The sequence below is a fragment of the Methylicorpusculum sp. genome (assembly GCF_030651835.1).
Taxonomy (GTDB): Bacteria; Pseudomonadota; Gammaproteobacteria; order Methylococcales; family Methylomonadaceae; genus Methylicorpusculum.
The window spans coordinates 1-57,671 of sequence record NZ_JAUSBX010000083.1 but is presented as its reverse complement, the minus strand read 5'-3'; the positions used below and the strand labels follow the sequence as shown (position 1 = coordinate 57,671).

Sequence of the window (57,671 nt, the reverse complement as noted above, 5' to 3'; positions counted from 1 at the left end):
AATCTGATCGCGCACAGCATGGGTAATTATGTGTTGCGGCATGCGTTACAACAGGCAAAGAAAATCGCCAATGGCGAATCCTTGTCGCGTATCTTCGATAACATCGTGCTGACAGCCGCTGATGAAGATAATGATACCTTTGAATTTGACCACAAATTAGCGCGCTTGCCCGATCTGGCTCAGCGGATAACCGTTTATTTCAACAGCGGTGATTTGGCGCTTAAAACCAGCGATCACACCAAGGGTAATCCCGATCGCTTGGGACATGACGGGCCGAATAAGCCGCATCAGGTGCCAGCCAAAGTCGTTCTTGTGGATGTGAGCGGTGTGGTTAAAGGGATTAGCGAACATTCTTATCACGTGGATGACAATAAAGTCGCTAAAGATATTGTGGCAGTACTAAAGGGCGAAAGCTCCGAGAACATTCCATCGAGAATCTACGTGCAGCATGCGAACAAATTCAAACTAGTCTGAGCCTTTTTAGGTCGATACGCAGAATAATCCAACCGACTGGCTTGCTCTGATAACAAGCATTTATCGCGATCAAAAACTATAGCCGAGGTCATTGGGTGATTCAAGGGCGTATAGTAAGGTAACTATTTGACGTAAACCTGTATAATCGCCCACTTTCAAACTTAGCGGGTTGTTTTGCAGTGCAATTCAATTTATTAAATACAGATGGAATGGCGCGGCGCGGGCGGCTGATTTTCGAAAGAGGCGTCGTTGAAACTCCCATTTTTATGCCGGTCGGCACTTATGGTTCGGTTAAAGCGCTGACGCCGGAAGAACTGACCGATCTGGGCGCTCAAATTATTCTGGGAAATACCTTTCATCTGATGCTGCGCCCCGGTGTTGAAGTGATGAATGCCCATGGCGATCTGCATGATTTCATGCACTGGGAAAAGCCGATTTTGACGGATTCCGGCGGATTTCAGGTATTCAGTCTGGGCGCGTTGCGAAAAATCACCGAGCAAGGCGTAACATTCCAATCACCCATCAACGGCAGCAAAATCTTTATGGGTCCTGAAGAATCCATGGCCGTTCAGCGCCACCTGGGTTCTGATATTGTGATGATTTTTGATGAATGTACCCCCTATCCTGCCACTGTAGATGAGGCCGCTGACTCGATGCGGTTGTCATTGCGCTGGGCGAAACGCAGCAAAGCCGCTCACGGAGATAATCCGTCCGCCCTGTTCGGAATCGTTCAGGGGGGAATGTATGAGCATCTGCGGCGCGAATCGATCGCCGGCCTGATTGATATCGGCTTTGATGGTTATGCCATTGGCGGACTTTCTGTGGGAGAACCTAAAGAGGAAATGATGGCAGCTCTGGATGTTGTCGCACCGATGATGCCCGCAGAGAAGCCGCGGTATTTAATGGGCGTTGGCACGCCGGAGGATCTGGTCGAGGCGGTCAGGCGCGGAGTGGATATGTTTGATTGCGTGATGCCGACCCGAAATGCGCGGAACGGTCATTTATTTACGCGGTCGGGTGTCATCCGTATCAGAAACAGTCAATATCAGTTAGATACCGGTCCGCTTGACGATAGCTGTGACTGTTATACCTGCCGACATTACTCAAGATCGTATCTCAGGCATCTGGATAAGTGCGGCGAAATGCTGGGTGCACGGCTCAACACAATTCATAATCTTCATTATTACCTGCAACTGATGCAGGAATTGCGTGAAGCCATTGAAAGTCAATCGCTGGAAGCTTATGTCAAGCTTTTTTATCAACAACGAGGAAAAAGTGTTCCTTCTGTGGCATAATGGCGAAATTTTTTAAATAACAATAACTACGACAGAGGTTAACCATGAGTTTTTTTATTTCTGACGCATTAGCTCAGGCTGCACCGGCATCTCAGCAGCCCGGTCTGGAAGGGTTGATATTCCCGCTAGGCGTTCTGGTATTTTTTTACTTTTTGTTTCTGCGTCCGCAGTCCAAACGCACAAAAGAGCATAAAGAGATGATCGCGTCGCTGAGCAAAGGCGTTGAAGTGGTCACTAATGGTGGAATTTTAGGCAAAGTTGCCGACATGGACGACAATTTTGTCAAACTGGAAGTGGGTGACGATACGTTTATACAAGTTCAGCGCCATGCTATAGCTAATTTGATGCCAAAAGGCACTTACAAAGCCGTCGCAAAAAAACCTAAAATCTGAGCTCAATCCTGTTTTAACGCGTGATTGAAGGCGGGTTTATGCCTCTCATTAGTTCGCGGTTTACGTTGGAATAATAAAATGCAAAATCATTTCCCATTATGGAAAAACGGGCTGATCCTGATCATACTCGTCGTTGCTTCAATCTACGCTTTACCCAATTTATACGGTGACGATCCTTCGGTTCAAGTCTCATCGAGTTCTACCCCATTGGAGCAGTCTCAAGTCAAGCAAATAGAAGACCATGTGAAGCAAGCGGGTTTAAATAGCAAATCGGTCGAGTATAAAAACGGCCAGGCTCTGGTGCGGTTCGAAAATACCAATGACCAATTAAAAGCGGCTGATATTCTGCGCGATAAGCTGGGTAACAATGTAACGGTTGCGTTAAATTTGGCGCCAGCTACGCCTGCCTGGTTAAATGCCTTCGGTGCCAAACCCATGTATCTGGGTCTGGATTTACGAGGCGGCGTTCATTTTTTGCTTGAAGTGGATATGGAAGCTGCAATCAAACAAGCTCAGGAACGCTATACCGATGATGTGCGCACGGCCTTAAGAACGGCTAAAGTGCATTATGTGTCTGTTGGCAGAGATAAAGACAGAATCAAGGTTCAGCTCAAGTCGGCCGAAGAAGTGGAAGCTGCAACTCAGGCAATTGACAAAGACCTGTCCAGCTTGAAGTTTGAATCGGTAGAAAATTTAAATGAACTGATTTTAACTATTCCTGAAGTCGAACAAAGGGAAATTAAAAAGTTTGCGCTGACTCAAAACATCACAACATTACGTAACCGGGTTAATGAACTGGGTGTTGCCGAACCGGTTATTCAACAACAGGGTGACAACCGTATCGTGGTGCAATTGCCGGGTGTTCAAGATACCGCACGTGCCAAAGATATCTTGGGTACTACGGCAACGCTGGAATACCGGTTGGTGGATGTCGAGCACGATGTTCAAAAGGCGGTTCAGGGGCGCGTGCCTATCGGCAGCCGTTTATATTATGAGAAAAATGGCAATCCCATCTTGCTGGATAGCCGGGTCATCGTGACCGGAGACCAGATTGTCGACGCTTCATCAGGACTTGATCAAAATAATTCTCCGGCCGTTTTCATCACCCTCAATGGTGTGGGCGCCAAGAAAATGGGCAAAGTTACTCAAGAGAGTATCGGCAAGCCCATGGCCGTTGTATTTATTGAATACAAAATAAAAACACGGGAAGTTAACGGCGAAAAACTGCGTACCAAAGAAAAAGTCGAAAAGGTGATCAGTGTTGCCACCATTCGGGACGCGTTCAGTAAACGGTTCCAGACAACCGGCCTGGATAATCCTCAGGAAGCCAGAAACCTGGCCTTGTTATTACGCGCCGGCGCTCTGGCAGCCCCGGTGGATATCATTGAAGAGCGGACCATCGGGCCAAGTTTGGGTCAGGACAATATCGATCAAGGCATGAATTCCGTTATCGTCGGCTTTGTGATCGTAATGATCTTTATGGCGTTTTACTACAAGATATTCGGTTTGGTTGCCAATTTTGCACTGACGTTCAATCTGGTATTGATCATTTCCTTGCTCTCGCTGTTACAGGCAACGCTGACCTTGCCGGGTATTGCCGGTATCGTGTTAACCATCGGTATGGCGGTGGATGCCAACGTACTGATTAATGAGCGGATCCGAGAGGAAATCAATAATGGCAACACGCCTCAAGCCAGTATTTTCGCAGGATACGAAAAAGCGTTCGGTACCATTTTCGATTCGAACATCACTACATTACTAGTGGCGCTGGTTTTATTTGGTTTTGGTACCGGGCCGGTAAAAGGGTTTGCTGTCACGCTGTCTATCGGGATTTTATCGTCCATGTTTACCGCCATATTGGGATCGCGCATGCTCATCAACTGGATATACGGTAATCGTCGCGTCGAAAAATTGTCTATTTAGGCTGGGAACGAGGAATAGTTCATGTTAATAAAAGATATCGATTTTTTAGGAAAGCGTAAGCTGGCTTATATAGTCTCAGGACTGTTAGTGCTGATTTCAATCATTTCGCTTGCAACTCAAGGGCTGCAAATGGGTATTGATTTTACAGGCGGTACGCTCGTTGAAGTCGGCTACAAGGAATCCGCCGATTTGTCCGTCATTAGAAATGCCTTAGGTGAAGGCGGTTTCAGTGATGCGTTGGTGCAACATTTTGGTAGTACCAAAGATGTATTGATCCGTTTAAAACCACAGGAAAGCCTCAGCAGTTCCGAGCTTAGCAATAAAGTTTTAGAAGTAATCAATAAAAAAACCTCAGAGCGGGCTGAATTGCGCCGAGTTGAATTTGTCGGTCCACAAGTGGGTGACGAATTGGCAGAAGATGGCGGACTTGCGCTGCTTTACGCCATGTTCGGTATTCTGATTTATGTGGCCTGGCGATTTGAGTACAAGTTTTCTGTGGGTTCGGTTGTGGCATTGATTCATGATGTCATCATAACCATGGGTTTCTTTTCATTACTCGGCTTGGAATTTGATTTGACGGTCCTTGCAGCGGTTTTGGCCGTGGTTGGTTATTCGATCAACGATACGATTGTGGTATTTGATCGTATTCGAGACAATTTCAAAATGCTCAGAAAGGAAGAATCGATAACCATAATTAACACTTCAATCAATGAAACATTAAGCCGAACCTTGATGACTTCATTCACGACCATTATTGTCGTCGTCGCCTTAGCCGTTTTGGGTGGTCAAACCATACATAATTTTGCGCTTACCCTGTTGGTGGGGATTACGGTCGGAACTTATTCGTCCATATTCATAGCCAGTGCGATTGTTTTATCGATGGGTGTGACTCAGGAAGATTTGATGGAGCCGGTTAAAGAGGGCGTTGATATCGATAATATGCCTTGATAACTAACTGTTGAGGCTTTTTTATAAATCGTGCACGAGCAGATTAATTCTTATGAAACCGTCTGCTCATATATAATCGAAAAATTAAATACTAAAATTTAACGTAACTACTCGCCTCCTTTGAATTGTGGGCGTAGGTGCTTGATTTAAAAGGACGCATCAATATGTCCCGTAGCTATCGTAACATCCCTGTTTCAGAAGCCTTAATCAACCACCTACACCCAATAAATGAAGGGGTGAGCAAATACAATTTAACACACTAACTAAACGGGAGTTTATACAGAATGGCAGTCGAGCGTACTTTTTCAATCATTAAGCCTGATGCAGTTGCAAAAAATGTAATCGGAGAAATAGTCAGCCGCTTTGAAAAAAACGGTCTGAGAATCGTCGGTTCAAAGATGTTGCATTTAACGCGTGAGCAGGCCGAAGGCTTTTATGCCGTTCACAAAGAGCGTCCATTTTTTAACGATCTGGTTTCATTTATGATTTCAGGTCCGGTTGTGGTCCAAGTATTGGAAGGCGAAAACGCGGTTCTTAAAAACCGTGATCTGATGGGGGCAACCAACCCTAAAGATGCAGCGCCTGGCACTATTCGCGCTGATTTTGCGGATAGTATCGATGAAAATGCGGTACACGGTTCGGATGCGCCTGAAACTGCCAAAGAAGAAATTGCTTTCTTTTTCTCTGCTGATGAACTCTGTAATCGCACCCGATAAGCCTAAAAGCATCAATCTGCTCGATTTTGACAGAAAGAGCCTGGAGGCTTTTTTTGTCGAAATCGGAGAAAAAGCCTTCCGGGCTACCCAGTTGATGAAATGGATTTATCAGGAAGGTGTTGATGATTTTGATGAAATGACCAATTTCAGTAAGTCATTACGCACTTACTTGAAAGAAAATTGCACCCTGTCACCTCCTGAGTGCGTCGTCGAGCAAGTTGCAACTGACGGTACCTGTAAATGGGCGCTGCAGACGGCTTGCGGCAACCGCATTGAAACGGTGTTTATTCCCGAGGAAAGTCGCGGCACTCTGTGTGTGTCATCGCAAATTGGCTGCGCATTGGCCTGCACGTTTTGCTCAACCGCTCAGCAGGGATTTAACCGGAATCTGAGTACCTCGGAAATTGTCGGGCAATTGTATTTTGCGCAAAAACGTTTGGGCCTGGAGAACAGAATTACCAATGTGGTGATGATGGGTATGGGCGAACCCTTGCTCAACTTCGACAATGTCGTCCGGGCCATGCGCTTGATGATGGATGATTTTGCCTATGGCTTGTCCAAGCGGCGTGTGACGATCAGCACTTCGGGAATCGTGCCGGCGATGTATCGTCTGACCCAGGAATGTGATGTCAGTGTCGCGGTATCTCTTCACGCGGTGAACGATCAATTGAGGGATGAGCTGGTACCGATCAATAAAAAATACCCGCTCAAAGAACTGCTGGAAGCATGCCGCGATAATGTCAAGCTGGCGCCGCGGCGGCGGATCACGTTCGAATATGTGATGCTGGCAGGGATTAACGATTCGGTTGAAGATGCACGGGCGATGATCAAATTACTCAAGACCGTGCCTTCCAAGATTAATCTGATCCCTTTTAACCCGTTTCCGAATTCACGTTATGAATGTTCCAGTGCTGAAGTGATAGACCGGTTTCGTGCCGTGTTGCATAACGCAGGCATGGTGACCACCATAAGAAGAACGCGTGGTGAAGATATTGATGCGGCTTGCGGCCAGTTGGTTGGCCGGGTAGCGGATAAAACGCGAAGACATTTAAAGCTGGCCATGAAAGGTTCAGAACGTGCGGCATAGGTTGAACGGGCACGCTTTATATGCGGCTGGCTGGCTTTTGATGCTCACGTTAAGTGCCTGCAGTACGTCCGGGCCTGAACGTAGCAAGGAAGAAGCATCAGCCATTCATCTGCAATTGGGTTTGCGTTATCTGAATCTGGGTCGCTTGAGCGAAGCAAAATTAAACCTGAAAAAAGCCTTGAAGCTCGATTCTCATAACGCCGAGGCTCATAATGCGCTGGCTGTATTGTCAGAGCGTCTCAAACAATACGATGAAGCGGAAGAGCATTACGAAGACGCGCTGGACATTGATTCCGGTGATTTGAGCGCACTTAACAACTACGGTCGTTTTCTTTGCGAGCGGGGAAAGTATGACAAGGGTATGTCTTATCTTAAAGACGCGCTCGCCAATCCACTCAACGACAGGCTGTGGCTGGCATTAACCAATGCCGGGCGCTGCGAGAGTGAGAAAGGTAATTTATTTGAGGCAGAAGCCTATTTCAGGCAAGCGATGCAGTATCAGTCCAATTACGCACCGGTTTTACTTGAAATGCAAAAGCTGAGTTACAACAAAGGTGATTACTGGGCGGCTAAAGGTTTCATGGAACGCTATCTAGCGACCAGCCAGCATTCATCGGAATCATTATGGTATGCCTACCAAACCGAAAGAGCATTAGGTAATGTGGCTGCGGCAAATGATTTAAAAAAACTATTATTCGATAAATTTCCCTTGTCAGATGAAGCCAAAAAACTCATCACTGACCAAACAGCACACTAATTAAGACATGGTAAATAAAATTCAAGCCATCCGCGGGATGCATGACATTCTGCCGGATCAATCGCCCCTATGGCATTATGCGGAAAACCTCATCAGAGAGGTGATGGCGGCTTATGGTTATGATGAAATCAGATTGCCGATAGTTGAAAAGACCGATTTATTTAAGCGATCCATCGGCGAAGTGACCGATATCGTCGAAAAGGAAATGTATACCTTTGATGATCGCAATGGCGATTCATTGACTTTACGCCCTGAAGGCACCGCCGGCTGTTTGCGTGCGGCACTGGAACACGGTTTATTGCATAATCAGATTCACCGCTTATGGTATTACGGCCCGATGTTCAGGCATGAGCGTCCTCAAAAAGGCCGCTACCGGCAGTTTTACCAGCTTGGCATTGAAGCCTATGGTATGGCGGGTCCGGATATTGATGCAGAATTGATCCTGCTGACCTATCGCTTATGGCAAAAATTAGGTATTACCGCTAAAGTTCAGCTCGAAATTAATTCGTTAGGCACTATTGATGAGCGCACCGTATATCGGGCTGCGCTGGTGGACTATTTCAGTCAGCATCTGGATAAGCTGGATGAGGACAGTCATCGCAGACTTAATACCAATCCGCTTAGAATTCTGGATACCAAAAATCCTGACATGCGCAGTTTAGTAGCAAAAGCGCCTGAATTGATGGATTACTTGGGCGAGGACAGCAAGGCACATTTCAAGGGTTTCACCGGTCTGTTAGATAGCCTGGATATTCCCTATGTACTGAATACACGATTGGTACGCGGACTGGATTATTACAGCAAAACTGTTTTTGAATGGGTCACGGATGAACTTGGCGCCCAGGGAACCATTTGCGCCGGTGGCCGTTACGATAGCCTGATTGAGCAGTTAGGCGGTAAAGCCAATTATGCTGTGGGTTTTGCGATGGGAATGGAACGCCTGCTAGCACTGCTTGAAACATTGCCTCAGCCTCCTGTTTTGCCGTCATTGGATGCTTACATGATTCGGGTCGGAGATAAGGCTGAAGCGGTGGGTATGCAATTTGCCGAACAGATCAGAAATGAGATGCCCCACCTCAGGTTGCAGGTCAATTGCGGTGGCGGCAGTTTTAAAAGCCAATTTAAAAAAGCGGATAAATCCGGAGCCGCATTTGCGTTGATTTTTGGCGATGTAGAAGCCGAAAGCGGCGTGGTGGCTATCAAGTCTCTGAGAGAGGATGGCGAACAGCAAAGTCTGTCTTTAGCCGAGGCAGTCAAATTTTTCAAAACTAAGCTGGAAAAGGCTTAGATTAGAGCGTCCTTAAAGTGCACACTGGATCTCTAGACAGTTATAGACCTTTCAATAAAAAAATCACCTTACCCATTAAGTATCTTTAAAACCTAACCCATAAAGACTCATCATGGAAATCTACGAAACAGAAGAAGAACGCCTCGCAGCTGCAAAGCGCTGGTGGACAGAAAACGGCCAATCAACCATAACAGGTATTGTGATTGGCATTGCCTTGATACTCGGCTGGAATTTCTGGCAAAATTACAAGCAGGATCAGGCTTTGCAGGCTTCAGTCCAATATGAATCACTGCTGGTGGCCATCAAGGAAGAAAAAACCGAATCGGCTGAAAAAATTGCTCAATTAATCAGAGATCAGTTCAAAGGAACGCCCTACGCAACTTTCTCAGGCTTAACGCTTGCCAAAATCAAAGTCGAACAAGGTCAACTGGATGAGGCAAAGTCTGTATTGCAAGCTGTAGTCAGTTCAGCCGATGAGCAACTAGCACATGTAGCCAGACTGAATCTGGTTCGCGTCATGCTGGCTAAAGGCGAATATGAACAAGGCTTGCAAGTGATTGCCGATGTGACGCCCAAATCAATGAGCAGCTTTTCCGGAAGTTATGACGAGTTGAAAGGCGATTTGTATGTGGCTTTGGATCGATTGGATGAAGCGAGGTCAGCTTATCAATCGTCGCTAAGAAGTGGACATAAATCGCCGCTATTGGGATTTAAACTGGATGATTTAACTGAAGCCGCCATCGTAACCAGCCAGCCTTAATGAAGCATTTTCTAATTGTTCTGATCGCTCTGACTCTAAACGGATGTACTGCGCTGGATTCGTTGAGCGGAATCACCGATTATTTTACAGGCGGTGAGGATAACACGGATCCGCCTCATGAATTGCAGGACTATAACGCCGAAATCGAGATTGAAGTGCTTTGGAAAGAGCGTGTTGGCGTTGGCTCAAAAGATTACTTTCTCAAGCTGGCGCCGGCCATTAAAGATGGCAGGATCTTTGCCGGTGATATGGAAGGCGAAGTGGAAGCGTTTGAATTGCTCAGCGGCGATTCTGTTTGGGATGCCGATCTTGAAATGCCTTTTTCAAGCGGTCCGGGGGTAAGCACTGGAACTGTGGTGTTTGGCACCAGTGATGCCAGGGTGTTGGCTTTGAATGCCTGGAATGGTGAAGAACTATGGAACTTTCCCGTATCCAGTGAAGTGGCGGCGGTGCCCGTTATTGCACAAGGCGTTGTGATAATCAGAACGACGGATGGAAAAGTCATAGCGCTGGATGAGTCTACCGGACGACTTTTGTGGGATTACGAACTGATTATGCCGGCGCTCAGCATTCGAGGCACAGGGAATCCGGTTGTAGTGAATAATAATGTCATTTGCGGTTTTGCGAATGGCAAGCTGGTTTCCTTGCGTCTAAACGATGGCAAGCATGTCTGGGATGCCAGTATTGCGATACCGGGCGGGCGTTCGGAAATTGAGCGATTGGTCGATTTATCCGCCGATCCCCTGGTTATTGACGGCACCATTTACGTGGCAAGCTACAAAGGGGGAACCAGCGCAGTGATTGAGCAACAAGGTGAAGTTATTTGGCGAAATCCCGATATTTCCTCTTACCGGGGAATGGGATCTGACTGGCGTTATCTTTATGTAACCGATGTCAACAGTGATATTTGGCAGCTTGATCAGCGAAACGGGGCTTCGTTGTGGAAGCAAAGCGATCTACATCAGCGCAAATTAACCGCACCTGCTGTCCTGGAAAATTATGTCGTGGTAGGTGATTTTGAAGGCTATGTTCATTGGCTTTCTAAAACCGATGGCAGGCAGCTGGCAAGAATCAGAATCACTGACGAACCGATTGATGCGCAGCCGATTGTGGTTGATGATGTCATTTATGTGTATGCAAAAGACGGCACTCTGGCCGCACTCAAGGCGAAAACTTTATAATCATGTTACCTGTAATTGCCCTGGTCGGGCGCCCCAATGTTGGGAAATCTACATTATTTAATTATCTGACTCGCAGCCGTGAAGCGCTGGTTGCCGATTATCCGGGCCTTACCCGCGATAGACAGTATGGCCGGGTCAAGCGTGGAGAGCGCGATTGCCTGGTGGTCGATACTGGAGGTATTCCGGATGAGGCTGAAGGCATAGAGAGTCTTGCCAAAAAACAGGTTGATGTGGCTTTGAATGAAGCCGATGTGGTGTTCTTTATTGTCGATGCCAGAGAAGGACTTAGCGCCACGGATCGAGTGATAGCCGATTCGCTTCGTAAATTGGATAAACCGATCATTCTGGTTGCCAATAAAGTCGACGGAATTCATGCCGATAACGCCATTTCCGATTTTCATGCCTTGGCTTTGGGCGAGCCTTTCAAAATCGCCGCAGCACATGGACGCGGTGTCAGTGAATTGCTGGAAAAAGTCGATGAATTATTACCGGAGACTGAGCCTTTGGAAGGCGAGGGTGTCAGTGCCGGAGGCATAGGTATCGCGATTGTTGGCCGTCCTAATGTAGGGAAATCGACACTGGTCAACCGAATTCTGGGCGAAGAACGCGTGGTGGTATTTGATGAGCCGGGTACTACGCGGGACAGCATCTATATACCGTTTGAACGCAACGGCCGCGAGTTCACCCTGATAGATACTGCAGGCATGCGGCGCAGGGCCAAAGTCTCGGAGACGGTCGAGAAATTCAGTGTCATCAAGTCATTGCAGGCCATAGAAAAAGCAAATGTGGTTATTTACCTGATCGATGCCAGCGAAGGCGTGACTGATCAGGATGCGCATCTTTTGGGGTTGATTTTAGAGGCGGGTCGAGCACTGATTATCGGTTTGAATAAATGGGACGGATTGACGTCAGAACAAAAGGTAACGGTCAGACGGCAACTGGATATCAAGCTGTCTTTTCTTGACTTTGCCCAGAAACATCCTATTTCGGCTTTGCACGGAAGTGGTGTCGGTAAACTATTTGATGTCGTTCATGAGCTTTACGAAGCGGCAATGATCGATATGTCGACGCCCACGTTGAGCCGGATTTTAATTGATGCAGTAACGACACATCAACCGCCATTAGTGAGCGGTAGACGCATAAAACTTAAATATGCGCATCAAGGCGGAAGAAATCCTCCCATCATCATCATTCACGGAACGCAGACAGATTCATTGCCGGGATCTTACAAGCGCTTTTTAATGAACTATTTCCGTGAACAGCTAAAGTTAAAAGGCACGCCGATTCGTCTGGAATTCAAATCGCCGCCCAATCCTTTCCAGGGCATCAAAAACAAACTTTCGGACCGGCAAATTGAAAAACGAAAACGTTTGATGCGGCACCACAAAAAGGATAAGAAATCCTCCAAGGATGCTCGGTAGATAAACTTTAATCAAGAAATGAGAGGCACGCATGGCCAGCATTAATTTTCAAGGCAAATCTGTCAATACCTGTGGCGAACTTCCTGCAATCGGTTCTCACGCCCCGGATTTTTCATTAACCGACGGCAAGCTGGGTCAGGTTTCTTTGAGTACTTACGCAGGAAAAAAGAAATGTCTTAATATTGTACCCAGTCTGGATACGCCCACTTGTGCAGCATCGGCGCGTAAATTCAATCAAAAAGCGGCCAGTCTTGAAAATGGCGTCGTATTGGTCATATCTGCCGATTTGCCTTTTGCGCAATCCCGTTTCTGCCAGGTTGAAGGGATAAGGGACGTAGTGCCGTTGTCGACTTTTCGCTCGTCATTTGCGCGTGATTATGGCTTAGAACTGGTTGACAGTGTGTTGTCCGGTCTTACTGCCCGGGCCATTATTGTCATTGATGAGAAAGACCGAATCGTTTACAGCGAACTGGTCGATGAACTGACGGATGAGCCTGACTACGAGTCCGCGTTGGCTGCTATGCGTGAAATGGATTGAACGCCGGCATAAGATGTAATCAAGGATAAGCTGACCAGCTCGGTTTTGGGTCTTTTGACCAGAGCTTGACTGGTCAGCAGTGGGCCCTGGTTTTTGCTGATTGATTCTACGTTTGATTCGCTTAATGAACTGGGTCGTTTGATACCGCCCGTTTTTCTTTGGTTGATAACTTCGATAACTGTTTCGTATTCCACTTTCGAGTTATTCGCAAAAGCAAATACCAGCGCCATATCAGCGATATTATTAATGATTCTGGGAATGCCTCCGCTGTGTTGAAAGATTGCAAGTAAGGCTTGCGGGCTAAAAATAGCAGATTGAGCGCCAGCCACTTTCAACCTATGCGCTATATAGTGCGCTGTTTCTTCATGGTTTAAAGGCTTTAGGTGATATTCGATTGCAATCCGCTGAGCGAATTGAGTTAATCCCGGATCGTTCAGTTTTTCCAGCAGTTCAGCTTGACCGCATAAAATGATCTGCAAGGTCGTATCTTGGCCGTCATTAAGATTGGAAAGCAAGCGAAGTTCTTCTAATGAAGAGATAACCATATTTTGGGCTTCATCGATGACCAACACTGCCCGCCGTTTTTTAAGCTTTTGTTTGGCAATAAACCCGCAAAACAGCTGATATCGTTCGGCTTCGTTACCCGTTTCATTTTTCAAATTGAATGCGCTTAATACCCATTCAAGTAAATTACCAAAAGAGGCGTGTGTATTAGTGATAACGCCTACTTCGCACGTTGAATCAATGTCATTAATCAGATTTCGTAGCAAAGTGCTTTTCCCACAGCCAATTTCACCCGTAAGAACGGTAAAACCCGATGGCTGAAGAATGCCGTATTTGAGCGAACTTAAAGCCGCTTTATGCTGCTCGCTCAGATACAAAAAATCCTGATCAGGAGTCAGTGAAAAAGGAGCTTTTGTTAAACCGAAAAACTGTGTGTACATGCTCGCTTAACTCTAGTAGTGGGTTTAAGTAAAATTGGAAAACGGGATTATGTTTGAGCGCCATCATTAAATAGCAGAGCGATTAATCTGAACTGAATCATACTCAACTCTGCCAGGGATTTTTGAGGACGATTTCACAGCAGCGGTGTGAAATAGTTACATCGTTTAAAAATGACGATCAGTTTTGATTGTTTGCTTGTGACTTACAGATAACTTACTCCTACTGAATTGAAAAAACGTCTATTTTCAAAAAGTGCGGGGGCGAGATGTCGGCGGGATGGATGCTGCCATAAAGGCGTTCACGGCGGTCTTCGACAGGCACATTCTGGGCCTTGAACAAGGTCGAATGTTTTTGCTATTGCTTTTTTAAACCGGTTCAATGATTTTGAAAGCATGATTGATAGTTTTAATCCGGGATTATCCTATGCTTTGATACAATATTAAGAACTTATATTCAGACCTATGAAATTATTGCAGTCAGTCAGACTGGTTTTTTTGCTTTTGATAATGATTTCTGCGAATCCTTCATTCGCAGAAGTAAACGATGAATCCATGGCCGGCATTCAATTTACCAAAGCTGAGATAAACTGGTTGAAACGGCATAAAACTATACGGATTGCCTACGATGGCGACCTGCATCCTTATAGTTTTGTCGGCCGAAAAGGGGCTTTAAGAGGTTCTGCAGTAGAAATTATGAAGTTGCTTAGTCAGCGGCTGGGCATTAAGTTTGTAACCTATCCTAGCACCGATTGGAAAACCCTGTTTAAAGCGGCCGTGATGGGTAACGTGGATGTCATCGCTACCATGGTTAAACGGCCGGAGCGCTTGCTGTGGTTTAATTTTACCGAGCCTTATTTAACTCAGTCACTCGTCATTGTTTCAAGAGGGGATGATGACCGGTTTAGTGATCGTGAATCAATCAAAGGTAAAAAAATAGCATTAATTGCTAATTATCAATACAGCTATCAGGTTCGGGAAGATTATCCAAAAATTAAACCTGTTTTTGTTTCATCACTTAAAAATGGATTAAAAGCGGTGCAAACGGGTAAAGCCGATGCTGCAGTGCTATTTTCCGGGGCACGTTACTTCTTGTTAAGTGATGCGAGTTTTAGCAATTTGAAAATTGCTTCTGTTTACGATCATGAAAGCATGAGACAGAGCATTGCAATTCGCAAAGATTGGCCGGAGTTGGTTACTATCTTTCAAAAAGGCCTGGAATCTTTGAGTGAAAACGAAAAGCAAAATTTTATTGATAAATGGGATCCTCCCGAAGAAGAAGATGAAGTAGTCGCAAGTATTACACCTGTTAAAGTGGTGGTTTTAGAGCCAGCTCATCGGGATGACCCAGAAAAGTTAACGTTTGGTGATGCATTCTATACTGGATTAACGGTGTTTGCGTCATTGGCATTAATAGCAGCAGGTGGCGGCTACTTGAGGCTAAAGTCTAGAAGAATGAAGAAGAATCGATACAGCAGCGCCTCTAACTCTGTAAGCCAACCGGAACAAAAAGAACGTTAACTGACGCTGCCAGGCATTTAAGAAAAGCCCATTATCCTCAACCGCCATGAAGAGGCTTTAATCGCTGAAGTCCAAATTTCGCTTCATTGCTAAAGCCTGCCTCATTGGCCTTATATGACTCTTTCCTCCTCATAACTGCAGCAAAAAAAGATCCTGTAGCAGTTTGTTGACAGAAAGCAGCTGAACTGGCAATCAAAACAAACCAGTTATTACACCCTCATCGGTTATGTCGATACGCTCGGCTGCGGGAATTTTTGGTAAACCGGGCATTGTCATCATATCGCCCGCGATGGCAACAACAAATCCCGCTCCGTTTGCCAGGCGCACTTCGCTGATTTCAACGGTATGTCCGGATGGTGCGCCTTTAGTGTTGGGATTGGTTGAAAATGACATCTGCGTTTTAGCGATGCAAACCGGAAAGTGACCGTAGCTGGCTTGTAAAGCTTTGATTTCCGCTTTTACCTTGGGACTGGCTGTAATGCCTGCTGCACCATAAAGCTTTGTAGCGATGGTTTCAATTTTTTCCCAAAGCGGGGTTTCAGCTTCATAAACATAGCTGAAGCCGGGTTCACGGTTGTCGGCAATTTCGAGCACCTCTTTTGCCAGTTCCTCTGCACCCGCCCCGCCTTGTGCCCAATGTTTCGATACAACGCATTTTGAGCCCAGCGCTTCGCATTTCGCTTTAAGTAAGGCAATTTCGGCATCGGTATCGAACGTGAAATGGTTGATACAAACGATGCAAGGTAACCCGTAATGCTGGGTTATATTAAAAATATGACGCTCAATGTTCGCAAAGCCTTTTTGTAAGGCCTCCAGATTTTCGGTATTTAGTTCGTCTTTGGCAACGCCGCCGTGGAATTTAAGCGCGCGCACCGTTGCAACCAGCACGACAGCGGAGGGTTTTAAACCGGACATCCGGCATTTGATGTCAATAAATTTTTCAGCACCCAGGTCAGCGCCGAAACCGGCTTCGGTAATGACGTAATCGGCCAGTTTTAACGCTGTTTTTGTTGCCGTTACGGTGTTACAGCCATGGGCAATATTGGCAAAAGGGCCGCCGTGGATGATGGCGATATTATTTTCCAGCGTTTGAACCAGATTCGGTTTGATCGCATCTTTCAATAATGCCGCCATTGCGCCTTGGGCGTTCAGGTCGCTGGCGTAAACCGGGGTTACTTTGTCGGTTTTATAGGCGATGACGATACGACCCAAGCGTTCTTTCAGGTCTTTACGGCTGGTCGCTAGACACAAGATGGCCATGATTTCGGATGCCACAACAATGTCATAGCCATCCTCGCGTAAATAGCCATTAGCCGGCCCTCCCATTCCCACCGTGATTTTACGTAATGCGCGGTCATTCATGTCGACAACGCGTTTCCATTGGATGCGGCGGGAATCAATATCCAGGGCATTGCCGTGATTGATATGGTTGTCTATCAATGCAGAAAGTAAGTTATGCGCGACACCGATGGCATGAAAGTCGCCAGTAAAATGCAGATTAATATCTTCCATGGGCACGACTTGAGAGTAGCCGCCGCCAGCTGCACCGCCTTTGACTCCGAAACAGGGGCCCAGCGACGGTTCACGTAAACACATGATGGCTTTTTTGCCCAAGCGGTTTATGGCATCACCCAAGCCAACAGTCGTCGTCGTTTTGCCTTCACCGGCCGGTGTCGGGCTGATAGCGGTGACGAGAATCAGCTTGCCGTCTTGTTTATCGGCCAAACTGTTGACATATTCCAGCGATAATTTGGCTTTGTAGTGGCCATAAGGATCTAAATGTTCTGCTGGGATGCCGAACTTTTCTTCGGCGAGACCAATGATCGGTTGCATCTTCGCTTGTTGGGCGATTTCTATATCTGACATAAAGGGTTCCTGATTGAAAAAGAGTGGTTAGGCCCAGCAATTCCCAGTTTGAAATTTTCAGCGTCAATTTGGGCTGGGAAAAGCCTTTTGAGGAACGCCGTAACCCCTCCTTGGGGGCTTGACGACAGCATCTCTGCTGTCGACATCCTCGAAAAGCTTCTCCCAACCCCTTTTTCTTTCAAATTGAGAATTGCTGGGTTAGGCCTGCTCAAAGGCGGCAACATTCATTTGCCATCACAATTACATAAGTAAATTTGGAAAAAGTCATACCGTTATTTAATGTCTTCTATGACTTATGTGGCTTGTAAACTTTTTCAATGGTTTAGGGGCAATCGCAATGCTTTTTCAAAAAAAGGCTTGAAGAGAACTGTATGTTTTACCTCTTCAAGCATGACACTCAATTTTCATCTTCGGTAAACCGGACAGTTTAAATCAGCGACTCGTGTTTATGCACAACAATAAACCGGCTGCAAAAATGTTTACTGAAATTGATTTCTACGACCGTTTTTCAAGAATTGAAACTGACCGCTTGCTTTAAGGCATTTACGGGGCAGTTTCACTTGTAGCGATATAAGGCCGCCGGTTTATAGCATTGTTCGATTAATTGGCATAAACCGGAAAGCGGGAGCACAAGATACTGACTTTATCGCGCACGGCTGAAATCAATGTCTCATCTTCCATATTCTCCATGACATCGCACATTAACCCGGCGATTTCTCGCATTTGCTCTTCCTTGAAACCGCGCGTAGTGGGAGCGGGGGTTCCGACGCGAATGCCGCTGGTGACAAAAGGCGATTCAGGGTCATTAGGCACGGCATTTTTATTGACTGTGATATGTGCCCTGCCCAGCGCGGCATCGGCCGCTTTACCGGTAATGCCTTTAGGAATTAACGAAACCAGCATCAGATGGTTGTCCGTTCCGCCGGAAACGACATCAAAGCCGCGATTAACAAATACTTCGGCCATGGCCTTGGCATTTTTGATGACTTGTTCCTGATAGGCGCGAAATTCAGGTTGCATGGCTTCTTTAAAAGCAACGGCTTTGGCCGCAATTACATGCATTAATGGGCCGCCTTGAATGCCGGGGAAAATGTTTGAATCAAATTTTTTCTGAAGTTCAGGGTTGCTCTTGCATAAAATCAGTCCGCCTCTGGGGCCGCGCAAGGATTTATGAGTTGTGCTGGTCACAACATCGGCAATGGGCACGGGATTCGGATATAAACCGGCGGCAACCAGTCCGGCAACGTGAGCCATGTCGACAAACAAATAAGCGCCGACCTTATCGGCAATTTCGCGAAAACGTTGCCAGTCCCAGATGCGGGAATAGGCGGAAAATCCGGCAACCAAGACTTTAGGCTTGTGTTCGATTGCAAGGCGTTCGACCTGATCATAATCGATCAAACCGGTATCAGGATGCAATCCGTACTGAATCGCATTGTAGATTTTACCGGAGAAATTGGGTTTGGCGCCGTGCGTCAGGTGACCGCCATCAGCCAGGCTTAAGCCCAAAATCGTATCGCCGGGCTGGATCAGAGCCATGAACACCGCCATATTGGCTTGAGAGCCGGAGTGCGGTTGGACATTGGCGTAATCTGCGCCGAATAATTCTTTGGCGCGATCTATGGCCAGTTGTTCGGCTTTATCAACAAATTCACAACCGCCGTAATATCGTTTGCCAGGATAGCCTTCCGCATATTTGTTGGTCAATACGGTGCCTTGTGCTTCCATGACCCGCGGGCTGCAATAATTTTCGGAAGCAATCAGTTCGATGTGATCTTCCTGGCGCTGACGCTCTTCTTCCAAAGCGTTGAAAAGTTCATCGTCGAAACCGGCAATTGTTTGTGATTTGTTGAACATAGCTATCTCCAAATGAGGCGTTATAGTTTTATCTTTGATGGGGTGTGATCAGCAATACTTGCAAATCGGCGACATTAGTACCGGTAGCGCCCGTAATAAGTAAATCCTGCGAGCCTTGTAAGGCATGGTAAGCGTCATTGTCGCTTAGCCGTGCCAGTGGATCAATACCTGCTTTGTGCTGGCGATCCAATGTGGTGTTATCAACCAGGCCGCCGGCGGCATCTGTAGGGCCATCCCGCCCATCAGTTCCACCGCTCAGAAAAACCCAGCAGCCTTGCAAGTCATGATGTTTAGCGGCTAAAGCAAAAGCCAGTGCCATCTCCTGATTACGGCCGCCCTTGCCTGTGCCCGTCAGTGTCACAGTGGTTTCACCGCCACCCAGTATAGCGATGGGGCGAGCATGATTGAGGCTCAACTGTTGTTTGGCAAACAGGACCAGCGAATCGGCTTGATCCTTTGCCTCACCCGTAAGATGGTCGCTGTACAAAATAGTTTCAAAGCCTTGTTCACGGGACGCCTGAGTGATTGCCGCAACACTGATACTGTTACTGCCTACCAAGGTATGCGAAGTATTAACAAAAATCGGAGCGCCGGTTTTGGGTGTTTCCGGGATTGAACCATGCAGACCAAGGATCAAAATATCTTGTACCGGTTGAGGTACTCGTTCCCAAATGCCTTTGGCTTTCAAAATATGGACGGCATCGGAAAAAGTACTGTCATCCGGTACGGTGGGTCCACTGGCAATTGCGCTTAAATCATCGCCCAGGACATCGGAAAGAATCATCGCATGCAGATCTGCGGGTGCAGCAAGCCTTGCTATTCCTCCGCCTTTAATCAGCGACAGATGCTTACGGACACAATTGACCTGATTGATCGTCGCACCAGAGGCCAGCAACAACTGTGTCGTGGCAATTTTGTCATCCAGGGTAATAGGGGCGATGGGCAAAGGCAGCAAAGCCGAACCGCCGCCACTGACCAAAATAAGGACTAATTCGTCTTCTTTGGCCTGCCGGATACGATCAGCAATCAATTGCGCGGCTTCAAGACCCGCTTGGCCGGGCAGAGGATGCGAGGCGGCCAGGACCTTAAAGTGATCGACCGGTCGAGCATTCTCTTCGTTGGTCACCGCAATACCCGGACCTGCCCACAGGCTGTAAGGAATGGTTTCCTGTGCCGCCTGAGCCATGGCGCAGGCCCCTTTTCCGAAAGCAATGACATGGACGGCTGGCCATGGCTTTGACCGGATTAATGCCGGATCAGTTAAATCCAGATTAATCGTTAGATTACGACCATTGACTGATAAACAACGCTTTACCGCATGATAAGGGTCGGCCGCAGCTACTCCTGCCCGGAATATCCTGGTAGCGCTGCGTCTCAGACCGGCTATGGAGTAATCAATAGGATTCAGCATCTGGAGATTCTGATATGAACGATCAAAGCGAGGATCAGGCCATTTCTTTGGCGAGACTTAAAATAGTCTCGGCATCAAGCACTTGATCGTTGCTTTCAAACAGTCTTGCAATACAGGCGCGGTGTAATGCCAGTTTCAGTGTGCCGAAACCTATCGCACCCCAGATGATTTTGCCGAAACGCTCTGTGCCTTTATCCATCATGTCTGACCCGCCTATGCCCAGCGGTGGCGTCGCATTCGCGTCAGCGATCAGTTCCAGGGTCATATTGTTTTGCCAGTGGTGTAAATCAAGCAGATTGACGCCGGCTGCACCCGTTGCGAAAACAATGTGCGCGTTTTCAATGGCTTTGCCTCGGGCTTCGTTATCCACTGCTTCCAAAGGTGTCAGGTTAACGCCAAAACGGTTTTTCATGTCTTCGCAAGCGTATTGCGCTCTGGCAAATTGACGTGAAGTGATGCTGACGTGACAGCCTTCTTGAGCCAGCATGACAGCGACGCGCTGGCCCACAGGGCCGGTGCCGGCCAAAACAACCGCATTTTTTCCTTGTAAAACACCGCTCCCTGCCAATTTGGCAACACCGGCGGCGGCCGTAGTGTTACTACCGTTACTGTCCAGCATGATAGACACACGAAAATTTTGAAAAAAATGATTTTGTACTGCCGTGAATAAACGTTGACCGGCCACCATATCGCTGCCGCCAATAAAAATGGCCGTGTTTTTTTTATCTTTGGGCGCGCGGGTAAATATCGTGCCTTCTACCAAGGCTTTGACATTATCGGGCTTTACTCCGCCATAACCGATAACATGATCCGCGCCGCCATCATATGCAACGACCGTATCAAAAACGGAAGGGTGGGTATCGGTGTCAAATTGGAACAACAGTTTTTTCATTCAATTATTCGCGATGCGGGGTTAGTGTAAAAATGTAAAAGCAGAATACAGCCAGACTCGATGTCATAGAATGGGTACCCCGCACGACAAGCTAATTTTTTAACATCCTTGCAGGGCTCTTTTGGGGCTTGATTCAGCTGAAAATTATACCGTATTAATCTACGCCCTGTCTCATTGCTGCAAGGCATAAAAAGCGGAGTGAGTATTAAACAAATGGTTTTTTTCGTTTAGCCGAAAGCCGGAATTTATGTATATAAATGCTAAGAAAATCGGTCTTCAAATTAAGCTATTGGTATTCTTACCAATGTCATTAAATTGAGGCCATCGCAATCAATCGATCGGCTGTATCGCAGGAGCGGACCATGCCCGCGATTGAACCACATTCGACCTTTAAAATACGCTTAACTTAACGGCATTGGTAACCAACCTGCTGGTAAGTGAATATAACCTGATTAACTTGTTAAGACCTTTTGATACTGATGACGAGCGAGCATTAATACCCTCGGCGCTTTTTGACAAGCTTGCAGGACTCAGCCGATATGGCTATCATTCCTTGCTATGTCTTTTGTTTATTCATGGATACATGATGCCCCTATGGCAAAATCGTTGGGGGCTCGCATGAAAACAAAGCCAATGGCCAAACCGAAAATTTAACCAAGGGGAACCTATGAAAGCGCCAGTCAATATTGCTGTTACCGGAGCGGCAGGACAGATCAGTTATTCTCTGTTATTCCGGTTGGCGGCAGGAGATTTATTAGGGCAGGATCAGCCAATCTCTCTTCATCTCCTGGAAATTCCGGTAGCGATTCCTTTTTTGAAGGGTGTGGTCATGGAGTTAAATGATTGCGCATTTCCACTTCTGCACAAAGTGGAGGTATCGGATAATCCTGAAGTTGCTTTTAAGCAGGCCGATTATGTTTTTCTGGTTGGTGCGACGCCCCGTGGACCGGGAATGGAGCGTAGTGATCTATTGACAGCTAATGCAGAAATATTTTCAACGCAAGGAAAAGCGTTAAACAAAGTGGCAAGCCGGGATGTAAAAGTCTTGGTAACCGGAAATCCAGCCAATACCAATGCGTTGATTGCATTGAAAAATGCACCGGATTTAAGTCCTGATAATTTTTCAGCCATGACCATGCTGGACCATAACCGCGCCAAAAATCAGCTGGCTGAAAAATGCGGGGTTTTATGTTCGGATGTTAAAAATGTCATCGTTTGGGGTAATCATTCTGCGGGCCAGTATCCTGACATTCATCATGCCCGGGTAAAAGGACAGGAAGCATTGTCTTTGGTGGATGAATCCTGGTTTGTGAATGAGTTTATTCCTGTTGTTCAGCAACGCGGTGCGGCGGTAATTCAGGCGAGAGGTAAGTCCAGTGCCGCGTCGGCAGCCAGTGCGGCATTGGATCTCATGCGTAACTGGATATTCGGTACCGATGAAAATGACTGGATCAGCATGGCCATTGCTTCCGATGGCAGTTACGGCATCGAGGAAGGTTTGGTTTTTTCTTTCCCAGTGACTATTGAGGACGGTAAGGCCACCATCGTCAAAGGCTTGCCGATAAACGACTTTAGTTTGCAACGTTTGAGAAGTAATGAAGCGGAACTAAGAGAAGAGCGCAACGCGGTCCGGCACTTGTTTGGCAGCGAAGGGTAGTCAGTTTTAAATATCAGTAGCACTGATTAAATTCAGTGCTACTGATTTCAACTAAGACAATTCTACAAACGCCTTCAATAATTTCACGGTTTTCGCCATACCGTGGTGCAAATGCTGCTCAATTTCCGCCATAGAGATTTCCCCTTCTGATTTTCCCGCCGCCCAATTGGCAACCACAGAAATTGCGGCATAACTCATTCCCAACTCTTTTGCCAACGCGGCTTCAGGCATACCCGTCATGCCGACTAAATCACAGCCGTCTTGTTCCATGCGCCGGATTTCGGCAGGTGTTTCCAGTCTAGGTCCCTGAGTGCAACCGTAAGTGCCCGTTGCGGTAATGGCAATATTGGCGTGATCAGCTGCTTTAATCAGTCGAGTTCGAAGTTCCCGGCAGTAAGGGTGGGTAAAATCGATATGAGTGACTTCGGTTAGATCGTCCTCGAAAAAAGTGTGCTTGCGGTCGTAGGTGTAGTCAATGATCTGATCGGGAATCGCGATATGTGCGGGTTCCATAGGCGGTGTAATGCCGCCAACTGCAGCAACCGCCAGAATTTGCACGACTCCCAGTTGGTGCAGCGCCCATAAGTTGGCTCGGTAATTGATCCGGTGGGGTGGGAGGGTATGCGGATTGCCGTGGCGAGCGAGGAAGATAATTTTTTTTCCGTAAAGCTCACCGGTTATGAATTCAGCAGAAGGGTTTCCATAAGGAGTGGTCAGCTGTTCTCGATGAACTATGTTGAGTTCACTCAGCTGTGTGAGGCCTGTGCCGCCAATGATTGCAAGTTGTGTCATGTTTTGTATCCCGGAAGGTGAGGCATGGGCATTTATCGGCAGGCATAAATGCCGGGAGCATTACGCAGATAACCTTTGTAATCCATGCCGTTGCCGAATAAATAACGGTTTTCTACTTCAAGTCCCACAAAATCGGCTTGTATGGGTTTTGTCTGGCCAAGCATTTTATCAACCAGAACTGCGCTATAAACTGACGTTGCGCCCTCTTCCTTGCAATATTGGCCGATAGCCGCCAGCGTCAGTCCTTCGTCCAAAATGTCGTCAACTATCAGTACCGTTCTGCCTTGCAAAGGTGTCTTGGGTTTTAAAAGCCACTCGATGGTATTACCCACCGTCTTGTTCTGATAACGGCTGGCGTTAATGGCATCTAAAGTCAATGGCATCGTTAGGCGCGTCAACAGTTTGCCGCCAATGACCATGCCGCCATTCATGACACATAAAAAGACCGGATTCCGGTCAGCCAGCAGCAGGTTGATTTTTTCCGCCATAGTGTCGATAGCGGCATCCACCTCATGCTGATCATGCAATAACTCGGCAGTCGCCTTTACGTGTTCGATTTCTTCAAGCAGGTTCATGGGTCATTTGATTGATTTGTTGCGAAATAGTTTGCCATTGAGTGTCGGCTTTTAAGGTTTCAGCATTCATTTGCGGTTTGCCGAGCATGGCTTTCAAACGGTGTTCACGAAGCGGGTCTGTTTTAATCGGCAGCGCATCCAGCACTTCCTCTGCTGCTTTGGGATTATTGCAGACCAATATCATATCGCAACCGGCTTCTTGAGCCAGAAACGCGCGATCTGAAAATCCACCTGCAAAAGCAGCGCCTTCCATGCTCAGGTCGTCGCTGAAAACAGTGCCGTTAAACTGTAATTCCTGTCGTAATATTTGCTGAATCCATTTAACTGAGAAACCGGCTGGTTTATCGTCCACAGCCGGATAAACCACATGGGCGGGCATAATGCCCTCTAGTCCATTCGCAATGAGCTTTTTGAAGGGCTGAATATCTTTTTCCCAAATTTCGGAAAAATCGCGTTCGTCTATCGGCAAGGCAAGGTGTGAGTCGGCTGCGACCGCTCCATGCCCAGGAAAATGTTTGCCGACAGCCGCCATGCCGGCCCTGTTCATGCCGGATCGGAATGCGCCGGCCAGTTGTGTGGCGAGTGTTGAGTCTTCGGAAAAAGAACGATCGCCGATGACTTCGCTGATACCGCAGTCAATATCAAGTACCGGTGCAAAACTCAAGTCGACACCAACCGCCAGCAATTCGGCTGCCATCAGCCATCCAGCCTGTTCAGCCAGATCCGGATGATCTTGATAGCGGCAAGCTGGCGGTAACCGGGTAAATCCCTCTTTGAACCGCTGTACCCTGCCTCCCTCCTGGTCCACCGCAATCAGCAGAGGACCTTTACGCGCGGAACGGATATGGTTAATCAGATCCGCAATTTGTTTTGGGTGTTCGTAATTTCTTGAAAAAAGAATCAGGGCGCCCGTATTCGGGTGGCTCAGTTTTTCTCTATCGTAAGCCGTTAAAGTGATGCCTTCGACATCAATCATGATTGGGCCGATGGGAATGGGATTTTTCATGTGCTTTGTGATGAAATCGTCAGTTGGATAGAGTTAGCCTATACTTAGGCCATTGAATTAATATGTTTAGGAGTTCGTTGTGCACATTTTTTTGTTACTGTTTTGTTTTTTAATCGTGCCCGGTTTTGCAGTTGCCGGAGATGAAGAAAAAGTAGGGCCTGTTCTGGAATATTTGGAAATGACGCCCAAGTTTACCGTGAATTTGGCCGGACAAAAAAAATATTTGATGATCAATGTTCAGCTACTGGTCGAAGGCAAAGAAAACGTTGAGAAAATAAAAAAACATATGCCTGCTCTGAGGCATGAGCTGATTATGTTGTTTAGCGGCAGAAATGAAACAGATCTTGCCAGCATGGAACAGCGCGAAGCGTTAAGAAAGGAAACGCTTGAAGCGATCAGGGCAGCGTTGGATAAATACGAAAACAGTGACGGTTTTCGGGATTTGTTTTTCACCGAATTTTTACTCAACTAGATTGGGACGCTTTCGATACTCATCGTCAATCAGGCTGACGAAATCTATAGTGGCGGGTGACTGCCACTACAAAACCTGAATAAGCCACACATTGAAATGCCTTTAAATAGACAAGTCCAGTCCTTGCCGTACCCGCGTTATTAATTCCACTTTTCTCTCCGGATGATAAGGCACTGCATCATATTTTCCCCATACCGGAGAGGGCCAAGCCTGATCGGTCCGGTATCTGACGATATGGTGGATATGCAGTTGCGGTACTACATTTCCAATTGCTGCGATATTCATTTTGTCCGCTTTAAAAAGATCGGCCAGATATTGTGCAACTCGGCATGATTCATTTTGCAATAGCATTCTTTGCGCATGATTGAGTTGATAGATTTCCTGTATACCGGCACTTTCGGGTACCAGAATAAACCAGGGATATTGACTGTCATTCATCAATAAAAGCTGGCATAGGTCAAGACGACCAATAAAAAAACAGTCGCGATTCAGTTGCGGGTGTAATTCAAAATTCATTTTTAAACTTGTAAGAGTCCGGGAAATCAGTGTAAGTTTAAGCCTCATTCTAATCAATCGCGTCAAAATTCTGTAAGGAATTCATCATCGATTGCTTTTCTTCAATCATTAGAATCAGGTTAAACATCATGTCGGCTCAAGGTCTTTACGAAAACGCGATTGCCGTTGAAGAAAACTTGGCGGTGTCATTCCGTCTTCTGTTAGGTTTATACCTGATCATTCCTTTATGCCTTTTTCTGCAATTTTCGGACGCATTGTTTTGGGGTCATTATTTGCGGGATAGTCTGCCTAGCAGTCCCACGCATTTTATTTTGTTTTCTCTATTTTTTGGGACCCCGCATATTATTGCCAGTGCGCTGTTGCTAACCACTAACCGTGAATATTTTGGATTTTATAAACACAAAGTCCTTTGGATGACAGCCTGTGTTGCGGTATTTTTCGGCTTGGGCAGTTTGTATTTACCTTATAAAGCCCTTTATGTCATGGTAGCGGCCTGGACGGTTTTTCATGTGTTAAAACAGCAGCATGGAGTAGCAAGAGGCATTTGCAAGCTGCCCTCTTGGGCTTTTCATGCTTTATTGGGGTTGAGTGTTGCTGCCGGTGTTTTAATTTATATAGGCATTTTTTTGAAAAACAGCCTTACCGGGCAACAGTCTGAATGGCTGCAATACACATCCGGCGCACTCTGCGCCGGGTTGATATTAGTAACGGCCATTTGCCAGCGCTATGTTCAGACCCGCTTCGGCTGGCTTTTTTTATGGGCCAATACTTTGCTGGTTGTCAGCAGTTTCTATCTCTTCGTTCATCAATATTTTCTGTTAGCCATTTTAGTGCCGCGTCTGGTCCATGACATGACGGCCTATCTGTTTTATGTGACGCACGATTACAATCGCCATAACCTTGAGCCTAAGAATTCAATTTACCGCTGGGCTAAGCGCTGGAATATCCCTGTATTTGTGGTGTTGCCGTTATTGTCGGTACTGATTACTTTTTTCCTGCAGCAATACGGTGATTGGGTTGTCAGTGTGCTGAGTGAATACCTGTTTGGTTTTGAAATTCGTAAAGCCGTTACGCTGGGTTTGATCGGTTATCTGGGGCTCTTGCATTACTACACGGAAGCATTCACATGGAAAAACGATTCGCCTTATCGTCAATATATTCGCTTTACCCGCTAGATTAGCAACCCACTTTGAACAGGAAGCGCCTTGATCAGCGCTTCGTTGATTCCTCCTTCACCCTCTTTTTTTCCTTCAAATTGGGACGGTAACTACTCGCCCGCTAGTGGAATAGAGAGGGTTGAAAAGGCTCCTTAAATCAAGTATCTACACCCAATAAAAGAAGTCAATACCTGTTTTCTGGCATGTTTGCACTGATTGACTATGATTACCCGCTTGAGACGCTGATTCTCATGGATAATAAATCAGCCTAATTCCGGAAGGGCATCAGAAATATCTGATTAAATTCCCAGATCGGTTTAGTGCTTTATCTATGAAACTTTAGCCATACAAGTGTCATTACTTCAGAGAGGGGAAATCCATGGGTAGCCAGTCAGTTTGGGGACATATCGACTTTGATGCTTTTCGGCAATTGGCCGATCCGAAAGTGGATGAATTAGTGGCTGCCCTGCTGACTAAAAAAGGCAGCGAGTCCATCGGGCGCCTGGGTTATAACTCGATGCTGCTGATGGCCGATAAACTGATTCAAGACCCTGAGTTGGCCTTGGTCAATAATTCACGGCTCGCGAAATGGCTAAAAAACATGCCGGAGGAAATTGTTGATTATTTTGATCCAATGGAAGCGCCGGATTGGGTCGATACCGTAAAGCTGGAGCAAGGTTCTAAATTATGGCAACAGAACTCGTTGATAATACTGCTTATTTTGTATGCAGGCAGTTTGCCAGCCTGTTATTTGATGAAAAACGGCATTCCGGCATTGTACAAAACCGAAAAACTGCGTGATCACCAATACATTTTTCAACGTATTTATGAAACCGGCTTGATGCTGGCGGCCTGCATGGATAACGGTGGAATCAAAGTTGCTGAAGATGCGGCTGTTCAGGACGATGCTTTACTTTTGCAAGCGCTTAATATGCTGGATGCCGAGGGACAATGGCAGCAACAAGGCCATCGCCTGATTCGCACGGCAGGTGAAACCGGTACTCCGGCCAACTCCGAAAAAATAGCCGAGCAGATTGAGTTGTTGCGTGGTAAGCCGAAACGCTATCTCTGGGGGAAAGGCTATATCACCGCTAAAAAAGTGCGCTTTCTGCATGCCTCAATGCGATTTATGCTCACCCAACCGGACAGTTTCAAACCCTGGGGCAGCAAAGAGCAGCCGCAGACCTTCGCAGAACAGTTAAGTCAGGTGCAAACGCCTTGGGATTCAGAAAAGCTGGGTGTTCCCGTTAATCAGGAGGACCTGGCTTATACCTTGTTGACCTTTGGTCTGGTCATTCCCCGAGGCTTGGAAAAATGGGGCTTACCGCTTAATCTGGAACAAAAAGAAGCTTTTTTGCATTTATGGAAAGTGACGGGTTATATCATGGGTATCCGACCGGAATTATTGACGGATAATTGGCAGGATGCAGAAGCACTTTTTGATGTGATTCACAGTAGACAAGCCGCTGCATCGGAAGAAGGCGCCATATTGACTTCGGCCCTGATCGGCTTTTTAGGCGATTACTTGCCGGATGTTCCGGGTTTTGCGCATCGCTTGTCGGCAGCCATGATCATCAGTCAGATAGGTATGATGAATGCTTCATTCTTGCTGGACAATACCTTAATCAAGGAAACCCGGGCTTTTTGGCGTAAACCTTTTTATACATTGGCTGGGAGCATTTTTAGTTGTAGTCTGTGGTTGCGCGCCAGATTTTATAAACGCTTCAAACACTTAGGCTGGATAACCGCACATCGTTTAAATGAAGTAAGTGAATTGTTGATTGATAGTTGGCGTGATGCCTACTCGCGCAGACCGTTTTTTGTGCCGGTCGATGCGTCTACCTGGGTCCGTCAGCCGGGAGTCGATCAAGCTTATCAGGATCGTTTGACCCGGTGGCGCAGACAAATATTCTTCGTAGTGGGTTGTTCATTCGGTTTGTTAACGCTGGCTTTATTCGGGTTGGCTGCTGCCATTCCCGCCGCATTGATGGGTGGATGGAGCGCTGCAAAAATCGCATTAATTGGCGCTGTTTCGTCCTGGCTAATTGCGTTAGGTATCATGAATTTTCGGTTACCGGCTATTTTTAATCTCCGGCCCGCACTTGGTGAACCCAGCGATTAAGCATTTCGTGTTGCTTGACTTGTTTTATGCGCGTTCCTGAGTTTTCAACGTCATTACGGAGTCGATTTTTCTGATGAACACCTCGATATGGTCAAAATTACCCAAAACGGTTGCCAAACTGGCAGCCTTGGAGCAGGCTCCGGTGGCCAGTTTATGGGTGGATGAGGCCGGCATCGTCGGTTATTTTAATCAGCGTTTTGCTGAAACGATGGGTTATGGACCCAATGCCTTGCAAGGCACTTCGCTGGATCAGTTAGTGCCCGGCGTCGACCTGAATCAATGGCAACAGGAATGGTGGAAAATTATTGAGGCCGAACGATATCTACCGGTTTTTCCTTTGACCTGGCGTCATGCGAAAGGCATCGCACTGGAATATACGGCATCGGTTTCTCTGGTTGAAGTGTCGGGGCTCCATTTTGCAGTGTTTTATTTATGGCCCAAACACTGCCCGTTAAAAGCAACGGAATCATTGCAAAAGCATGATCAGACGTTCTTTTTACGCAACCTTGGTGAAAGCGTCTGTCTGTTGGATACGCTGGGCATCATTCGTTTTACCAACACGGCTTTTTGTAAGCTGGCAGGCGGTTTAGAATCTGATTTGACTGGCTTACCCTTGCTGGAAATTATTTCTCCGACCAAGTCACATTTAACCCGGGTTTGGGATGTTTTGCAGCAGCAACGCTCTAATTCCGAGTATGAATTTCGAAATCTGGCTGGAAAAACATTGCATGTCAGAATGACTGTCGTGCAGCTATCGGACAATGAATCGGACTTTGCGCGCTATTTGGTCAGTTTTGTCGATATCACCGAGCAGATTAAAATCGCCAGGGAGTTGGAGCAGCAGAATGGCAGTTTTGAGCGATTGGCGTCCAATGTTCCGGGTTTCATTTACAAATTTCGGATGACACCGGACGGATCATTTTCTTTTCCCTATGCCAGCAGGGGCTGTAAAGAAGTCTTTGGCGTTGAGCCGGCCAGTGTCAAAAACGACGCAACCCCTATCGTAAACACGATTCACCCTGACGATTTTCCGATGTTTCAAGAGAGCATTCTGGACTCGGCTATGCACCTGAATCCCTGGAATTTCGAAGCCCGGCAGAAAATTAGCAATGGTGAATGGAAATGGTTTCATGCCGCTTCCAGGCCGCAATTGCAGGACAACGGCGATATCATTTGGGAAGGCCTAGTGATGGATGTCACCTCGCGTAAGAAAGTGGAAGAGGAACTCGCCAAAGCCAAATTAGCCGCAGAAGCTTCCGCCTCGGCCAAGGCGGAATTTTTAGCCAACATGAGCCATGAAATAAGAACGCCGCTGAATGCCATAATCGGATTGAATCGCTTGGTTCTAAAATCGGAGTTGACTAAAGTCCAGCGCGATTATTTGAATAAAGTTCAACTTTCTTCGGAAAATCTGTTGGGCATCATCAATAACATTCTCGATTTTTCCAAGATTGAATCCGGAAAATTGGTGATCGAGCATATCGAATTCAACCTTGATAAAGTATTGGAAAATATCGGTACCATGCTTGAGCCGATTGCGGCGGAAAAGCGTCTGGAGTTATTGGTTGACCGGGGTATCGGCGTGCCTTTGCACATGATCGGTGATCCGTTGCGTATTGTTCAGGTGTTGACCAATCTGTGCAGCAACGCGATCAAATTTACCGCGCAAGGCGAAGTCATTATTGCTGTTGAATCGGTTTTAAACAAAGGAGAGGAGGCGCTGAGATTCAGCGTTAAAGATACCGGCATCGGCTTGTCGGAACAGCAGATAAGCCGGATTTTTGAGTCATTTACTCAAGCCGATAGCTCTACAACCCGCAACTACGGGGGGACCGGGCTGGGCTTGTCGATCAGTAAGCATTTGATCGAGCATATGGGCGGCGAAATCGGCGTTAACAGTATTGACGGTGTCGGCAGCGAATTTTATTTTACCTTACCGCTGAATGTGCTTCCTGATGCCCAACCTGGAAGTGTCATGCCTACCGAATTGGAGGGCTGGCATGTTTTATTGATTATGGAAAACGAAACTGGCTGCGCCATCTTTGAAAAAATGCTGCATGATTTGCGTTTTAAAGTGACTGTCTGCTCTTTACGTACCATGACGCTGGAACAAATCCTGGATAATCAGCAGAAATCCCAACACGTTCCCCATGAATTGGTGCTGTTGGATTGGAACATGCCGGTGAATCAAAAACAGGTCATCATTGATGCGCTGGAATCGGATGGATTTGGCGCCCAAACGCCGATCATCATCAATATTTCTTCAATTGAATCCGAAAGTATCAAAAAACTATCGGATCGTTTCAGCAATATTTCTTTTCTCAACAAACCCAGCACGCCTTCGTGTTTGATGGATGCCATTCTGAATGCCAGCGGCAAAGAAGCATTGATAAAAACCATTCAAGCCAAACATGATTCCAAGAACTTGGCCTTCTATGAAGCATCAGTCCGGGGTACTCGCGTTTTAGTCGTGGAGGATAATGAAATCAATCAGGAAGTGGTGCGAAAAACATTAGAGGCGGCAGGGGTCAGCATCGACATTGCCAGTAACGGACGAGAAGCGGTTGATTGTTTAACAAGCGCAGCGGATGGCTATTACGATGCTGTGCTGATGGATCTGCAGATGCCGGAAATGGATGGCTACGAGGCGACATTAATCTTGCGTAGCAATCCACGTTTCGATGATTTACCGATTATTGCGATGACAGCGCACACCATAGAATCGGACAAGCAGAAATGCTTGGCAGCAGGGATGCAAGATCATGTCGGCAAGCCGATTGAACCGGAACTGCTTTTTTCAAAATTGGCGAAATGGACTGCCAGCCGTCATCAATATCCTTCAGATACGCCGTCTATCAGCCTGTCCGATGTCATAACGGCCAGTCCAAATCCTTTACATAATCTTGTGTCGGTCAATGTTTTTTCGGCATTGCATCTCTTGCAAGGCGACGAAAAGCTCCTGCTGCGCTTGTTGCTGAAATTTGCCGATGAACAAAAAGAGACGCCGGAGCAATTAAAAATATTGTTGCACGATAACGCATGGGATAAGGCTGCTGAAAAAGTGCACCAAATCAAAGGGGTTGCGGGCAATTTGCAAATTACCGCTGTTTTTGATGCGGCCAAAAAGCTGGAAACCGCGTTCCGCAATCATGAAAATAAGGAGATAAGCCATTTATTGGCCAATTTTACAGCGGCAATCCATGGATTTGTTAACGAAATAGCGCATTGGCGTTTTAATGAGCCGACGTTACCCCCTCATCTTGCTGACACCGATGAAATCCTGTTAACCGGAACGGATCTTAATGAAATAGTGATTTTATTCGATAAATTAATCGGTTTTCTGGAGACCAACAATTGGCATGCGGAGGATTGTCTGGAACATATCAACGCGCGCTTGGGCGAAGTCTATGGGCATGAAATGAAGCGGATTAAAAACCATCTGGAGGATCTGGAGTTTCAAGCTGCGGCGGATTGCGTACGCAAACTCAGAGAGCGCTTGCATGCTCCGATTTGAACGAAATAAACGGGAGCTTTATATGCCGGTTAAAGAATATCAACAGACCATTTTGATTATCGATGATGCCAAGGAAAACATCGTTGTGCTATCGCGCTTACTCAAATCGCACGGCAATATCATCTTCGCGCAAAACGGTGAAGAGGGCTTGCTTTCAGCGATGCAGAGCATACCGGATCTTATTTTGCTCGATATTTCAATGCCCGGCTTGGACGGTTTCGAGGTCTTGATGCACTTGAAGCAATCGCCTTCGACCGCCGATTTACCGGTTATTTTTATTACCGGAATTCCTGACAGTGATACCGAGGAAAAAGGCTTGACATTGGGTGCCGTTGATTACATTACCAAGCCGTTTTCCTCGGCGGTTGTCAAAGCGCGCGTCAGGCATCAATTGAAGCTTCAGCGCTTGACCCGGGCCTTAAAGGAAGCCAATACGCGGTTGACATTGCTTGCCATGACAGACCCTTTAACCGGCGCCCATAATCGCCGATATTTTATCGACATGCTAAAAAACGAGATGTCTCGTGCCAGACGATACCATCATCCGATGAGTCTGATGGTGCTCGATATTGATCGTTTCAAAGCTATCAACGACAATTTCGGTCACGATGTCGGTGATCAGGTGATCATTGAAGTCGTTAAAACCAGTTCGGAAGTCTTGAGGAAAAACGATGTCTTCAGCCGTTTTGGGGGGGAAGAGTTTACTATCCTGATGCCTGAAACAACACTGGAAGAAGCCGCGCAAATTGCCGGTAGATTATGTGAAAAAGTGTCTGGAACCCAAATCACTACAAACGATCATCAAATCAATTTTACAATCAGCGGCGGTGTCGCTCAGCTTGAAGACGGTGACCTGACGCCGGAAGCCATTCTCAAACGTGCCGATATTGCGCTGTATCAAGCAAAGCAGCAGGGCCGTAACCGGATTGTTGTGGCTGGAATGAACAATAACGGATAGAAAATTCGAGTTTGCTGACTGTTCTCAAAATTTCCTTAACTTGAAAATCCTGCACCGGAAGCACGCTTCTCGATGCTTCCGGATCAGGATAGCGCTGTTTTTAACCCAAATTAAAGCCTACTTTTATGGTCACCTGCCAATGCGCAATTTTGTTTTGCTCTATATGACCCCGCGTTTCAACGACTTCAAACCAGCGCATATTGGGAATGGTTTGACTTGCTTTTTCAATCGCATTTTCAATGGCTTGCTGTAAACCAACGGATGATGAGCCGGTGAGTTCAATTTTTTTATAGATATGATCGCTCATGAGTGTGTGCCTCTTCGGTAGTGGTGATCCAGTTCGAGTAACCTTTCGGGTGTGCCTATATCCAGCCAAAATCCTTCGAATTTTTGACCGGTAATACGTTGCTGTTCGATCGCTGACCTGAGTAGGGGGGCCAATTTCTGCTTACCGGGTAGACAGCCTTCGAATAATGCGGGGCTGTAAACGCCGATGCCGCTAAAAGTCAACTTGACAGGCGCATCATTCACGACATTGTTCGTTTGGTCAAGACCAAAATCGCCATCAGGATGGTGGACGGGATTATTTACCAGTATCAGGTGGGCGAGATTGATTTCCAGCGTTCTGAGTGAGGCAAACGGAAAATTGGTTGCAATGTCGCCATTGACGACAAGAAACGGGGAGGATCCCAGTAATGGCAAGGCTTTAATAATGCCGCCTGCGGTTTCGAGCGCGCTATCCCCTTCATCTGAATATTCAATGGCTACTTTGAATCGATGGCCATTACCCAGAAAATGCTTTATTTGTTCGCCCAAATGCGCGAGATTGATAACAATTTCTGTGAAACCCGCCTGGCAGAGTTGTTCAATGGTATGGACAATCAAAGCCTTATCAGCAGCCAGCAGCAGAGGTTTCGGCGTGTGGTCGGTCAATGGACGCATGCGTTCGCCGCGGCCTGCGGCAAGTATCATCGCTTTCATGCTGGACGCTCATAAAGAGGAAGCACAGCTTGCGTCAGAAAGTCCAAAAATCCGGATAACTCGGGGTAAAGCCGGCAGACCGATATGACGTGGTCCAACGTACGAGGAATATCGGCCAGATAGCCGGATTTGTTATCGCGAAGATGCAAGCGGCAAAAAATGCCAATGGCTTTTAGGTGGCGTTGTAAACCCATCAGGTTAAACCAGCGTTGAAATTGCGGATAATCGGCCTCGAAAGGATGGACCTGTTTCAGTTGTTGGAAATAGTTTTTGAGCCAGCTATCAACGGCGGTTTCGGGCCAGCTGATATAGCAATCTTTGAGTAATGATACGGCATCATAAGTGATGGGGCCCAACACGGCATCCTGGAAATCTATAACCCCCGGTCCGTTAACTTCGGTCACCATAAGATTGCGCGAATGGTAATCGCGATGAACAAAGGTGACCGGTTGTGCCAGGGCTGAATCTATTAACAGTTCATCCCTATCCGATCGGATCTTGCCGGGGATAGCAATATTCAATAGCTTCTGCAAAAACCATTCGTCAAAAATAGCCAGTTCACGAGACAAAAGCGGTTGGTCATAATGCGGGATGTCCACGGCTGTATTCATAAAATATGCTTGTTGACGCAGCAAGCTGTCCAATGCCTGCCCATAAAGTGCATCAACATTCTCTTCGCTGAGAATATCGAGAAAACTGGTTGAGCCCAGATCCTCAAGCAGCATAAAACCCAGTGCGTGATTATTCTCGAAAATCTCAGGGACATGAATCGAAGCTTTGCGCATTAATCCGGCTATTTTTATAAAGTTAGCGGTGTTTTCTTTATCGGGTGGCGCATCCATCACGATGAAGCTTTTTTTTGAGGCGGAAATTCGAAAATACCGGCGAAAACTGGCATCGTTTGAGGCGGGGCCAAATTCATCGAGAGTCAGCGATAAATCATTTTCAAGCCAATTAAGCATAAGGTTTACACGGGGGTCATCAGTCGTCATAGAGTCGGGTGTTACTTAAGTTTATAAATCAGGTAAAAAAACGGTTAGAATAGGTGTCCGGCATTTTATTCGCTCAGACCGATCCAGCCAATCATACAAAACTCTATCTATGCATTTCCGTTTTTTTCTCTATTTATTTTTTTTTGCTGCTGCCAAGGCTGTATTGGCTGAGGATGCAATTTGGGATTGTGAAAAAACCAGTGAAAGCGGGGAATGGGAATGTGTAACCGAAAAGCCCGCTGCTACGCGGGTGGTCACGCCGCCTCCCGTCCAGGCAAAACCGGTTCCGCCGGTTTCTGAGCAACGCCCCATCGATAAGCTTCCTGAACAACCTGTAGACAATGGCATAGAGTCAGCCGAAGCCCCTGAAATAAAAACTTTACCCCCTGAATCGTTCAGTGAAGAGACTGAAGGCGTCGCTTCAACTGATGTTGATCAGCCAGATCAGGAACTGGCTGATGAAAAGTCGGTTGTATCGCAGAGCGAGCCCGTTGCCGAAGAAAAAGCCAAGCCGGAAAAGCCGGTCATCGTGAATTACGCGGGAGCCAAGCCAAAAGCAACGCCGCCGACAGTCGCGGCAAACGATCAAAAAGGCTGGAATTGTGATGTTAAAGATGGCAATGATAACTGGAATTGCAAGCTGAGTGGCACAGACCCAAGAGGAAAGCCTAGGGTGATGGAGGACAGCGATCCCCGGTTCACGCTGTTAACGCCGACATTTGATCATGAGCAAGAGCAGACTTTCGATATTCTTCAGTCAAGGCTCAGTTATGATCCTTGGGCGACGTGCACCACCAAATTGGGAATGCCGCCTGATTTTAAATCCAGCAAAGATTTAAGAGAACAGACGCCTATGGAAGTGAATGCCGATTATTCCGAAATATTCGATAACGAAGTGACCGGATTTTTTGGCAATGTCGATGTGGCCCGCGCTGATCAGCGATTGACTGCCGATACGGTTCACTACGATACGGTATCCCAGATTATGGATGCTCAGGGGCATTCTTTTTACAGCGAAGATGAATTATCACTGTACAGTGAAACCATGATGTTAAAACTCGGATCGGATGAGGCAAGGTTAAGAAACGCCATGTTTATTTCGCCGTCTACTCCCATTCGGGGTTCTGCGAAAGCGGTTTACCGGGACAGTAAATATTTTTCCAGGTTCACCGATGTGGCGTTCACCAGTTGTGCGCCCGGAAATCAGGACTGGGTAATGCATGCTTCCAATTTGAAGCTGAATAAAGAAACGGGTGAAGGCTCGGCTAAAAACGCCTGGCTGGAATTTAAGGGGGTGCCTTTCCTTTACACACCTTACATTTCGTTTCCAATCGATAATCGCCGTAAGTCCGGTTTTTTGTCGCCCAATTTAAGTCTGAATGACAGAAACGGCTATGATGTTTCCGCGCCCTATTATTTCAATATAGCCCCGGATTATGACGCAACATTCCGTCCCCGTTATATCTCCAAACGGGGGATGATGATAGGAGGCGATGCCCGGTATTTATCCCGCATAAGCCAAAGCGAATTAAGTTTGGATGTATTAACGACTGATGCATTGCGCGATGATGAGACGCGATTTCAAGGGGCATTCAGAAACAACGTAACCTTTTTGCCCAATCTGGTTTCTACGATTGATGCCAACTATGTTTCGGATGATGATTACATCGATGACATGGGTAATACGATCAATTTTAACAATACCCGTTTTTTGAGAAGCCACGGAGACGTTCGCTACAATTTACCGGGGGTGTCCTTTTTTTCTCAGCTTGAAAGTTACCAAACCATTGATAAAACGATTCTGCCGGAACAGGAGCCGTATCGTCGATTGCCGCAAACCAGGCTGGACCTGGATCACTCGTTTGATTTTATGCCCCTGGATGTGGCGATGGGATCCGAGTTTGTGTATTTTCAGCATGATGAGATTGTCGAGGGAGCCCGGTTTAATGTGAAACCTTCAGTGAGTATGCCTCTGGCGACAGCGGGTACTTTTCTGACGCCCAAGTTTTCCTTGCAACATACTCAGTATTCATTGAACAATCAGGCTATTGGCAAGTCGGACAGTATTTCCCGAACGTTGCCGATATTATCCTTGGACAGCGGTGTGATTATGGAGCGTGACCTTAACCTGGGTCAGTCGGCTTATACGCATACCCTTGAGCCCCGCCTGTTTTATTTGTATATACCCAATACCGATCAGGATGATATCCCTATTTTTGATAGCGCTGAATACGATTTTAACTTCAATAGTATGTTCAGAGAAAACCGCTTCAGTGGCGAAGACAGAGTGCAGGATGCAAACCAGATTACTACCGCGTTGACATCACGATTGATTGATGCCAAAACGGGCAGGGAACAGCTGAAATTAAGTGTCGGCGAAATATTTTACTTTCAAGATCGGCGTGTCGATATTCCAACGAGTGAAGCGCTTAGAAATCAATCCATTGCAGGCGCACAAGTTCAAGCCCCTCAACCCTTGGACACCAGCCTATCTAATCTGGTCACCGAGTTTAATGCTCAGTTGACTGACCATTTGAAACTCATTACGGCTTTACAATGGGATCATTATCAAAATGATATTACCCGAAGTGAAGTGGCTTTGAGGTATAACAACAGAACTGATCAGATCGTTAATCTGGGTTATCGTTACCGGCAGAATTTACTGGAACAAACCGATGTTTCTATTCGTTGGCCGATTGTAGACAACTGGTATGTTGTAGGCCGGTGGCAATACTCAATGTTGTTTAACTCAACCGTTGAAAGTTTTGCCGGATTTGAAAAAGAAAGCTGTTGCTGGCGTTTTCGTATCATCGGCCGTCGTTATATTAACGCGATTAACGATGTGACAGTCGCCGAGCAGGCTTATACCGGTGAAAGTCAAACGGGTGTGTTTGTTCAGCTTGAACTGAAGGGATTGTCATCTTTTGGAACCAGTCTGGATACGTTTTTTGAGAAAAATATCTATGGGTATCGTAAACCCGATTAAGAGGATGTATTACATTTTTATGAAATTAGCGTTATTGATTTGCCTGTTCTTGCGTTGTTTTTTTATTGCCCCTGTGAGTGCGCAAGTGCTGGATAGAATTGTCGCGATTGTTGAGGAAGATGTCATTCTGGAAAGGGAGTTACAAAATGAGGTCGCCATTATTTCGCAGCGGATCAAAGAGAGCAAAACGATGATGCCGCCTGACTACATTCTCCGAAAACAGGTTCTTGATAAACTCATCATGGACAAATTGCAGCGGCAATTGGCCGAGCGGTCAGGCATTAACATCAATGAAGAAACATTGGCTAATGCTGCAAACGATATAGCCCGAAGAAACAATATGACTACGGCGCAATTCCGTAACGAACTTGAAAAGCAGTCTATCTCCTATCAGAGTTTTCTGGATAATCTGCGCAATGAAATTATCATCAATCAACTGCGTGGCCGTGAGATCGGTGAACGGGTCAAAGTAACCGACAGGGAAGTTGAGCATTATCTGGATACCGAGGGTAAATTCGGCGGTGATGCTGTTCAGTACCGGTTGGGGCATATTCTGGTGTCTTTGCCGGAGGGCGCCTCTGCATCGGCTATCCAGAAAGCTAACAGTAAAGTGCAAGGGATAATAAAACAGTTACGGGAAGGTCAGGATTTCGGACAGGTCGCCATGGAACAATCGGAAGGCGGAGATGCTTTGAAAGGAGGCGATTTGGGCTGGCGCTCGATGAACCAGATACCTACTTTGTTTGTTGAAGAAGTAGTTAAAATGAAACAAGGTGATATCTCTGACCCGATAAGAAGTCCAAGTGGTGTCCATGTCATCAAATTATTGGAGACTAAAGGCGGAGTGAGTGGCCAGCACATGATCACTAAAACCCAGGTCAGACATATTTTGATAAAAACCAATGAATTGGTTAATGATGAAGAGGCAAAGAAAAGACTGATAAACCTGAAGGGGCGGATTACAGATGGCGATAGTTTTGAAAGTCTGGCCAGAGCCCACTCGGATGATAAAGGTTCAGCATTGAATGGAGGAAGTCTTGACTGGGTTACACCAGGTGCATTAGTGGCTGAATTTGAACAGACAATGGATAAATTGGCCATTAATGAAATCAGTGAGCCAATACAAACGCAATTTGGCTGGCATTTAATCCAGGTCTTGGACAGAAAACAACAGGATAACAGTTCTGAATTTGAAAAAGAGCAGGTCAGGGAGACGATACGCAAACGTAAAATTGAAGAAGAGACAGAGCTTTGGTTGCGCAGACTTAGAGATGAGGGATACGTTGAAATTTTTCACGACAGGCTATAAGCAATTTGCTGCCTTGGCGTCGATTAACAATAGTTTCAGTAACGGATGATTAATATGAAAATGGATGACCAGTTAGCTCTGAAACTAAAAAATATTCTGGAAACACAGGCATTAACTTCTCAAAGAGAAGCCATCGGTAACCTTGCGAAGGAACTGCAACGTGATGCGTTGGAATGCGCAGCAGCCTTGCTCTATCTGTTGAATTCCATAGTACCCCCTGAATCTGACACAGAAATCAGCCTTGTTGTTGATGAGGAAGTCAATATTCAAAGGGGTAACCCACCGGCTAAAATGGTACGCTACCGGCTGGATGTCGGACGTAAGCAGGGTTTATCAAAAGAAGCGTTAACTGATCTATTAGTAGAAGAATCCGGTGTTGAACGAAAAATGATTGGAAATCCGGATATTCGAATGGCTTTTACTTTGGTTGAATTGCCGGAGGGAATGCCTGAAGATATTTTCCAGCACTTGAAATGTGTAGAGTTCAAACAACACCGGCTGAATATCAAACGCACCGGCAGTAGTAACAGAAAAAAAAGACATCATAATTTTAAGCGATCCAAACAAGGTTTAGGTCAACCCCAAAAAAGTCCCGTCGATTGAGGCGGATTGAAAGAGAGATTCCGATTTCTGAATGTTCAGACGCCAGCGTTTTTTAAACGTTCGCAGGCATTGATTTTCGCTGACAGTTTTTCTGAAAATGTCCTAACCTTTATTACCAGATAGTAAGAGACGCTTTTGATTGAGGCGATATGCTGAAAACATTCATTTTTTTAACTTTTTATGCCCATTATTCAATACATAGACACCGCACCCAAATTAAGTGAACTCTGCAGGCAGATCAGTAAAGAATCCTGGTTGGCCCTGGATACCGAATTTCTCAGAGAAAAAACGTATTATCCAAAGTTTTGTCTGCTTCAAATTGCAACACCCGATTGGGTTGCCTGCATAGATCCTCTGGCTTTGGATAATCTGAATGAATTGTTTGAGGCCATATACAACCCGGATATCATTAAAGTCTTTCATTCCTGCAGGCAGGATCTGGAAATCTTTTACCAAATTACCGGTAAGGTTCCTTCACCGGTTTTTGATACTCAAATTGCTGCACCGTTGCTGGGATTTCAGGAAAATCCGGGCTATGCCATGCTGGTATCCAGTTTATTGAACGTAAACCTCAGCAAAGCTCATACGCGCACGGATTGGACGGTGCGCCCCTTGAGTGAGGCTCAGTTGGAGTATGCGGCGGATGATGTGATTTATTTGTGTCAAATTTACAAGCTCATGCTGGAAAAGCTGGAAAAATTGAACCGTCTGGATTGGCTGAAACTCGATTTTGAGCTGTTACAAAACACAGAGTTATACGATGTATCCCCCAGAAATGCCTGGCTTAAAGTTCGCGGCAAAAATAAATTGACCGGCAAACAGTTATCCATTGTGCAATCCTTATGCGAATGGCGGGAGAAAACCGCACAGAACGAAGACAGGCCAAGAAACTGGCTGTTGCGGGACGATATGCTGTTTGAATTGGCTAAGCTTCAACCCTCAGGTGTAGACGAGTTAATTGCCGTGCGGGGATTTAATGAACGCATCGCGATGAAACACGGCAAAACCATTTGCCGGTTGATTGATGAAGCAAAACAAAGGCCTCCGGTTCCTCTCGATGACAAAGGCCGGTCGGCAAAAAAGTCCCAGCATCAAGAAGCGATTCTTGATATTTTAACCGCGCTGGTCCGCATTCGAGCTGATGAAAATGACTTAAATCCAGCGATTCTTGCCAGCCGGAAAGATCTGGAACTGTTGTTGTTTGATGACCCGGATTCCTTGCTCAGGCAGGGCTGGCGTTACAGCATGGTCGGACAGGAATTGGAAGGTCTTCTAAAAGGCGAGCAACTTTTAGGCATAGATGCGGAAAAAGTGTACAGCGTTGATAAACCGGAGTAATTCAATTAAATAGTAACTGCTTTGTTAATTGAGCATCGATAAAGACTCGTAACCCGTATAATCGCGTCTCTGCGCCGATACCGACTAAGTGCTTCATGCTAACGTCAAAACCAAATCCTACGCAAACAATGGGGTCAGCTCTTTTTTTTGCAAAAGCCACCATTCTGTAATGGCAAATAATTCGCGCCTACAGAAAATTCAAAGCGGGGCGTTATTTCAAGTTGGAACTCTTGATTTACAAAGGGAGACGGGGCAAAAATATCTCATTCCCAAGCTCCAGCTTGGGAATGCCTACCCTCAAGCTCAGCTTTATGAACATCTGTTTCAGAACAAATCAGATATATGGGATGTAGGACTCGTTGAAAAACGGGACCGCATCAATCGCGACAGATGCGGTTCGTGCATCACCGCAACCTACCGCACTACTGTCAAACGTGGTTATGTGGACTTGCTAGAACATTGGCGTTATTCAAGTGCGCGGGCTTATGCAGGCAAAGACGCTTGGTTGCTTATCGTTTTGCTCTATTGAAATACCAAGCTGAGCTTGAAGGTAGGCATTCCCAAGCTTGAGCTTGGGAACGAGACAAATCAAATACCTAGAAAAAACTAAGGTTTTAAAATGGGAATTGCTCGCGACCGGTGCGCCTCCTTACGTCGGCACACCCTATATTTGTTTGCGCACCTTATCGCGTTGACTCAATAGTGTTCCCTGTCGTTGGGGTCGCTATTGAGCACAGAGCTCGTGACAATATTGTCATCGCAACTGACGTAAAGTATGTACTTGAAGCTATACACAATGCAATCTAACAAGGCGCTCGATCGTAATAACTGGGGTCAGGTACGAATGGCACTTACTTAAGCCATAAGCCCATGAAAATATTGTAAAAGTGATTGGTATATCTCGTTCCCAAGCTGGAGCTTGGGAACGAGATAATATTTCAAGCTAAATCTGCTGATTCACACCAGAGGATAGTTCAAAAATTATAGCGTGCCGAAAACTGCAGCCTTTGCAAATCCCCTTCCCGCCCGTCTAACAACTTGCGATTGGCGTAAATATACTCTAAGCCCATCACCGCCTGATTGACCGGGCTCCATAATAAATTCGCGTGCAGTGACTGTACCTCCTGATTTAAAACCTGATTGACCCAATCCGGCTGTTCTGCCTGATCATACCCATAGACCACCGACGAGCGCCATTGTTTGTTCCACCAATGCTGGTAAGCCAACATACCGCCGTAACTGGTGGTTAGGTATAAGTTGCCTTCATTATCCAGGGAGGCATCGCTGAAGGTATTGTCCGTGCTGACATATCTGCCGTGCCCGTTGCCGTAATGCGCCATGAAACGAATGTTATCGAGATTAAAAACGTTGATTTTACCTGCCAAACTGACAGCTCCGCCCCAGGCTTCCTGTTTCAGGCCTAACTTGCTATCGGTGTAACGAATCTGTCTGCCCATTGCGGCTATTGATAGCGTGCCCCATTCCGGTGAGAAATTCAGCCGCGTGACCAGATCAGGGTAGCGGTCCGCATCGGGGTTGCTGAAAAAGGAATAGGCATTAGGGTCGTTACTGTTCGCAGAAGGTGAAGTCGAATCCCAGATTCGCGATCTGGGCGCCTCAATTGCGGTTTGCCATTCCATTGCAGTGCCGGCCAATGCGAAGGGCTGACTCCACCGTACCAAGGCTTGTCTAAACAGAAACAGAGAGCCTGCCGAACCACCGTTATCGAGAATATCCGGTATAGCCGCCGCATTCAAAAATGTTGGCCAGGTCTGGCCTGCCAAAAAATGCCCAATTGAACCGTAGGCATGCCGCAAACGCGGCGTGTAGTTATAAGTGCCTGGATTGCCGAAAAAGTCCATTTCGATATAGGTGTTAATATCGCCCCAGGCGCTGGGCGTAAACGACTTGAACCACAAGCGGCTCTCTTTGGCATGAAAAGTCAGCTGACTATGTTCGCCAGACGCGCCGCCAACCGGTATTTGCGACAACAGCAATTTTTGATCGCCCAACTTATCAGCTCCGGCACTGACGCTGTTTAAAAGCAAGTCTGTTTTGACATAGCCACCTATACCAACCGATGTATTCGTGCCGGGTATTTTGAACGTGCCTTTGACATCGCCCAGGGTCACCAGGGGTTTATCATCCTGCTTGGCTGGGCTGGATGCTACCGTTTCTGGTGCCTGGGTTATTTCCTTACCTGGTTTATCGATTTCCGGCTTGCTGGCGCGATATTCTCCAAGCTTTTTTTCCAGTTCACCGATTCGCGAATTGGACCTGTCTAATTGCTGTTTGAGCTCTCCCACCTCAGCCTTTAGCTCTCTGAGTAAGCTCAATACCTCATTGTCTGCACTGGCCGCGTTACCCGATAAACATAAGAATAAAATCAGCGAGAGAAGATAAAAGAGGTTCATAGATTAATTATCCATTTCTCTAAAAAGCGCATGGCAGGAAATACAGGTTGTATTAATTTGGTGCAACCTCACATTGATATCTTCCAGGCGATTGCGGCTGGCAAGATCATATAGTTGCCCGGTTTGATCATGCAGTTTATTTGCCAACGCTAAAAACGTGGTTTGTTCGCTGGGTGTTAATGGCAAACTCGGCATTTTGGAAATGATGGTATCGACGGTTTGTGACAGTTTCTGCGCACTGTCAGCGATGCGTTGCGCATATTTACGCCGCTCGCTATCAAGTTGAGTTTCGGTCATAAAGCGCTCATGCATCAACGTGTCCATTCGGTCCATCATGAGGCGCAATTGGCTATCATGAATCGAATGCAGTGCAGGCTGACCTGTTGTGCTTTCTCCTCCCAGATTTGATTGTTCGTCGTGCTGAGCGCAAGCGGACAAAACCAGGGTGAATGTAATTGACAGTATTTTCTTCATGTGTTTCTCCCGAATTGATTACATCGAAGGGTCCTGTTCGAGGCTAAAGAGAAGGTAATACTGCTTTTGTCGTCTTTTGAGAGTGATGATTCCGCTTCTTTTAACGCCAGGAAATTAAAGGTCTAAAGGGTTATTGACAGCTATCGCTTATTCGTAATCGGATAGCGGAGGGCAACTGCAAATCAGGTGACGGTCGCCGTAAACATTATCAATACGGCCAACCGGAGGCCAGTATTTATCATCATGCTGATGGTTATCAGGAAAAAATGCCTGTTGCCTTGAATAGGGTAATTGCCACTCAGCCAGCAATAACCGGTGAGTGTGGGGTGCATTATGAAGCAGGTTATTGTTGGGATCAGCGCTGCCGTTTTGAATTTCGGCAATTTCCAGACGAATCGAGATTAAAGCGTCGCAAAATCGATCTATCTCAATTTTGGATTCGCTTTCCGTGGGTTCAATCATTAACGTATCGGCAACCGGGAAGGCAACAGTAGGTGCATGAAAGCCATAGTCAATCAGCCTTTTAGCGATATCATCGACTGAAACGCCGGCAGTTTTTTTAAATTCACTGCAATCAATGATGCATTCATGTGCCACCCAGCCGTTTTTTCCTGTGTACAGAATGGGAAAATGAGGCGCCAGGCGTTTGGCAATATAGTTGGCATTTAAAATGGCCGCCAGCGTAGCTTTTTTAAGACCGAAAGCCCCCATCATCGCAATGTAAGCCCATGAAATGGTCAATATACTGGCTGAACCCCATGGTGCTGCCGAAACAGTGCCGACGGTACCCTGTTCTGTTGCGAAGCGATTGACGCCTTTGACGACAGGATGATCAGGTAGAAAAGGCGCCAGATGAGCGCCAACGCCAATAGGTCCGGCGCCGGGGCCGCCGCCGCCGTGAGGAATGCTGAAGGTTTTGTGAAGATTCAAATGCGCCACATCGGCACCCAGTTTACCGGGGCGGCTGATGCCGACTAACGCATTAAAGTTGGCTCCATCCATATAAACCTGGCCGCCATTTTCATGAACTATGGTGCATATTTCACAGAATGCCTCTTCGAACACGCCATGTGTAGAAGGGTAAGTAATCATGATTGCGGCCAGGGTGTCTTTGTATAAGACGGCTTTATCGCGTAAATCATCCAGACTGACATTGCCTTGATCATCACAGGCCAGAACGACGACTTTAAGACCGGCCAAACTTGCACTGGCCGGATTGGTGCCGTGTGCGGACGCAGGAATCAGACAGATATCACGTTGCCCCTGCCCCATCACTTCATGGTATTTGCGTATGACCAGCAGGCCGGTATATTCGCCTTGTGACCCGGCGTTGGGTTGAAATGAAAAAGCATCGAAACCGGTCAGGTCGCACAGCATATCCTCCAGTTCATCGAACAACTGCCGGTAACCTTCAGCCTGGTGTAAAGGTACAAAAGGATGCAGGCCATTGATGCTGGAGTAGGAAATCGTTTGCATGGCAGTTGCCGCATTGAGCTTCATCGTACATGAGCCTAACGGTATCATGGCTCTGTCCAACGCAATATCGCGTCTCGCGAGTCGCCGCATGTAACGCATCATTTCGGTTTCCGAATGATATTTGGCAAAGACAGGATGTTGCAGAATCGGATCGGAGCGCAGCAGCTCGTTGGGAATGCACTCACGGGTAACTTCATCCAGAAGGTTGATATCGGGCGTTGGCGCATTGTCTGCTGCAAAAATCCGCCAAAGTTTGCGAATTATTTCCCGATTACTGGTTTCATCCAGCGACATGCCCAGATGGTCTTCGTCGATGAAGCGTAAGTTTATTCCTGCGTGTTCTGCAGTGGCCAGATAGGTTGCGGCACATCCTGGGGTACAGACAACGACGGTGTCGAAATAGCAGTGTGTTTTAAGCTGAAAGCCCAGTTGTTCAAGACCGGCTGCAAGAATTTGTGTATAGCGGTGAACACGGCCTGCAATCATTCGTAGCCCCTCAGGGCCATGATAAACCGCGTAAAAACCTGCAATTACCGCTAATAAGACTTGCGCCGTGCAAATGTTGCTGGTTGCCTTGTCGCGGCGGATATGCTGTTCGCGGGTCTGTAACGCGAGGCGATACGCGGGCTGGTCTTGATTATCTTTAGATACACCGATAATTCGTCCGGGAACTGAACGTTTGTAAGCCTCTTTGGTTGCAAAAAAAGCCGCATGAGGACCACCATAACCCATAGGCACACCAAAACGCTGCGTGTTGCCCACGACGATGTCTGCGCCAAAAGCTGCCGGTGGTTTTAACAGAACAAGGCTTAACAAATCGCTTGCTACCGTTACTAGAGCCGATTGTTTATGGGCTTCTGCGACAATGCTTGTCAAGTCTTTGATTGCTCCCGAGCAGCCTGGATTCTGAACCAAAATACCGAAGATGTTTTGATGTTCATTCAGTTTTTCAACAGGACCGGTAATAATTTCATACCCCAGTGAGCGGGCGCGGGTTTTTATTACAGCAATGGTTTGGGGATGACAGTCTTGATCGACAAAGAAAGTAGTTGCGGCAGTATCTGAGAGTCTCTTGGACATGCTCATGGCTTCAGCTGCAGCCGTAGCTTCGTCCAGCAACGATGAATTGGCCAATTCCATTCCGGTGAGGTCAATGATCATCTGCTGGAAGTTGATCAGCGCTTCCAGGCGCCCCTGGCTTACCTCGGCCTGATAAGGCGTATAGGCGGTATACCAGCCCGGGTTTTCAAGCACATTCCGTTTGATGACTGCGGGCATATCGGTGTTGTAGTAGCCCATTCCAATCAGCGAAGTTAACACCTTGTTGTTCTGCCGCATTTTCGCCAAATGCTTGAATACGGCGCTTTCGCTGATGATTTCCGTCAGTTTTAGCGGTTCCTGATTGACTATATTGCAGGGAAAAGCTTGCTCGACAATATCCTCGAGACACGTTAGCTCCAGTGTTTCCAAAAGCTCCTTCAGCTGTGTTTCGTTAGAGCCAATATGCCGGTTTATATAATTGCCGCGCATTTCAAGGTCTTGGAGTTGTGGTTTGGAGCCTTGCATAGTTAGCCTCTAAAGTAACGGCGAGGAACAAAAGGTAAGTCGCAGACGGTTAATTCCACAGGACTGTTACGAACTTGAGCGTAAACCGTAGAACCAATAATTGCAGCGTCCGAATTGATTAAGGCCATGGCAATGGGTTTGCCCAGACTGGGAGAAAAGCCGCCGCTGGTTACATGACCCAGAGGGCTGCCCTGTTCATCAACGAGAAGCGCATTCTCTCGGACCGGCGTTCGGGCATTGACAATAAGTCCAGTGCGTAAAAGTTCAGAGCCGTTTTGCAATTGATAAAGAATCGTGCCCGCACCCGGAAAGCGGCGATTATTGCCATGAATAATCCAGTTTAAACCGGCTTCAACCGGTGTGATGGTTTCATTGAGCTCATGCCCGTATAAGCAAAGCCCGGCTTCCATTCTTAAGGTATCTCTGGCGCCTAAGCCGATAAGCTCCACATCGGATTCGTTTAAAATCAGTTCGGCTAATTGATTGACATGTTTGTTGGGGACAGAGATTTCAAAACCGTCTTCACCGGTATAACCGCTTCGACTGATCATGCAGCGGATGCCTTCAATTTCAGTATAAAAGGCGTGCATAAAGCTAAGTTCGCAAGCCTCCGGCACCAGATTAAACAGGATGTTTGCCGCTTTTGGCCCCTGTAATGCCAATAAAGCATGCTCATTTAAAATCTGAAATTGGACACGATCCGACAAATGTTTTTGTAAATGCTGAAAGTCTTTTTCCTTACACGCAGCATTGACCGTGATTGCAAGATGGCTTTCAAACTTGGTGATGACAATATCGTCAATCGTACCGCCGTCAGCGTTGGTGAAAACAGTATATTGCTGCTGACCATTATTCAAGCGGGTAATATTTCCAGGACAAAGCTTTTCAAGTTCACCGGCGGCGGCCTCGCCTTTAACCAGGCATTGTCCCATGTGGGAAATGTCAAATAATCCGGCATGATTGCGGCAATGCAGATGTTCCTGAATGATGCCCTTCTCATACTGCAAGGGCATTTCGTAACCGGCAAAGGCAATGAATCGGGCGCCAGATCGGGTATGCAAATCATTGAGGGAGGTTTTCTTTAAACTTGTCACTGTAGGCATTAACCACAAAGATAAATGATGAGGAAAAGCTACGGCAAACAGCACGTGTTTGCCGTAGAGTGATGCGAAAAATTGTCTGTATCTTACTCTTCATGCCTTAAAATCAAGCGGCACCGAGCTTGTCCTGTTAACTGATAAAATCGGAGCACTACATTCTGAGGTCTTTTACCACACGAACCACTTCTTTATCGCCGGGAACCGGCTCAATCGTGAATCCCAGTTTTTTTACTAAAGATAACATGGGCTTATTGATTGCCAAGACTTCGCCCTCGAAAAAGGATAAGCCTTTGTATTTAGCCGTCTGCATTAATGTTTTCATCAGACGGGTTCCGATACCCATACCGTGACAATCATCCGATACGACTAAAGCGAACTCGACCGAATGCCCATCCGGATTAGTCATGTAACGGCCGACACCAAGTTCTTTGGGTTTGCCGTTTTCTTCGGTGACTGCGATAAAGGCGATTTCGCGGTCATAATCGATTTGGGTAAAGCGCACGACCATTTCGGGCGTTAATTCTTGCAATGCCTGCATAAAACGGAAATATTTGGTGCGCTCGGACAGACGATGGACAAAGTCCTTCTCCATATCGGCATCTTCTGGCCGAACCGGTCTGATACAAATGTTGGCACCGGTGGGTAACTGATAATACTGGATTAATTCATGCGGATAAGGGTGAATCGTCATATGGCTGTACGGCGTCAGTTGATGCGATATCTGTACTTTAATCCGGGCGTCGACCGCCATGACCCCCCGGTCGTCTACGATGAGCGGATTAATATCCAGTTCCAAAATTTCGGGTAACTCACTGACCATGCTGGATACGCTGAGCAAAGTATTAACCAAGGCTTTAATATTTGCCGCAGGTAATTGCCGGAAGGGTTTGAGATATTTAGCTGCTTTGGTTTTGGCAATCATTTGCTCAACCATATACTCATTCAAAGGCGGTAATGCCACTGCCTTATCATTGAGAATTTCTACCATCGTTCCACCCAGGCCCACCGATATTGCCGGTCCGAAAACAGGGTCTCTGATGACGCCTATCATCAGTTCTCTCCCGCTGTAAGACCGATGCATCGGCTCGATGGTCATTGTGACTTCATTGACATCCGGGTATTTTTGCTTAATTAAGTTTTCCATCTCCGTATAGTGCATGGATACATCTTTGGCGCTGTTGATATTAAGCCGCACCCCCCCGATATCCGATTTATGCGAGAACTGGGACATATTCACTTTCAGCGCCACAGGAAAGCCCAAGGTTTCAGCGGCGATAATGGCTTCCTTGGCGTTATCAACCTTGACGGTATGGTTGACCGGAATTTTAAATGCCGCCAGGATAGCTTTCGATTCCTGCGCGGTCATGACCTGGCGTCCTTCAGCCAGAACGCGTTCAATAATCAGCCGTGAGCCCTCGACATCATGGGTAACCTGTTCGTTTTGGGCTGAAGGTATTTGCTTTAACAGAATTTGATTTTGTGTATATCGAGCCAGGAAAGAGAAGGCATCTACCGCAACTTCCGGGGTGCTGAAATGGGCGACCCGGCTGTTGTCAAACAGACGTCGTCCTTCCTGTACCCGGTTGCCGCCAGTCCAGGATGCCAGAACCGGCTTTTGTGTGGTCTTGGACGCGGTGATAATCAACTCGGCAACCTGTTTCGAATCGGTCATCGCTTGCGGCGTCAAAATAATCAGTGCACCGTCAATATTTTTGTCCTTGAGGCAGATTTCCAGCGCATTTTTATAACGTTCAGGCGTAGCGTCACCCAGAATATCAACCGGATTCGCATGAGACCAGTGAGGCGGTAAGACCTTATTGAGGGCTTCCAGACTCGCTTCGCTCAGTTCAGCCATTTTCACGCCGACTTCTTCTGCGCGGTCGGTGCTCATGACACCGGGCCCCCCTGCGTTCGTGATGATGGCCAGACGGTTTTGTTTAACCGTATAGTTGTTGGCCAGCACCCGTGCAGCAGAAAACAGCTGGGCGATACTGTAAGCTCTTACCACGCCGGCTCTTTCAATCGCAGCATCAAAAACGTCATCACCGCCTATCATGGCGCCGGTGTGTGACATAGCCGCTTTACAGCCACTTTCATGGCGCCCTGATTTGATCAAGATAACCGGTTTAAGCCGGGCTGCCGCTTTCAATCCGCTCAAAAAACGTCTGGCATCTCTGATACCCTCGACATACATCAAGATTCCGGTGGTTTTACTGTCTAAGGCAAGGTAATCGAGCACTTCACCAAAATCGATATCTGCAGCGCCTCCCATGGAGACGACCGTTGAAAAGCCGATATCCATGGATTGAGCCCAGTCCAGAATGGCAGTACATACTGCGCCAGATTGTGAAAGTAGCGCCAGATTTCCGTCTTTAATGACGCCATCGCCAAAAGTGGCATTCAGATGCCCGTTCGGACGAATGATGCCCAGGCAATTTGGCCCGATAATTCTAATGCTGTAGCGATGTGCAATATCGAGAACTTCTTGCTGCAAATGTTTGCCGGCAGAGTCCTGTTCACCAAAACCGGCAGAGATGATGATGACTGAGCCAATCGATTTTTCTCCGCATTGACGAATAATTCCGGGCACTGTGTGTGCCGGTGTCGCAATAACGGCCAATTCAATTTTTTCAGGAATTGCTGCCAAGTCAGGATAGGCTTTTAAACCGCAGATCATTTCGCGGTTGGGATTAACGGGATAAAGTCCGCCGCTAAAACCAGCCTCTTGCATGTTGATCATAATACGGTGGCCCACGCTTTCAGGCCGCTCTGTAGCCCCTATGACAGCGACGCTTCTAGGGGTGAAAAATGGACTCAGGTAATGGGGACCCATACGGTTGCTCCAGGAGATTAAAAAGTCAGTTATGATTGAAAGATAGCTTTAATCAAGGGGAATGGATAAATTTAAGCATCAGGGTTTGTGCTCCTGTCATTGGAGTCAAACAGTAACTTTTGGCATTTGCAAAAGCTTAGATCAGCTATATCAGTTTTGGGATAATTCCTGAGAATTAAGGAGAGCTGTCAATCTGCCAAGTATAGTTATAATTTTGGCGGTAAATAAGCAGATCGTTATGTTACGGCTGAAAGTATACCATTAATATTTTTTATAGGAATTGCCGCAAGTTGTTCCAGGCATTCCCGAATGAATATTTGTTGCCGGTAAGGTTTTGTTTTTTAGATAAAATGGCTGATAAATTCTGGCTAATTTCCCTTTCCTATCATAAAACTGGAGATTGCTAAAGAAATCGATGAGAGAGGGCGCTCGCTCATCAACAAGGTATAATTCCCTGTTAGTGGTAATTACTTGAACTATTCAAAACAAATCAAAATAGTTGAATATGCGCAAATTAACCCAAAAGCCGGCATCAAGCAGATGAAGGTGAGCTGATTTTTTTAACTGACTGATGAGATTTTTTATGTGTTTTAGTGCAAATATGTCTTTGGGACTCGGTATTGCGGGTCTGGTTGCTTCAAGTCTAACATTTACAGACAAGGAAGAAGTTTTTTGGGTTCGACTCGCTAGAGCTTATGCGATTTTTCATTTTTCTTTAATGGAATTTATTCAATACTTTGCTTATCCGGTTGCCGATCAATGTGGTTATGGGACCAATTTATTGTTAAGTGAATTATCGGCTTATCACATCGGTTTACAGGCATTTGCCATCATGCCTGCATTAGCAACTTATTCAACCGATAGAGATGCGCTTAAAAAAGCGGCAATGATAGGCACTTCAATGAGTATTTGCTTTTTGATTTTCACGCAATTGCCCAATGATTGGCAGTTATTTGGTATTGCGCCCAATTTTATTGGTCAGATGTTTTCATGTTTGTTCATGGGCCAGTATCACATCGGTTATGCCATCTCAAGCGCCTTTGGCATGCTCGTAACCCATGGCTCCTTGTTTGCATTGGCATTCAGCGGATTTCTTTGGGAAAATAACTGGAAAATTTCCTCCTACCATTTGGCGATGGCCATCATGACCCTGTTTATGCCTCAATGGTTACTCGGTGTTTCAACGGGAGAGGCTGCGGCGATTTATTGTTTTTACTCAATTCCTATTACAGCTAGTTTTATGCCTGTATTCAAAAAGTATTTTGAAGCTCAACCAAAAAACCAGTCCGTTTATAGTTATGAAAATGAATAATACAGGCGGAAGCACAGTTGCTGAACCGGTTTCAATTGGCTATAACAATCCCTGATTTGATGAGAAAAAGAAGCTTTGCGGAAAGTCCGCAGCAGGGATGCTGCTCAGGCATGAGGTCCGGATGGATGCCGATTTATTTAGTGAGCTTGCCAGTGAATAGCCAGCCAAATAGTCAGTTCGTCCGGCTTTGTCCACTCAACCCGGTGCTTTTGATGGGCAGGGATCAGCAGATGGTCGCCCTGAACCAGCTTTATCGCTTGATCAGGCTCTTTATAACCCAGCAACGCTTGACCCTGCAGTATCAATATCCATTCGTCATGGCTTTGGTCGTACCACTGTTCATAAGGAGTAATATGGCCTTTTGAGATGATGCGTTCAATTCTGATAATGTCGTTATTGACCAGATTTTCGATAATTTCTCCAGGTATGTCTGAAGGTATGTTGGCAAAAATATTGGTCATATTGATTTCCTGGAAATAAGCCGATTGACACAGCAATCACTTGGGGTTTAACTGGGTAACATGAAGTCAGTATTTTAAAATAATATACGATAATGTTAGTCAGACGGTCCATAGAACTAAATATTTAGGGGATAAGCGATGAATTTGAAAGAGATTGACTATAAGCATCTATTTGAAAGAGGCCTGCAGGGTACACATCTTTTTAATAACTGGTTGGATAAATCGCGTTATGCGGATTTTATTGTTTTGTTGGCATTACGTCTTTATCTTGTCCCTGTTCTGTGGATGGCAGGATCAGAAAAGTTTATGAATTTTACCGAGACCGCGGAGTGGTTTGGCAACAGTGACGGGGGATTAGGCTTGCCTTTACCTTATTTGATGGTATTCCTGGTCGCATTGATAGAAGTGTTGGGGGCTATTTTCCTGCTGATCGGCTTTAGTGTCCGCGTTATATCAATTCCGCTGATGGTCATCATGATTATTGCAGGTGTTATGGTGCATCTTAAAAATGGCTGGTTGGCTATCGCGACCGGCTCAGGACTTTTTGCAACAGACAGAACGCGCGCAGCCATTGAAAGTCTGGAACAGGCAAAATCAATTTTGCAGCAATTCAGTAACTATGACGTATTGACCGAAAATGGAAGCTTCGTCGTCTTAAATAACGGAATGGAGTTTGCGGCAACTTATTTTATTATGTTATTGGTTTTGTTTTTTTACGGTGGCGGCCGTTATGTTTCTATCGATTATTGGCTGTCAAAGCGTTATACACAGGATGAATGATGATAATCAAAACGAAAGCCACAATTCCTGAGCGAGAAATTACCGATCAACGTATTTTTACGGCTCGCAGGGCGATTATTAAAGCCGCTGCCGGAGCGGCAGCGCTCTCGTTTCTGCCGGGTGAATCATTGGCGGAAGCCAAAAAATATGCCAATGTACCTTTAGGGCCTTATTCAGCTGATCTTAAGCCCAATGATTTTGAAGATGTTGCCGGTTACACCAATTACTACGAATTTTCGACCAATAAAACAGATTCCAGTGTCCTTGCCCAAAAGCTGACGACGCGTCCATGGACGATTACGGTGGAAGGCGAATGTGAAAAACCGGGCATATTTGATCTGGATGATATTTTAAAAAATAATCCGCTGGAGCAGCGTATTTATCGGTTCCGCTGTGTTGAAGCCTGGTCGATGGTTGTGCCCTGGATAGGCTTTCCGCTAGCCGGTCTTTTAAAACAATTTAATCCCACTTCAAAAGCCCGATTTGTCGAATTTACAACGCTTTATAACCCCTTCGTTATGGTCGGGCAGAAAAGTAAAGTGCTGGAATGGCCTTATATAGAAGGCTTGAGAATTGATGAGGCGATGCACCCTCTGACTTTAATGGCAACCGGAATGTATGACGATGAATTACCGAAACAAAACGGTGCGCCACTTAGATTGATTGTGCCCTGGAAATATGGCTTCAAAAGCATTAAGGCCATTGTAAAAATCAAATTTCAGGAAAACATGCCTCAAACCGCATGGAACAAAAGCGCGTCTCATGAATATGGGTTTTATGCCAATGTCAATCCCAGCGTCCCTCATCCCCGCTGGAGCCAGAGCCGTGAGCGGGTGCTGGGTGCCGGTGTTTTTACGCCGAAAAGAGCGACTGAACTTTTTAACGGTTACGGTTCGGAAGTGGCTTCGCTTTACGCGGGTATGGATTTGAAGAACAATTTCTGAGTAAGCCAGAGTTACCGGGCGGATAGTTTAACAGAGGCTAATTACAGCAATTCTCAATTTGAAGGGAAAAAGAGCTGAGGGAAGCTTTTTGAGGATGTCGGCAGCAGGGCAGATTTTTATTCCAGACAAAATCTGCATTTCCAACCTCCTTGGCGGTCAGATGCTGCTGTCAAGCCCCCATGGAAGGGTTTACGGCGTTTCTCAAAAGGCTTTTCCCAGCCCAAAATGACGCCGAAGGATCAAACTGAGAATTGCTGGGCTAATTATTGGCTTGCGTTAAACAATGGGGGATTGAATTTAAATCCGAAATGCTGCGGATCTTCGCCAATGACCGCTGCGGAAAAAATATAAAAGACATAATCTTTGGTTTCTTTCGGAAGTTCATATTGCTGAAGAAATTTCCAGAAATTTTTATCACGCGGGTTATCCGGCATTTTATTAATCATTCCCTTCACCCGATTGTCACCGTAGTTGTAACTGGCCATCACCAGCAATCCCGACGCTTGAGCCTCTGTGCTGTAGATATGCCTCAAATACTTTATGCCGGCTTGCGTGGCTTGGTTGAAATCAAAACGGCCGTCGAGCTCATCATACTCAGGCACGTTTGCCAAAGGCCCCGGTTCAACACCGTATTGCTGGGCCGTACTTGCCAGCAGTTGCCAGGCGCCTTTAGCGACACCGTATTTAGTTTCAGGGCCTATGGCTTGGGTATCGTAATTACTTTCCTGAAGAGGCAAATAAATAAAATAGAGCGGCATCCCGTGCTTTTTTAGTGTGTCTATCACAATGGGCAGTAAACTGTTTTTTTCCAGTGTTTCTATCGCACGCTGGATTCTTGAAGAACCTTGCCAGTATTGAATATATTTTCTCACCTCAACCACAAAGTCTTCTGGGAGTTCCAATTCGCTTTCCCCCAGCTCCCTGGCGACCTTTGCAATCAATTCTTCCTCGTATTGGGCTTTTGTTGGAAACCTTAAACGTAATGAATTGGCTTCTTCAACATACTGTCGGTATTTGGCTTTCATATTCGCCAATCTTTCCCGGTCCTGAAGCATGCGCTTTCTTTCTGCGGCTATTTTTTCCTGTTCCAATTTCAGTTGTTCCTGTTCGATCCTCAATTTTTCAGTACTGATGGCCCGCATGGTTTTATCCAGTGTTTCCGCACTTTCTTCCAACTTAATATCGGCCTGAGATAAACCAACTTCCAGCATTTTGATGTCATAGAACATGTCAATCGCCAGTTTACGGGCATTATTCAACGCAATCTGCTGATAGGCGGCCAATCCGAGTGACAATAAAAATAAACTTCCCAAGGCCCAAATAATTTTTTTATAACCTTTTTTTCGAACAACACGGTCTTCATGGATCAGTTTTCGAACCATCAATGTGTAGTCACCCATATCGTCTGCCGCTTCTTCGGCGAGTAATCGGGATTTGATGTGTTCTTGAGATAAATTCCGTGCCGCATGACTTTTATCAACAGGCAAAGGTTCGGCAAGTAGGACTTTAACTTGCGTCTGATCGTCATTCTCAGCGTGTTTTGCTAATTGGATTTTTAGCTGAATACCTGAAAGGCCTAAGGCAACAGAGCAGGGCAGGTTTAGTTTTTCTTTTTGTTGAATCAGTCTGCCATTGATATAAAGACCGTTCGCACTTTGCAGATTAGCAATCCACCATCCGCCGTTTTCCCATTTAACTTCAAGATGATGACGGCTGACCACATCGTTTTTGATAACGATAGAATTATCCAAAGAGCGACCTGCCGTAAATCGGTCGGAAAATGAATAGGCCGCAATGATTTCACCCTGAGATCCCACCAAGCTTACGTTTAGCGCGTCCGGTTTAAATATCACGGTACGATCTTCGTCAACCACTGCGTTGCCCGATAAGGTGGGTTTAAAAACGGTTTTGTCGTCATTCATGGCTATTTAGTGCCTGAAAGAAAATCAAAATATGCCATATAATACAATATGTTATAATTAATACGAAGCACCAAGATCTATCGTGCTGGCACCGATTTTACCACTTATCCGCCTAAAATAGGCTTGTCAGTGGCTAAAACCAC

47 protein-coding genes (1 of these 47 running past the window's edge) are annotated in these 57,671 nt (G+C 46.4%); 28 read left to right on the top strand and 19 right to left on the bottom strand.

The genetic code is table 11. The features are described 5' to 3' along the window. From Q7V32_RS10220 to tpx, 13 genes are all read left to right on the top strand, one after another. On the top strand, window positions 1–474 hold the 3' end of the coding sequence (locus tag Q7V32_RS10220) for an alpha/beta hydrolase (RefSeq protein ID WP_304896876.1). 504 nt of this gene lie to the left of the window's left edge; only the last 474 of its 978 coding nucleotides appear in the window; the start codon falls outside the window, past its left edge; its stop codon occupies window positions 472–474. A gap of 179 nt (window positions 475–653) precedes the next feature. Beyond that, window positions 654–1,769 carry a tRNA guanosine(34) transglycosylase Tgt gene (gene tgt, locus Q7V32_RS10215; RefSeq protein WP_304896875.1) on the top strand — a complete coding sequence of 372 codons (1,116 nt, stop codon included), beginning with the start codon at window positions 654–656 and terminating at the stop codon, window positions 1,767–1,769. Between the two features lie 44 nt (window positions 1,770–1,813). Beyond that, window positions 1,814–2,161, top strand: coding sequence for a preprotein translocase subunit YajC (yajC, locus tag Q7V32_RS10210; protein ID WP_304896874.1), 348 nt, complete (start codon window positions 1,814–1,816; stop codon window positions 2,159–2,161). A gap of 78 nt (window positions 2,162–2,239) precedes the next feature. After that, window positions 2,240–4,084, top strand: a complete 1,845-nt coding sequence (secD, locus tag Q7V32_RS10205) for a protein translocase subunit SecD (RefSeq protein WP_304896873.1) — start codon at window positions 2,240–2,242, stop codon at window positions 4,082–4,084. A 21-nt stretch (window positions 4,085–4,105) separates the two neighbouring features. Next, on the top strand, window positions 4,106–5,032 hold the full coding sequence (gene secF, locus Q7V32_RS10200) for a protein translocase subunit SecF (protein WP_304896872.1): 927 nt from the start codon (window positions 4,106–4,108) through the stop codon (window positions 5,030–5,032). Between the two features lie 284 nt (window positions 5,033–5,316). Next, window positions 5,317–5,748 (top strand): nucleoside-diphosphate kinase, encoded by a 432-nt coding sequence (gene ndk, locus Q7V32_RS10195; protein WP_159657986.1) that lies wholly within the window; start codon window positions 5,317–5,319, stop codon window positions 5,746–5,748. Next, window positions 5,723–6,835: a 23S rRNA (adenine(2503)-C(2))-methyltransferase RlmN gene (gene rlmN, locus Q7V32_RS10190; RefSeq protein WP_304896871.1), complete on the top strand. Its 1,113-nt coding sequence runs from the start codon at window positions 5,723–5,725 to the stop codon at window positions 6,833–6,835. Before ndk ends, rlmN begins: the two co-directional genes overlap by 26 nt. Window positions 6,836–6,875: 40 nt before the next feature. Continuing rightward, window positions 6,876–7,592 carry a type IV pilus biogenesis/stability protein PilW gene (gene pilW / locus Q7V32_RS10185; RefSeq protein ID WP_304896870.1) on the top strand — a complete coding sequence of 239 codons (717 nt, stop codon included), beginning with the start codon at window positions 6,876–6,878 and terminating at the stop codon, window positions 7,590–7,592. A gap of 7 nt (window positions 7,593–7,599) precedes the next feature. Continuing rightward, the gene (hisS, locus tag Q7V32_RS10180) at window positions 7,600–8,880 is read left to right on the top strand and encodes a histidine--tRNA ligase (protein ID WP_304896869.1); all 1,281 of its coding nucleotides are present in this window, start codon (window positions 7,600–7,602) and stop codon (window positions 8,878–8,880) included. 112 nt (window positions 8,881–8,992) lie between these two features. Continuing rightward, window positions 8,993–9,640 (top strand): tetratricopeptide repeat protein, encoded by a 648-nt coding sequence (locus tag Q7V32_RS10175; protein WP_304896868.1) that lies wholly within the window; start codon window positions 8,993–8,995, stop codon window positions 9,638–9,640. Next, the gene (bamB, locus tag Q7V32_RS10170; RefSeq protein WP_304896867.1) at window positions 9,640–10,821 is read left to right on the top strand and encodes an outer membrane protein assembly factor BamB; all 1,182 of its coding nucleotides are present in this window, start codon (window positions 9,640–9,642) and stop codon (window positions 10,819–10,821) included. The genes Q7V32_RS10175 and bamB overlap by 1 nt, the downstream gene beginning before the upstream one ends. A gap of 2 nt (window positions 10,822–10,823) precedes the next feature. After that, window positions 10,824–12,242, top strand: a complete 1,419-nt coding sequence (gene der, locus Q7V32_RS10165; protein WP_304896866.1) for a ribosome biogenesis GTPase Der — start codon at window positions 10,824–10,826, stop codon at window positions 12,240–12,242. Window positions 12,243–12,273: 31 nt separating this feature from the next. Continuing rightward, the gene (gene tpx, locus Q7V32_RS10160; protein WP_304896865.1) at window positions 12,274–12,780 is read left to right on the top strand and encodes a thiol peroxidase; all 507 of its coding nucleotides are present in this window, start codon (window positions 12,274–12,276) and stop codon (window positions 12,778–12,780) included. Here tpx and Q7V32_RS10155 read toward each other — a convergent pair. Continuing rightward, window positions 12,741–13,724 (bottom strand): ExeA family protein, encoded by a 984-nt coding sequence (locus Q7V32_RS10155; RefSeq protein ID WP_304896864.1) that lies wholly within the window; start codon window positions 13,722–13,724, stop codon window positions 12,741–12,743. The two genes, tpx and Q7V32_RS10155, sit on opposite strands and share 40 nt — an antisense overlap. Window positions 13,725–14,186: 462 nt before the next feature. Between Q7V32_RS10155 and Q7V32_RS10150 the strand changes: the two genes are divergently transcribed. Next, on the top strand, window positions 14,187–15,242 hold the full coding sequence (locus Q7V32_RS10150; protein WP_304896863.1) for a transporter substrate-binding domain-containing protein: 1,056 nt from the start codon (window positions 14,187–14,189) through the stop codon (window positions 15,240–15,242). A gap of 192 nt (window positions 15,243–15,434) precedes the next feature. Here Q7V32_RS10150 and Q7V32_RS10145 read toward each other — a convergent pair whose 3' ends face one another. The 4 genes from Q7V32_RS10145 to Q7V32_RS10130 form a co-directional block, all read right to left on the bottom strand. After that, the gene (locus Q7V32_RS10145; protein ID WP_304896862.1) at window positions 15,435–17,108 is read right to left on the bottom strand and encodes a formate--tetrahydrofolate ligase; all 1,674 of its coding nucleotides are present in this window, start codon (window positions 17,106–17,108) and stop codon (window positions 15,435–15,437) included. A 600-nt stretch (window positions 17,109–17,708) separates the two neighbouring features. Then, window positions 17,709–18,965 carry a serine hydroxymethyltransferase gene (glyA, locus tag Q7V32_RS10140; RefSeq protein ID WP_304896861.1) on the bottom strand — a complete coding sequence of 419 codons (1,257 nt, stop codon included), beginning with the start codon at window positions 18,963–18,965 and terminating at the stop codon, window positions 17,709–17,711. A 28-nt stretch (window positions 18,966–18,993) separates the two neighbouring features. Continuing rightward, complete coding sequence (locus tag Q7V32_RS10135; protein WP_304896860.1) at window positions 18,994–20,376, bottom strand: glycerate kinase; 1,383 nt, start codon at window positions 20,374–20,376, stop codon at window positions 18,994–18,996. 34 nt (window positions 20,377–20,410) lie between these two features. Beyond that, entirely contained in the window at window positions 20,411–21,268 is an 858-nt protein-coding gene (locus tag Q7V32_RS10130) for an NADP-dependent methylenetetrahydromethanopterin/methylenetetrahydrofolate dehydrogenase (protein WP_304896859.1), read from the bottom strand. 667 nt (window positions 21,269–21,935) lie between these two features. Between Q7V32_RS10130 and Q7V32_RS10125 the strand changes: the two genes are divergently transcribed. Further along, on the top strand, window positions 21,936–22,925 hold the full coding sequence (locus tag Q7V32_RS10125) for a malate dehydrogenase (RefSeq protein ID WP_304896858.1): 990 nt from the start codon (window positions 21,936–21,938) through the stop codon (window positions 22,923–22,925). Window positions 22,926–22,976: 51 nt separating this feature from the next. Here Q7V32_RS10125 and Q7V32_RS10120 read toward each other — a convergent pair whose 3' ends face one another. From Q7V32_RS10120 to nagZ, 3 genes are read right to left on the bottom strand one after another with little or no spacing between them, the layout of a single operon-like run. Beyond that, window positions 22,977–23,717, bottom strand: coding sequence for an S-methyl-5'-thioinosine phosphorylase (locus tag Q7V32_RS10120; protein ID WP_304896857.1), 741 nt, complete (start codon window positions 23,715–23,717; stop codon window positions 22,977–22,979). A 32-nt stretch (window positions 23,718–23,749) separates the two neighbouring features. Then, the gene (locus Q7V32_RS10115) at window positions 23,750–24,292 is read right to left on the bottom strand and encodes a hypoxanthine-guanine phosphoribosyltransferase (protein ID WP_304896856.1); all 543 of its coding nucleotides are present in this window, start codon (window positions 24,290–24,292) and stop codon (window positions 23,750–23,752) included. Continuing rightward, complete coding sequence (gene nagZ / locus Q7V32_RS10110) at window positions 24,279–25,298, bottom strand: beta-N-acetylhexosaminidase (RefSeq protein WP_304896855.1); 1,020 nt, start codon at window positions 25,296–25,298, stop codon at window positions 24,279–24,281. Before nagZ ends, Q7V32_RS10115 begins: the two co-directional genes overlap by 14 nt. A gap of 79 nt (window positions 25,299–25,377) precedes the next feature. On the opposite strand from nagZ, the gene fliL reads away from it, so the two are divergent. After that, entirely contained in the window at window positions 25,378–25,770 is a 393-nt protein-coding gene (fliL, locus tag Q7V32_RS10105) for a flagellar basal body-associated protein FliL (RefSeq protein WP_304896854.1), read from the top strand. Window positions 25,771–25,872: 102 nt separating this feature from the next. On the opposite strand, the gene Q7V32_RS10100 is transcribed toward fliL, so the two are convergent. Further along, window positions 25,873–26,286: an HIT domain-containing protein gene (locus tag Q7V32_RS10100; protein WP_304896853.1), complete on the bottom strand. Its 414-nt coding sequence runs from the start codon at window positions 26,284–26,286 to the stop codon at window positions 25,873–25,875. A 128-nt stretch (window positions 26,287–26,414) separates the two neighbouring features. Here Q7V32_RS10100 and Q7V32_RS10095 point away from each other — a divergent pair, with 128 nt between their 5' ends. The 4 genes from Q7V32_RS10095 to Q7V32_RS10080 all read left to right on the top strand — a co-directional run bounded on the left by Q7V32_RS10095 (window position 26,415) and on the right by Q7V32_RS10080 (window position 34,037). Next, the gene (locus Q7V32_RS10095; RefSeq protein WP_304896852.1) at window positions 26,415–27,461 is read left to right on the top strand and encodes a hypothetical protein; all 1,047 of its coding nucleotides are present in this window, start codon (window positions 26,415–26,417) and stop codon (window positions 27,459–27,461) included. A 361-nt stretch (window positions 27,462–27,822) separates the two neighbouring features. Continuing rightward, a complete protein-coding gene (locus Q7V32_RS10090) occupies window positions 27,823–29,565 on the top strand; it encodes an oxygenase MpaB family protein (protein ID WP_304896851.1) in 1,743 nt (580 codons plus the stop codon). Window positions 29,566–29,638: 73 nt separating this feature from the next. Continuing rightward, window positions 29,639–33,079, top strand: coding sequence for an ATP-binding protein (locus Q7V32_RS10085; RefSeq protein WP_304896850.1), 3,441 nt, complete (start codon window positions 29,639–29,641; stop codon window positions 33,077–33,079). Beyond that, the gene (locus Q7V32_RS10080) at window positions 33,066–34,037 is read left to right on the top strand and encodes a diguanylate cyclase (RefSeq protein ID WP_304896849.1); all 972 of its coding nucleotides are present in this window, start codon (window positions 33,066–33,068) and stop codon (window positions 34,035–34,037) included. The genes Q7V32_RS10085 and Q7V32_RS10080 overlap by 14 nt, the downstream gene beginning before the upstream one ends. A 100-nt stretch (window positions 34,038–34,137) precedes the next feature. Here the strand turns inward: Q7V32_RS10080 and Q7V32_RS10075 are convergent, their stop codons facing one another. The 3 genes from Q7V32_RS10075 to Q7V32_RS10065 are packed head-to-tail and all read right to left on the bottom strand — an operon-like array spanning window position 34,138 to window position 36,010. Further along, on the bottom strand, window positions 34,138–34,344 hold the full coding sequence (locus Q7V32_RS10075; protein WP_159657788.1) for a dodecin: 207 nt from the start codon (window positions 34,342–34,344) through the stop codon (window positions 34,138–34,140). Beyond that, entirely contained in the window at window positions 34,341–35,018 is a 678-nt protein-coding gene (gene murU / locus Q7V32_RS10070; protein WP_304896848.1) for an N-acetylmuramate alpha-1-phosphate uridylyltransferase MurU, read from the bottom strand. Before murU ends, Q7V32_RS10075 begins: the two co-directional genes overlap by 4 nt. After that, window positions 35,015–36,010 carry an aminoglycoside phosphotransferase family protein gene (locus Q7V32_RS10065; protein ID WP_304896847.1) on the bottom strand — a complete coding sequence of 332 codons (996 nt, stop codon included), beginning with the start codon at window positions 36,008–36,010 and terminating at the stop codon, window positions 35,015–35,017. The genes murU and Q7V32_RS10065 overlap by 4 nt, the downstream gene beginning before the upstream one ends. A 109-nt stretch (window positions 36,011–36,119) precedes the next feature. Here Q7V32_RS10065 and lptD point away from each other — a divergent pair, with 109 nt between their 5' ends. The 5 genes from lptD (at window position 36,120) to Q7V32_RS10040 (ending at window position 42,775) form a co-directional block, all read left to right on the top strand. Further along, complete coding sequence (gene lptD / locus Q7V32_RS10060; RefSeq protein WP_304896846.1) at window positions 36,120–38,996, top strand: LPS assembly protein LptD; 2,877 nt, start codon at window positions 36,120–36,122, stop codon at window positions 38,994–38,996. Window positions 38,997–39,015: 19 nt separating this feature from the next. Then, complete coding sequence (locus Q7V32_RS10055; RefSeq protein WP_304896845.1) at window positions 39,016–40,305, top strand: peptidylprolyl isomerase; 1,290 nt, start codon at window positions 39,016–39,018, stop codon at window positions 40,303–40,305. A 54-nt stretch (window positions 40,306–40,359) separates the two neighbouring features. Further along, a complete protein-coding gene (locus Q7V32_RS10050) occupies window positions 40,360–40,908 on the top strand; it encodes a DbpA RNA binding domain-containing protein (RefSeq protein WP_304896844.1) in 549 nt (182 codons plus the stop codon). Window positions 40,909–41,088: 180 nt separating this feature from the next. Further along, entirely contained in the window at window positions 41,089–42,246 is a 1,158-nt protein-coding gene (gene rnd / locus Q7V32_RS10045; RefSeq protein WP_304896843.1) for a ribonuclease D, read from the top strand. A gap of 169 nt (window positions 42,247–42,415) precedes the next feature. Beyond that, window positions 42,416–42,775 (top strand): hypothetical protein, encoded by a 360-nt coding sequence (locus Q7V32_RS10040; RefSeq protein WP_304896842.1) that lies wholly within the window; start codon window positions 42,416–42,418, stop codon window positions 42,773–42,775. A 445-nt stretch (window positions 42,776–43,220) separates the two neighbouring features. Here Q7V32_RS10040 and Q7V32_RS10035 read toward each other — a convergent pair whose 3' ends face one another. The 5 genes from Q7V32_RS10035 to Q7V32_RS10015 all read right to left on the bottom strand — a co-directional run bounded on the left by Q7V32_RS10035 (window position 43,221) and on the right by Q7V32_RS10015 (window position 52,109). Then, window positions 43,221–44,660 carry a DcaP family trimeric outer membrane transporter gene (locus Q7V32_RS10035; RefSeq protein WP_304896841.1) on the bottom strand — a complete coding sequence of 480 codons (1,440 nt, stop codon included), beginning with the start codon at window positions 44,658–44,660 and terminating at the stop codon, window positions 43,221–43,223. A 3-nt stretch (window positions 44,661–44,663) separates the two neighbouring features. Further along, window positions 44,664–45,134, bottom strand: coding sequence for a hypothetical protein (locus Q7V32_RS10030; protein ID WP_304896840.1), 471 nt, complete (start codon window positions 45,132–45,134; stop codon window positions 44,664–44,666). Window positions 45,135–45,281: 147 nt separating this feature from the next. Further along, complete coding sequence (gene gcvP / locus Q7V32_RS10025) at window positions 45,282–48,176, bottom strand: aminomethyl-transferring glycine dehydrogenase (RefSeq protein ID WP_304896839.1); 2,895 nt, start codon at window positions 48,174–48,176, stop codon at window positions 45,282–45,284. A 2-nt stretch (window positions 48,177–48,178) separates the two neighbouring features. Then, entirely contained in the window at window positions 48,179–49,279 is a 1,101-nt protein-coding gene (gene gcvT, locus Q7V32_RS10020; protein WP_304896838.1) for a glycine cleavage system aminomethyltransferase GcvT, read from the bottom strand. A gap of 148 nt (window positions 49,280–49,427) precedes the next feature. Then, window positions 49,428–52,109 carry a bifunctional acetate--CoA ligase family protein/GNAT family N-acetyltransferase gene (locus Q7V32_RS10015; RefSeq protein ID WP_304896837.1) on the bottom strand — a complete coding sequence of 894 codons (2,682 nt, stop codon included), beginning with the start codon at window positions 52,107–52,109 and terminating at the stop codon, window positions 49,428–49,430. 583 nt (window positions 52,110–52,692) lie between these two features. On the opposite strand from Q7V32_RS10015, the gene Q7V32_RS10010 reads away from it, so the two are divergent. Beyond that, entirely contained in the window at window positions 52,693–53,421 is a 729-nt protein-coding gene (locus Q7V32_RS10010) for a DUF5765 domain-containing protein (RefSeq protein WP_304896836.1), read from the top strand. A 137-nt stretch (window positions 53,422–53,558) separates the two neighbouring features. On the opposite strand, the gene Q7V32_RS10005 is transcribed toward Q7V32_RS10010, so the two are convergent. Beyond that, window positions 53,559–53,882 carry a phosphoribosylaminoimidazole carboxylase gene (locus Q7V32_RS10005; RefSeq protein WP_304896835.1) on the bottom strand — a complete coding sequence of 108 codons (324 nt, stop codon included), beginning with the start codon at window positions 53,880–53,882 and terminating at the stop codon, window positions 53,559–53,561. A gap of 138 nt (window positions 53,883–54,020) precedes the next feature. Between Q7V32_RS10005 and Q7V32_RS10000 the strand changes: the two genes are divergently transcribed. Further along, window positions 54,021–54,662, top strand: coding sequence for a DoxX family protein (locus Q7V32_RS10000; protein WP_304896834.1), 642 nt, complete (start codon window positions 54,021–54,023; stop codon window positions 54,660–54,662). A gap of 2 nt (window positions 54,663–54,664) precedes the next feature. Then, window positions 54,665–55,606, top strand: coding sequence for a protein-methionine-sulfoxide reductase catalytic subunit MsrP (gene msrP, locus Q7V32_RS09995; protein ID WP_370691453.1), 942 nt, complete (start codon window positions 54,665–54,667; stop codon window positions 55,604–55,606). 263 nt (window positions 55,607–55,869) lie between these two features. On the opposite strand, the gene Q7V32_RS09990 is transcribed toward msrP, so the two are convergent. Continuing rightward, window positions 55,870–57,528, bottom strand: coding sequence for an FHA domain-containing protein (locus Q7V32_RS09990; protein WP_304896832.1), 1,659 nt, complete (start codon window positions 57,526–57,528; stop codon window positions 55,870–55,872). Between the last annotated feature and the right edge of the window lie 143 nt (window positions 57,529–57,671).

What these genes read in the sequence shown, in the direction of transcription:
- yajC (WP_304896874.1), top strand. Translation starts at nt 1,814, where the DNA reads ATGAGTTTTTTTATTTCTGACGCATTAGCTCAGGCTGCACCGGCATCT.
- secD (WP_304896873.1), top strand. Translation starts at nt 2,240, where the DNA reads ATGCAAAATCATTTCCCATTATGGAAAAACGGGCTGATCCTGATCATA.
- secF (WP_304896872.1), top strand. Translation starts at nt 4,106, where the DNA reads ATGTTAATAAAAGATATCGATTTTTTAGGAAAGCGTAAGCTGGCTTAT.
- ndk (WP_159657986.1), top strand. Translation starts at nt 5,317, where the DNA reads ATGGCAGTCGAGCGTACTTTTTCAATCATTAAGCCTGATGCAGTTGCA.
- rlmN (WP_304896871.1), top strand. Translation starts at nt 5,723, where the DNA reads ATGAACTCTGTAATCGCACCCGATAAGCCTAAAAGCATCAATCTGCTC.
- pilW (WP_304896870.1), top strand. Translation starts at nt 6,876, where the DNA reads ATGCTCACGTTAAGTGCCTGCAGTACGTCCGGGCCTGAACGTAGCAAG.
- hisS (WP_304896869.1), top strand. Translation starts at nt 7,600, where the DNA reads ATGGTAAATAAAATTCAAGCCATCCGCGGGATGCATGACATTCTGCCG.
- Q7V32_RS10175 (WP_304896868.1), top strand. Translation starts at nt 8,993, where the DNA reads ATGGAAATCTACGAAACAGAAGAAGAACGCCTCGCAGCTGCAAAGCGC.
- bamB (WP_304896867.1), top strand. Translation starts at nt 9,640, where the DNA reads ATGAAGCATTTTCTAATTGTTCTGATCGCTCTGACTCTAAACGGATGT.
- der (WP_304896866.1), top strand. Translation starts at nt 10,824, where the DNA reads ATGTTACCTGTAATTGCCCTGGTCGGGCGCCCCAATGTTGGGAAATCT.
- tpx (WP_304896865.1), top strand. Translation starts at nt 12,274, where the DNA reads ATGGCCAGCATTAATTTTCAAGGCAAATCTGTCAATACCTGTGGCGAA.
- Q7V32_RS10155 (WP_304896864.1), bottom strand. Translation starts at nt 13,724, where the DNA reads ATGTACACACAGTTTTTCGGTTTAACAAAAGCTCCTTTTTCACTGACT.
- Q7V32_RS10150 (WP_304896863.1), top strand. Translation starts at nt 14,187, where the DNA reads ATGAAATTATTGCAGTCAGTCAGACTGGTTTTTTTGCTTTTGATAATG.
- Q7V32_RS10145 (WP_304896862.1), bottom strand. Translation starts at nt 17,108, where the DNA reads ATGTCAGATATAGAAATCGCCCAACAAGCGAAGATGCAACCGATCATT.
- glyA (WP_304896861.1), bottom strand. Translation starts at nt 18,965, where the DNA reads ATGTTCAACAAATCACAAACAATTGCCGGTTTCGACGATGAACTTTTC.
- Q7V32_RS10135 (WP_304896860.1), bottom strand. Translation starts at nt 20,376, where the DNA reads ATGCTGAATCCTATTGATTACTCCATAGCCGGTCTGAGACGCAGCGCT.
- Q7V32_RS10130 (WP_304896859.1), bottom strand. Translation starts at nt 21,268, where the DNA reads ATGAAAAAACTGTTGTTCCAATTTGACACCGATACCCACCCTTCCGTT.
- Q7V32_RS10125 (WP_304896858.1), top strand. Translation starts at nt 21,936, where the DNA reads ATGAAAGCGCCAGTCAATATTGCTGTTACCGGAGCGGCAGGACAGATC.
- Q7V32_RS10120 (WP_304896857.1), bottom strand. Translation starts at nt 23,717, where the DNA reads ATGACACAACTTGCAATCATTGGCGGCACAGGCCTCACACAGCTGAGT.
- Q7V32_RS10115 (WP_304896856.1), bottom strand. Translation starts at nt 24,292, where the DNA reads ATGAACCTGCTTGAAGAAATCGAACACGTAAAGGCGACTGCCGAGTTA.
- nagZ (WP_304896855.1), bottom strand. Translation starts at nt 25,298, where the DNA reads ATGAAAAATCCCATTCCCATCGGCCCAATCATGATTGATGTCGAAGGC.
- Q7V32_RS10100 (WP_304896853.1), bottom strand. Translation starts at nt 26,286, where the DNA reads ATGAATTTTGAATTACACCCGCAACTGAATCGCGACTGTTTTTTTATT.
- Q7V32_RS10095 (WP_304896852.1), top strand. Translation starts at nt 26,415, where the DNA reads ATGTCGGCTCAAGGTCTTTACGAAAACGCGATTGCCGTTGAAGAAAAC.
- Q7V32_RS10090 (WP_304896851.1), top strand. Translation starts at nt 27,823, where the DNA reads ATGGGTAGCCAGTCAGTTTGGGGACATATCGACTTTGATGCTTTTCGG.
- Q7V32_RS10085 (WP_304896850.1), top strand. Translation starts at nt 29,639, where the DNA reads ATGAACACCTCGATATGGTCAAAATTACCCAAAACGGTTGCCAAACTG.
- Q7V32_RS10080 (WP_304896849.1), top strand. Translation starts at nt 33,066, where the DNA reads ATGCTCCGATTTGAACGAAATAAACGGGAGCTTTATATGCCGGTTAAA.
- Q7V32_RS10075 (WP_159657788.1), bottom strand. Translation starts at nt 34,344, where the DNA reads ATGAGCGATCATATCTATAAAAAAATTGAACTCACCGGCTCATCATCC.
- murU (WP_304896848.1), bottom strand. Translation starts at nt 35,018, where the DNA reads ATGAAAGCGATGATACTTGCCGCAGGCCGCGGCGAACGCATGCGTCCA.
- Q7V32_RS10065 (WP_304896847.1), bottom strand. Translation starts at nt 36,010, where the DNA reads ATGACGACTGATGACCCCCGTGTAAACCTTATGCTTAATTGGCTTGAA.
- lptD (WP_304896846.1), top strand. Translation starts at nt 36,120, where the DNA reads ATGCATTTCCGTTTTTTTCTCTATTTATTTTTTTTTGCTGCTGCCAAG.
- Q7V32_RS10055 (WP_304896845.1), top strand. Translation starts at nt 39,016, where the DNA reads ATGAAATTAGCGTTATTGATTTGCCTGTTCTTGCGTTGTTTTTTTATT.
- Q7V32_RS10050 (WP_304896844.1), top strand. Translation starts at nt 40,360, where the DNA reads ATGAAAATGGATGACCAGTTAGCTCTGAAACTAAAAAATATTCTGGAA.
- rnd (WP_304896843.1), top strand. Translation starts at nt 41,089, where the DNA reads ATGCCCATTATTCAATACATAGACACCGCACCCAAATTAAGTGAACTC.
- Q7V32_RS10040 (WP_304896842.1), top strand. Translation starts at nt 42,416, where the DNA reads ATGGCAAATAATTCGCGCCTACAGAAAATTCAAAGCGGGGCGTTATTT.
- Q7V32_RS10035 (WP_304896841.1), bottom strand. Translation starts at nt 44,660, where the DNA reads ATGAACCTCTTTTATCTTCTCTCGCTGATTTTATTCTTATGTTTATCG.
- Q7V32_RS10030 (WP_304896840.1), bottom strand. Translation starts at nt 45,134, where the DNA reads ATGAAGAAAATACTGTCAATTACATTCACCCTGGTTTTGTCCGCTTGC.
- gcvP (WP_304896839.1), bottom strand. Translation starts at nt 48,176, where the DNA reads ATGCAAGGCTCCAAACCACAACTCCAAGACCTTGAAATGCGCGGCAAT.
- gcvT (WP_304896838.1), bottom strand. Translation starts at nt 49,279, where the DNA reads ATGCCTACAGTGACAAGTTTAAAGAAAACCTCCCTCAATGATTTGCAT.
- Q7V32_RS10015 (WP_304896837.1), bottom strand. Translation starts at nt 52,109, where the DNA reads ATGGGTCCCCATTACCTGAGTCCATTTTTCACCCCTAGAAGCGTCGCT.
- Q7V32_RS10010 (WP_304896836.1), top strand. Translation starts at nt 52,693, where the DNA reads ATGTGTTTTAGTGCAAATATGTCTTTGGGACTCGGTATTGCGGGTCTG.
- Q7V32_RS10005 (WP_304896835.1), bottom strand. Translation starts at nt 53,882, where the DNA reads ATGACCAATATTTTTGCCAACATACCTTCAGACATACCTGGAGAAATT.
- Q7V32_RS10000 (WP_304896834.1), top strand. Translation starts at nt 54,021, where the DNA reads ATGAATTTGAAAGAGATTGACTATAAGCATCTATTTGAAAGAGGCCTG.
- Q7V32_RS09990 (WP_304896832.1), bottom strand. Translation starts at nt 57,528, where the DNA reads ATGAATGACGACAAAACCGTTTTTAAACCCACCTTATCGGGCAACGCA.